Source organism: Mycolicibacterium novocastrense (genome assembly GCF_001499835.1).
GTDB classification, from domain to species: Bacteria; Actinomycetota; Actinomycetes; order Mycobacteriales; family Mycobacteriaceae; genus Mycobacterium; species Mycobacterium novocastrense.
On the sequence record NZ_LQIH01000001.1, the window covers coordinates 283675 to 341345 of the forward strand.

Sequence of the window (57671 nt, forward strand, 5' to 3'; positions counted from 1 at the left end):
GATCGCGATCGGCGAGGCGCTGTTCGGCTACAACGGGCTGGGTTGGCGGTTCTCCGGCGCCGTGTGCGGGGTGATCGTCGTGATCCTGGTCGCGCGGATCACCCGACGCATCAGCCGGTCGACGTTGGTCGGTGGTATCGCGGGACTGTTGGTGATCGCCGACGGGGTCAGCTTCGTCGCTTCGCGGACCGCGCTGCTCGACGGATTCCTGGTGACGTTCGTGGTGGCCGCGTTCGGGTGCCTTATCGTCGACCGCGACCAGGTGCGCGAGCGCATGCATATCGCGCTGCTCGAGGGCCGCATCGGCGAGACGGTGTGGGGACCCAGGCTCGGGGTCCGGTGGTGGCGGTTCGGCGCGGGCGTATTGCTCGGATTGGCCTGCGCCACAAAGTGGTCGGGCGTGTACTTCATCGCGTTCTTCGGCGTCATGACCATGGTCTTCGACATCCTGGCGCGCCGCCAGTACCGGGTTCCGCGGCCGTGGCTCGGCGCGTTCCGCCGCGACCTGGGGCCGTCGCTGTACGCTCTGGTGCTCATCCCGTTCGGTGTGTACCTCGCGTCGTACACGCCGTGGTTCGCCTCGGAGACGGCCATCAACCGGCATGAGGTCGGGCAGTCGATCGGCCCGGACAGCGTGTTGCCGATTCCCGATGCGTTGCGCTCGCTGTGGCATTACACGTATGCCGCGTACCGGTTTCACTCCGGGTTGACCAACGCCGACGGGAACCATCACCCGTGGGAATCGAAACCGTGGACGTGGCCGATGTCCTTGCGTCCGGTGCTCTACGCGATCGACAACCAGGATGTGCCCGGATGCGGGGCGCAGTCATGTGTGAAGGCCGTGATGCTGGTCGGCACGCCCGCGATGTGGTTCCTGGCGGTGCCGGTACTGGGGTGGGCGGTGTGGCGGGCATTCGTCAAGCGCGACTGGCGATATGCCGTCGCGCTGGTGGGCTACAGCGCGGGCTTTTTGCCGTGGTTCGCCGACATCGACCGCCAGATGTACTTCTTCTACGCGGCGACGATGGCGCCGTTCCTGGTGATGATGATCGCGTTGATCCTTGGCGACATCCTGCACAAGCCGAACCAGAACGCCGAACGCCGAACGCTCGGGCTGATCGCGGTGAGTTGTTATGTCGCACTGGTGTTGACGAACTTCGCGTGGATGTATCCGATCCTGACCGGCATCCCGATATCGCAGAACACCTGGAACATGCAGATCTGGCTGCCGTCCTGGCGTTAGCCGTTGCTGACGCTAGCCGCTGCTGTTCTTTCGCGAGACGTACACCAGGGTCGTGTGAGCGAGTTATCCACAGCCCTGGTGTACGTCTCGCGAATCGGGGGCAGAATTGTCGGCGCTTCCGGCCAGCATCCGTCGCATGGAAGAAGCATTCGTCGGCGGCGAACTACTCGGCAGGGGTCTGACCCGAGGCCAGTTGCGCTCGCGTTACAAGCGCGTCAAGCCACGCGTCTACGTGCCCCGCGGTGCGTCACCGTCGGTTGAACTGGCCGCACATGCTGCCTGGCTGTGGACAGATCGTCGCGGCATCGTGGCCGGGCGTGCTGCGGCTTCACTGCACGGAGCCCAATGGGTAAACCCCGACACACCGATCGACATGATCGGCCCCCGTGAGCGTCCACGGCGTGGAGTGGTCATCCGAAATGAACGGATCGACTGGGACGAGGTCTGTGCGATCGGCGACCTTGCGGTGACGACGCCAGCACGCACGGCGCTGGATCTGGCTCGACACCTCAGTCGCGACGTGGCGGTCAGGCATCTCGATGCACTGGCAGCGGCGACCGGCCTGACCGTTGACGACGTAGCACCGCTTCTCGAGCGGTATCGCGGCTGGCGAGGGATGAAGCGTGCCCGCATCGCACTGGATCTGATGGACGGCGGTGCTCAGTCACCCAAAGAGACGTGGTTGCGGCTTCTTGTCGTCGACGCAGGGTATCCCCGGCCGCGTACACAGATCCGCGTCAGCGACGGCGTCTCTGAGGCGATCCTCGACATGGGTTGGGACGAACCGATGATCGCTTTGGATTACGACGGTGAACAGCATCAGACGGAGCGGCGCCGATTCGTTCACGACATTGACCGCAACGCGCTCGTGGAGTGTCTCGGTTGGTTGGACATTCACGTGGTCAAGGAGCACAGCCGCGGGCTCATTCTGCACAGACTGCGGGAGGCCGCCGAGCGTCGCGGGTGGTTTCCGCTCGCGAAAAGTACACCAGGGTCGTGATCGCGCGCATTCAGCGACCCTGGTGTACGTCTCGCGAAGTACCCGGCCCGAGCGTCCCCGGCGCGACCGCGGCGCTACAGGGGGTCGCGGCCGGCCGGGCATGACATACACCGTGGTCCGCCGCGGCCGGTGCCCAGCTCGGACGCCTGGATCGGCAACACCTCGATACCCGCGTCCGCCAACCGCGCATTGGTTTCGACGTTGCGCTCGTAGGCGACCACCACACCTGGGGCGAGCGCCAGCGTGTTGTTGCCGTCGTCCCACTGTTCACGCTCGGCCGTCACCGGATCCAACCCCGTGGCGATGACCCGCAACCGGTCGATACCCATCGCCGTCGCGGCGGCGTCGACGAACGGCACCTCGTCGTCGATGCGCACTCCGCCGTTCCCGTCACGATGAATCACGAACGCCGACAACGAATCCACGACCGGCGGGTACATCACCACCGCGTCGACGTCGACCATCGTGCACACCGTGTCGAGGTGCATCTGCGCTCGCGACTGCGCGATCGGCACGGCGAGCACGGTATGGGCCAGGTCGTCGTCGAACAAGCTGCGCGCCAACGCTTCTGCACCCGCCGGTGTGGTCCTCTCCCCCACCCCCACCGCCACGACACCCGGTGCAAGCAGCACCACGTCTCCTCCCTCGACGGGTGCCGACCGCGATTCGTAGGCCCGCCGCACCCCGAGGAACCGCGGGTGATGCGCGTAAATCACGTCGGTCAGCGAGGTCTCGCGCACCCTCGCCGGCAGCGCCAGCGACGTGATCGCCACCCTCGGGCCGATCCAGAACGACGAGTCGCGAGTGAACAACAGATTCGGAAGCGGATCGATGACGAAGTCGCCCCCGTGATGCATCCGGCGCACCAGCGACAGCTCCGCACCCGAGAGCGGCAACTCGTTGAACGTCATGCCCGCCATCAGCACGTGGGCCAGCGGTGCGGGCTCCAGCGAGCGAAGATACGCCGAAAGTTCCTGCGCCAGTGGCAGACCCAGCCGCCTCGGATCGACAGCAGCCGCGATGCCGTGCATCCGCGCCGCGCCGCTGTGCGACAGCGCCTCGGTCAACAGATCGGCGAGCAGCATCACCTCGACGCCCCGGTCGACCAACAGCGCGGCGAACGCGTCGTGTTCGGCCTGCGCCCTGGCCACCCAGGGCAGCCCGTCGAACAACAGCGCATCGTTGTTGCGCGGCGTCAAGCGCTGCAACTCGGCCCCGGGCCGATGCAGGATGGCCGCAGTCAGCCGACCCACCTCGGAGTCGCAGCCCAGCGTCACATCTAGCACCGTAACCCGCGACGGCACCTCAACTATGGTTGATGTTATGGAGTTGATTTCCGAGCTGACTCCCGGCGAGATGTCGGCTCGCAGCGGTGTCGCTGTTTCGGCGCTGCACTTCTACGAACGCGAAGGCCTGATCCACAGCAGACGCACCTCGGGCAACCAGCGGCGCTATGCGCGCGAGACGTTGCGCCGCGTCGCGTTCATCCGGATGTCACAGCGGCTCGGAATCCCCTTGTCCCGCATACGAGAAGCGCTGACCACCCTGCCCACCGACAGGGTGCCGACGAGTAAGGACTGGGCCAGACTGTCGGCGGGCTGGCGCCAAGACCTCGACGACCGCATCCTGCACCTGCAACGCCTGCGCGACAACCTGACCGGCTGCATCGGCTGCGGCTGCCTGAGCCTGAAGACATGCGCACTGACCAATCCCGGAGACGTGCTCGCCGAACACGGACCCGGCGCAGCACGGCTCTGACACATCGAACGTCTGTGCGATAGGATCGCGGACATGGAGCTGGCGCTGCAGAGCTCGCTGTTCGAGCACGCCGAACGCCGCCACCTCGGCAACGGGGCCTGGATCGACTTTCGCTCCGGGTGGCTGGACGATGCCGACTCACTGTTCGCAGAGCTGTCCGAGGTCGTCCCGTGGCGTGCGGAGCGCCGACCGATGTACGACCGGGTCGTCGACGTCCCCCGCCTGGTCAGCTTCCACAACCTGGTCGACGACCCGCCGCCGCATCCGCGCCTCAAGCAGCTCCGCCGTCGCCTCAACGACGCCTACGCGGGTGAACTCGGCGAACCGTTCACCACGGCGGGGCTGTGCCTGTACCGCGACGGCAACGACAGCGTCGCCTGGCACGGGGACACCGTCGGGCGCAGCAGCACCGAAGACACCATGGTCGCGATCATCGGGCTCGGCGCGACCAGGACGTTCGCGCTGCGGCCTCGCGGTGGCGGCAAGTCGCTACGCCTGCAGCACGCGCACGGCGACCTACTCGTGATGGGCGGGTCGTGTCAGCGCACGTGGGAGCACGCCATCCCCAAGACGGCGCATCCGGTGGGCGTTCGGATCAGCATCCAGTTCCGTCCGCACGACGTGCGCTAAGCCCTGACTGCGTTCACCGCCGCGACCAGCAGGTCGCGAGCGCGTTGCGTGTCGACCTTCGCCACCGGCTTGTCGGGCAGCACCAGCGGGTTCGCGGTGACGATCACCAGGAAAGGGCCGAAGCTGGCGAGATAGTTGTAAAGCTCGCCGGTGCGGGGCTTACCGTCCACCGTCGTCTGGACCACGCGGTGAGTTCCGAGCGTCTGCGCACCCTCGATCTGCGGTGCCTCGACGACCTCGACCAGCCCGCGCATCGCACCGCCCGCGAACCCGACCCTGCGGCAGTTGTCGGCCGGCGCGTTGACCGACGTGCTTTCCGACGTTTCGACGGCGATCGTGATGAACCGGTTGCCCTCGCCCTCGGCCGTCGTCGCGGCCATGTTGCCCTTGGCGCCCGCCGGAACCATCTGCTGATTGGCGAACGACGCACAGTCGGGTGGCTCGAACTTCACGCCCTTGGGCAGTTCCTGGCGCGCCAGCAGTCTCGGGTCGATACCGGTCGGGCCGACGTCGGTCACCTTGAAGTCGGGTCCGAAGCTCGCCCGCACATCCTTGACTCGCCCGATGTCGGCAGCCGACAGATCGTCGTCCGGTTGTCCGGTCGCGCACGCGGTCAGCGCAGCGGCGCACACCACCGCGACCAAGGCCCTGTTCGACATCGCCGCACAATGTACCGGCCCACGACGGCTCAGCCCCGTAGCGCGGACACCGTTTCGGTCATCAGATGGGCGGTGAAATCCGAACCGAGTTGGGGATTGGGCGAACCGGGGTCGGTGACGACGGCGACGAAGGCGACATGGTCACCCAGGTAGACCGTGACGGTTTCGGCGTGCGACACCGTTTCGGTGCCACCTTCGACGACGGTTCTGCTCGCCGTCGCCATCGCGATGGTCGACGCCGCATCGATGGGCGGGGCGGGTTCGAGCGTGACGGTTCCCGTGGTGCGTCCGCCCGACATGGTCCAGCGCCCGCACTCGTCGATCACCGTCGGGTCGAGATCCCCCGGCGCGGCCGCGACCACGGCGTACACGATGCCGCCGGGCCCCGACGCGGACCAGCCGTCGGTGCGAGTCGCACCCGCGGCGGCGTCGGCCAGGGTCGCACACCTCGCGGGCTCGGCGGTCCACTGCGGACCGTATCCCCACGCGGTGACCGGGCCGAGGGGGGCGACGAGGTCGGTCACCTCGTATCCGGCGGGCAGGACGGTGCGCGCCCGATCGATTCTGGCCGGGTTGACCTGCGGGGGATTCTGGGATGACGACTCGCCGGCCGGCGACGAGCCGGAATCGTTTCCGCATGCCCCGACGCAGATCGTCAGGGCCGTGGCAGCGGCCGCGACGATGCAACGATCGACGGCCCGTCGGCGATCAACAGGTAGTGACATCGACCCTCATGAATGGAGGCTGTCATGCGTGCTCTTCGGAGTGTGGCAGCAACAGCAGCGGTGGCGGGCGCCATTGTGGTGCCCGCGGGGGTCGCCGCCGCACAACCGGTGCAACCGGGCGACGCGCCGCGGACGATCGCCGAGCTCGAGGACCAGGGCTACGACGTCGTCATCGACCGGGTCGGCAGCGGCCCGATCAACGAGTGCATCGTCACCAGCGTGCGCAACCCGCAGGAGGTCACCCAGACGTTCGCGGTCGGCAAGGGTGAGGACCGGGAGTTCATCACGGTCGTGGTGAGCAGGTCGATCACCGTCTCGCTCAACTGCTCGCGCTGATCCCGTCAGCCGGCGGCACCTTCGGCGTCGGAGTCGCCGCCCGTGTCACCGCCGGCAGGCGGGTCGTCGGGCTCCGCATCCGTCTGGTTTGCTTCCGTTCCGGTCCGATCCGGCCGGTTCGCGGGTGACGGCCCCAGCCGCACCGGAGAGTCGAAACCGATGGGTCCGCGCAGCTTCGGCAACTTCGGGAGATTCAGCTTGGGCAGCGCGGGTTTGAGGCCGACCCTCGGCGCCTTGCCGGTGAGGGCACCGTTCCCGGCCTTCTCGGCGCCCGTAGCGTCGATGCGCTCCTCGACCACCACTTCCTCGGGTTGCTTCGTGGTTGCCTCGCTGCGGGGCGGTGTCGGGTTGGCGATGACCTGAATAGGCTGCTGTCCCAATGGATCCTGCTCGACCTGACCTCCGGAGGGCTCGAGCTCACTCGTGGGCGGCAGGTTTTCGACGACGTTCCCCTCGTCCAGGTCGGCGTTTCCTGAGCGCGCCCACGACATCGTCCTCGCAGCGGTGTCTTCTGGTGGATCGGGCAATTCGGGTCCACCGACACCGAAGGGGCTGGTGGTCTCCTCGGTTCCCAGCGGGCGGTCGCCGGTGATCTCCTCGATCCCATCATCGAGGCCGGTCGGGATCGACTGCACCAAGTTGATCGCGGTGCGGATCGGGTTCCGGAACGGAAGCAGGCCCACCTTCGTCGCGACACCCGGGTTCACGTCGCGGGCATAGGCCCCCTCGATCAGCACCCGCAGCGGTGCATCCAGGGCCGTCAGGATCGGCGAGGGCACGAATGCTTCGAACGGCATCAGGATCGGCAGCCGTTCGGCCGGATAGAGGTAGTAGTCGGTGTCGCCGTACGAGCCTTGGTAGACGGCGTCGTCGAAGTTCTCGTTCTGCAGATCGCCGTGCAGGTAGTAGTAACTGGCGAGCGAGTTGGCGATGGCCAACACGTTGGTGAGGCTGGCAGGTGCGTCGCCGCCGAGAAGGTCGTACTGTGCCGCGGCGTCGACGGTCGGCATGCACTCCCCACCGCCCTCGCATGAGTTCGTCGGGGTCGCGCCGTAGAACGTGATGCCGATGATCGGGATCGTGAGGCCTTCGGGGCCACGCGCCAGGATGCCGCCGTTGGGACGCATCGGATTGGCCAGCAGGAAGAACGACGTTTCGGGAGCGGGGTCCCCGGGATTCTCCGGCTCTCGAGGATCAGCAATCAGTTCCCGCTTCACCAGCGAAGCCACCACGGCGCTCTGCGAGTAGCCGAAGATGACGTAGTCCTCATAGGCGGACGGGGCGGCGGGCTCGGGCCCCAGCGGGTTCTCCACGTCGTAACTGGCGTCGTCGTTGTAGACGCAGGCCGAATTCCCGCGAACACACCCTTCCAGGCTCTCTACGCCTTCCCCGACAGAGTCATCGAAGGTCCTGTTGCCGAACACCGGGAAGAACGCGGCCGGATAGACGACCGCATAGACGTTGTTGTCGATGTCGTCGATGGGGCCGCCGTCGGCATCGGTGGGCTCTCCCGCAGCAGGGTTGATGAATCCCATGACGGCGTTGCTCAAGTACTGGCTGATGTATTCGGGGGTATCCGGCGGGGTGGTCAACGGGTGTTCGGTCCCGCCCATGATCAACGCGCTCGCCGCCAGCTGGACCGCGGTTGCGGTCGTCCATGCCACCGCCACCGCGATCGCCGCGAACACCGCCAGGATCATCGCCCCCAGCGAACGCAACGTCGTCGTCAGTCGAGCACTCTGCCCCCGCATCGCGTCTCCCTCTCACCCCTGGCCGCTGCCCCGCAAAAACCTCGTCCCAGCTAACCACGATGAAGCCCCGTAGCAAAATATTGTTCCGTACGGGAACAACTGCGTAACCGCTGTTACGCGCGTTTTCGACTGCAAACGCCGGAGGGCGGCCGTAGGCTACGGCGCAGACCACACCGATGGAGGAGCAAATGGGCACGTCTATGAGGGCCGGCATCGTCGCGGTCGCGGCCGTGGCACTCGGGCTCGGCCTTGCCGGCTGCAGCTCGGACACCGAGGGTGAGGCGACGTCGGATACAACGACCTCAGAACCAACCACCACATCGGAAACCAGCGCCTCGCCCGCACCAACCACGTCGCCTCAAGCGCAAGGCGCCAATTACACGATCGTCGACTACATCCGCGAGAACGACATCACGGAGACCCCGGTCAAGCGCGGCGATCCCGGTTCGCCCACCATCGACCTGCCGTTCCCACCCGGCTGGAGCGATGCCGGGCCGCGCACACCCGAATGGGCCTGGGGCGCGATAGTTTCCGATGACCCCGCCATGGCCGAGGACCCTCCGACCATCATCGCGCTGGTGTCGAAGCTGACCGGCAACGTCGACCCCGCGAAGATCCTCGAATTCGCTCCCGGTGAGATCAAGAACCTCCCCGGATATGATGGCGCACAGGAGGGTTCACCGTCCACGCTCTCCGATTTCGAAGCGGTGCAGATCGGCGGCACGTACACCAAAGACGGTGTCCTACGGGCGATCGCACAGAAGACGGTCGTCATCCCCGGGCAGGACGGGCTCTATGTCCTGCAACTCAACGCCGACGGTCGCGAGGATCAGATGATGGCCCTGATGGACGCGACGTCCGTCATCGACGAACAGACCAAGATCACGCCCTGACTCAAGCGCGCGAGACCGCGGACGCGGCCATGACCTGTTCGTCCGTCGGCCGAACCCCGGTGTAACGCTCGAACTGCTCGGCGGCCTGCAGCGCGATCACCTCAGCGCCGGTGATCACGCCGACGCCCGCTTCGCGCGCGGCCTTGATGAGCGGTGTCTCGGACGGCACCGCCACCACATCGAACACGGTGTGCGCGTTGGCGACAGCCTCTTCGCCGAAGGCGATTCCGTTGGCCTCGGGACCACCCGCCATCCCTACGGGCGTGACGTTGACCAGTACGTCCGCGGTGCGCGCACCGACCTCGGAGCGGTACTCGTAGCCGAGCCTGTCGGCCAGCGAACGTCCAGTCTCGGCATTGCGGGCCGCAATGGTGCCGCGGTCGAATCCGGCGTCACAGAACGCGGCCGCGACCGCACCGGCCATCCCACCGCTGCCGTACACGAGTACGGACTGCGACGGCTGCAATCCGTGTGCGGCGATGAGAGCCTGCACGGCAAGGTAATCGGTGTTCGATGCGGTGAGCCGACCGTCGTCGTTGACGATCGTGTTGACGGCGCCAATGGAGCGGGCCGACTGCTCGATCTCGTCGACCAGCGCCAGCACATCGTGTTTGAACGGCATCGACACCGAACAGCCGCGGATGCCCAGTGCCCGCACGCCTCCGATCGCCGCCGCGATATCCGTTGTGGTGAAGGCCTTGTAGATGAAGTCGAGGCCCAGCAGATCGTAGAGGTAGTTGTGGAACCGGGTACCGATGTTGCTCGGCCGGCCCGCCAGCGAGATGCACAGCCTGGTGTCCTTGGACAGCGGAACCCGCATCAGCCGACCGCCCGCACGACCTGCGTGGCCATATCGCGGATCTGCTTGGTCAGTTCAGCCGAGAACGGCGGATTGGTCGGGCGCGGCACGTCGATGGTCGTGGTGACCACCCCGGGGTCCTCTCGCTCCCAGTGCGCGCCGTGACGGGTGAGGATGGTGCGCATCGGATAGTTGTCGGTGAGCACACGTGCGGTGAAGCGTTGGACACCAAGGTATTTCGCTGCGATTGCGAGCGCCCCCATCAGGAATGACCCGATGCCCTTGTTCTGGTAGGCGTCGGCGACGATGAACGCGACCTCGGCGACGGCAGGATCGGCCTCGTCGCGAACGAGACGCGCATCGGCGACCACCGGCCCCTCCGGACCGTCGGTCATCACCCAGACGAAGTGGTGTTCATAGTCGACCTCGAAGAGGTACCGCATCAGCGACCTGCTCGGAACGAGCATCGATTGGAAACGCCGGTACAGCGTCTCGCTGGAGAATTCGGCGGGACCCTTGGACGACCGTTCGCTGTCGCCCGGCAGCACCGGCCGCAAGAACAACTCCGTCCCGTCACGCATCCGGACCGGAACGGGGTTGACGTACGCGGCGAGGCGCTGTCGGGCGGTACTCAGCAGCCGGTCGAGCATGCCTGGGATCTCGAGCATGGTCGCGAACGCCTCGCGCCCCCCGACCCAACCGCGCACCGGTGCGGTGGCGATCACCGTCGCGGTGCGGGTCGTGTCCCGCAGCAATGCGATCTCGCCGACGATCATGCCCGGCGTCAACCTCGCGACGGTGTCGTGCCCGTCGTCTCCGGTATGCGTGACCTCGGCCGCGCCGGAGCCGATCAACAGGAAGGACAGCGCGAGTTCGCCCTGGTGCATGAGCACCTGTCCGGAGGCGGCGTTCAGAGGCGTCAGCTGGGCCGCGAGCGGAACGAGATCCTCGGCCCGATAGCCACCGAAAACTTCCAGGGCAGTGAGTTCGTCGGCGCGAACGCCGGTCAGGCCGGCCACCTCACGAGGCTACGGGCTGCTTGTCGCCACGAGCAAGGAGCGCAGCGGGTGGCCCATTGCCCGCACCGCCCGCACGGCAATCACCGAATCGGTCGATCAGCAAATCGTGGAGGTTGGCGCGGGTCGGCCGCGTCGCGCCGCCACCCGTCGGAAGACAAGTCGCTACATGATGTGCTGCATCGATGTACTCCGCGGCCGCCCGCAACCTCAAATTAGCACAACATCTGAACACCTAGACAGATATTGGGCTCGCGCATAGGCTTCGCGGAGGCCCTTCTGCGCGACGCCGAAGCCATCTGTGAAATCCGGCCCAGCACGGGTACACAGCGTCGACCCCCTTCAGAAAGGAAGTTCATGGCCGAGTACACACTGCCTGACCTTGACTACGACTACGGCGCCCTGGAGCCGCACATCTCGGGCCAGATCAACGAGATTCATCACAGCAAGCACCACGCCACCTACGTGAAGGGCGTCAACGACGCGATCGCCAAACTCGAAGAGGCCCGCGCTAACGGCGACCATGCCGCAATCTTCCTCAACGAGAAGAACCTCGCGTTCCACCTCGGTGGGCACGTCAACCACACGATCTGGTGGAAGAACCTCTCACCGAACGGCGGCGACAAGCCGACCGGAGAGCTGGCCGCCGCGATCGACGACCAGTTCGGGTCGTTCGACAAATTCCAGGCGCAGTTCGCCGCTGCCGCCAACGGCCTGCAGGGCTCGGGCTGGGGCGTACTCGGTTATGACAGCCTCGGGCAGCGGCTGCTCACCTTCCAGCTCTATGACCAGCAGGCCAACGTCCCGCTGGGCATCATCCCCCTGCTGCAGGTCGATATGTGGGAGCACGCGTACTACCTGCAGTACAAGAACGTGAAAGCCGATTACGTCAAGGCATTCTGGAACGTGGTCAATTGGGAGGACGTCCAGAACCGGTTCGCCGCGGCCACCAGCAAGGCATCCGGGCTCATCTTCTAGTCTCTAGCGGGGCGGCCTTGCGTGCCGCCACGGCGACGATGGAGGCACTTGCCGATGAGCGACGGTCAGTTCAGCACGCACACAGAGCTTTTCGACCTCACCGGCAAGCGCGCCATCGTGACCGGTGGCACGAGCGGCATCGGGGTGATGATGAGCCGCGGGCTGCTGCAGGCCGGCGCCAGCGTGGTGATCAGCTCGCGAAAGGCCGACGCCTGCGAACGCGCGCAGGCCGAACTGTCCCGGTTCGGCGATGTGCGGGCCATTCCCGCCGACCTCTCACGACACGACGAGTGCATCCGGCTGGCCGAGGAGGTGACCGGCGGCGGCGAGCCGCTGCACATCCTCGTCAACAACGCGGGGGCCACATGGGGTGAGCCGCTAGAGAGTTTCCCCGATTCCGCGTGGGACAAGATCCTCAACGTCAACGTCAAGTCGCCGTTCTGGCTCGTTCAGGCGCTGCTGCCCGCACTTCGCGCCGCCGGCACCGCAGATGATCCCGCCCGAGTCATCAACCTCGGCAGCGTCGACGGCATCCGGGTCCCCGAGTTGCCGACGTACTCCTACAGCAGCAGCAAGGCAGCGGTGCATCACCTCACCCGTGTGCTCGCCCGCGAGCTGGGGCCGCAGCACATCACCGTCAATGCCGTTGCACCAGGGGCATTCCCGTCGAAAATGATGGCCGCGACCCTCGACGCGTTCGGCGACCAGATCGCGGCGTCGGCGCCGCTGCGCCGGATCGGGCGCGACGACGACATGGCCGGCATCGCGGTCTTTCTCGCCAGCCGGGCGGGCGCGTTCCTCACCGGCGCGATCATTCCCGTCGACGGCGGGCTCGCGACGACCGCGAGCAAGTAGCCGAACGCGCGGGCGACGGCGCAGCGAGGCAGAGCTGTCTGCTCAAACAAAGAGGTTGACCCCGCCGACCGCCTCGCGGGCGACACCGATGCAACCCTCACCGATCGCCGCCCACTGCCGCGATCTGTGCCCCGCCTCGCGGGAATGTAAACGACGATTCAGGCGATATCGCTATCGATTTCGCCTCTAGGCCGTGGTTTCCGTCGCCCCGAGGCGTAGATGCTCGATGTGATAGACGGCCTCGTCGAGGAGCTGAGCGACGTGATTGTCGTAGAGCCGGTAGACAACACTGCGGCCCTTGCGGTCACCCGCGACCAGCCCCAGTGCGCGTAGGAGCCGGAGCTGGTGGGACACCGCCGGCTGCTCCATTCCCACCGCGGTCGATAACTCCCCCACTGAACAGGGCGACTGGCGTAGCCGGGTGAGGATCATCAAGCGATTGGGCGAAGCGAGGGCTTGCAACGTCTCGGCGATCTTGCCCGCCGAGGCGGGGTCGAGCGTGGCCGGTGGCGTCACCCTGCCGTCGACTCCGTGCCCCATGCTGTCAATTGAAGCACGGCCGTCCGGCCGATGGCATACATGTAGAGTTCTACATGTTTTGATGTGGTCATGGTTTGTGCTCCGGAGGATGCGTCGATGACCAACGCGACCGCGTCGGCCGAACGCTTATCGGCCACCCGCCCCACTCCGGTCGGGTTGGCCAGTCTGTGGTCGGTGAGTTCGGTGCGGTGGGCGGTGGCCGCCCTCGGGTTGTTTCTGGCGGGGTTGGCAACGCAGTTGGCAGGCGGTCCGGCGTGGCTGTTTTGGGCCATGTATCTGGCCTGCTACCTCACCGGCGGCTGGTTACCGGCGCGGGAAGGCGTGCAAGCGTTACGGGGCCGTACGCTCGATGTGGACCTGCTCATGGTGGTCGCAGCAATCGGCGCGGCGAGTATCGGCCAGATCTTCGACGGTGCACTGCTGATCGTCATCTTCGCCATATCGGGAGCGTTGGAGGACGCCGCGACAAAGCGCACGCAGGACTCGGTCAAGGGACTGCTTGACCTGGCACCCGATCGTGCCGTTCGCATCGACTCCGACGGGTTCGAAGAAGCCGTCAACGCCGAGGACCTTGGCGTCGGTGACATCGTCAGTGTGCGGCCCGGTGAGCGACTCCCGGCCGACGGTGTCGTCGTCCTCGGTGCGTCCGACGTCGACCAGTCATCGATCACGGGCGAATCGCTGCCGGTGAGCAAGTCGGTCAATGACGAGGTTTTCGCGGGAACGCTCAATGGGTCAGGCGCACTGCGCATCCGGGTCACCAAGGATCCGTCCGACACCGTGGTCGCTCGCATCGTTGCCCTCGTCGCCGAGGCGTCGGCCACGAAGGCCAAAACGCAGCTGTTCATCGAAAGGATCGAACAGCGCTATTCCATCGGAGTCGTCGTCGCGACCCTCGCGCTGTTCGCGATCCCTCTGCTGCTCGGTGCCGATCTCGCGTCCACGCTGCTCCGGGCGATGACATTCATGATCGTCGCGTCGCCGTGCGCCGTGGTGTTGGCGACCATGCCGCCGCTGTTATCGGCCATCGCCACCGCCGGAAGAAACGGTGTACTCGTCAAATCGGCGATCGCGATGGAACACCTCGCCGACGTGACCCGGGTCGCGATCGACAAGACGGGCACATTGACAACGGGCACACCGCAACTCACCAATGTCACAACGCTCGACAGCCACTACGCCGAGGACGACGTGCTGCGAATCGCGGCAGGCGCAGAGCAGTTCAGCGAGCACCCGCTCGGTCGCGCGATCGTCGAAGCCGCCCGGATCCGCGGTCTCGTACCGGCCGGCACCACCGACTTCCGGGCGCTACCCGGTCGCGGTGTGCGCGCGCGTCTCTCGGGCCAGACGGTCGAAGTGCTGAGCGCGCAATCACTTTCGGTCACCAGCCCAGTCGTCGATCATCTGGAGAGCCGAGGAACCACCGTCGTCGTGGTCACCGTCGATGGCACGGCGATCGGAGTGCTCGGCCTCGACGACACCGTGCGGCCCGATGCCGACGAAGTTGTGCGGGACATCACCAGGCTCACCTCGAAGCCGCCGCTCCTGTTGACCGGCGATTCGCGCCGCGCAGCAGGACACTTGGCCGCCAGCGTCGGCATCACCGATGTGCACGCCGACCTGTTACCCGATGACAAAGTCGCCGCCGTGCGGCGGTTGCAGGCCGACGACGAGCGCGTCCTGTTCGTTGGCGACGGGATCAACGATGCACCCGCCATGGCGGCCGCGCACGGCTCGATCGCGATGGGACGCAACGGCGCAGACCTCACCTTGGAAACGGCCGACGTCGTTACGGTCCGCGACGAGCTCGCGACGGTCCCCGCTGTCGTGGCGTTGGCGTGTCGGGCGCGTCGCGTCGTGATCGCCAATCTCGCCATCGCGGCGACCTTCATCGCGACGCTCGTGTTGTGGGATGTGTTCGGCCATCTTCCGCTGCCGCTCGGCGTGGCAGGCCATGAGGGTTCGACGATCATCGTCGCACTGAACGGGCTGCGTCTGCTGAGCAATCGCGCCTGGCGGCAGGCCTCGGCCCTGACCTGATCGAATTTGGTGGAGCTAAGGGGAATCGAACCCCAGTGCTTTGCCGCAAAAATATCGCCTGAAGTGCAGTGATTGTTCTTCAGCGTTGTTACGCGGGTGGTCGCTGTCCTGCGGATATGGCTGATCGTGTTACGTGACGTAACAGTGCTGGCCCATGCCTGAGACCTTTGGGTTATGAGCTACTGGCTCAGCGTTGCTCTGCAGCCGCCGCATCTCAAAGCCGCAGTTCAGGCACAAGTCAAGAGTTTCGGCTGTCGCGTCTTGATCAACCTGATCTCGGTCGTTTCGAAGCGTTTCGTTCACAAATCCGTTCACAACAATCTCGTCTCGAGAGTCAGAGTGTGGGTTCGTGCAGCGCGCAAATCACTGTGATGTTCTGGCCGATGACGTTCTGGCGCCGCACTCCGCAGTGCCTGTCTCGCCTCAGGGATTGTTCGGTTAAAAGAACTATTCCGCTGACAACGGAACAGCGGAATACCACGAACATTCTGGTGAAACCCTCCAGGCCCTGTCGGGCTGAGCAGCGAAGAAACTAAGACGCTCGGGTAAATAACTTGTTCCGCAGCCATCGGAACGTGTACATTTTCCGAACAGGAGATCTCGTGACTGAACCAACCACCCCGCCGAGCTCGGAAGCAGAAATCCTGACTGAGTGCATGGAGCTGCTGCGCGGTCGCCTGCCTGGTGACTGGCGCGTTGATGTTCAGCGTTCGCCGGCGGACGCCGCGATCGACGCGATACTCGCGCTTACCGCACCTTCGGGCGAGCAGGCTCGTTTCCTCCTGGAGGTGAAGCGGCTGCTTGTCGGCCGCGACATTCCCCGGGTCTCTGAGCAGTTGCGGTGGGCGGCAGATCGCGAACTCATCAATACCAAGACCATGGTCATGTCGCGATACCTCGCTCCCCCGATCCGCGAGCGACTGTCGGAAGAAGACGTGTCATACATCGACGCCACCGGCAACATCCTGGTCCAGTCGTCGCGACCCGCGCTCTACGTTCGTGATCGGGGCGCCGACAAGGATCCCTGGCGAAGTCGGGGTCGGCCACGCGGGTCATTAGCGGGTGAGCCAGCCGCTCGTGTAGTGCGGGCGCTCATCGCAGGGCGCGGTCCATGGTCGGCCCGCGATCTCGTCAGCACCTCCGGAGCATCTACTGGCGCAACATACCGGGTGTTGGAGTTCCTTCAAGAGGAAGGGTTGGTGCGGAAAACAGGGACAAACTATGTCCTGGAGGACTGGCCAAGGCTCCTACGCCGATGGAGTCGCGACTATAGCTTCTTTCGCAACAACCGAACATCAAGCTACATCGAGCCTCGCGGTCTAGAAGCGCTGCAGACCAAGGCCGCCAAATCCCAGTACTCGCCGTACGCGATAACCGGAACCATCGCGGCTGCACAATGGGCGCCGTACGCTCCCGCCCGCGCGGCGATGGTCTACGTCGACGATGCGGCGCAGGCGGCGAAGGAATGGGGCCTACGGCCTGCAGAAAAGGGGGCGAACGTGATTCTTGCCGAACCGGCCTACGACGTCGTGTTCAGCGGTTCCAACACCAATCGCGATGGTGCAGTCATTGTCGCGATTGAACAGGCGGCAGTAGACCTACTCACGGGTCCAGGACGAAACCCTTCCGAGGGCGAGGAACTCATCTCATGGATGGAGCGCAACGAAAGCGAGTGGCGCCGTGGATGATTTACTTATCAAAGCCCGTTCAGCTCTGCTGGACGCCCTCGAAGCCCTGACCGAACAACACGATTCGATCGTCGTGGTCGGCGCGCAAGCCATCTATCTGCACAGTGGCCACGCGGATGTTGCGATAGCCGAGGCAACGAAGGACAGCGATCTGGCAGTGGACCCGCGGGAACTCCCAGACGAGCCATTGCTTGAGAACGCGATGAAACGAGCAGGTTTCTATCCAAATGTGAACGGCCAGCCTGGCGCATGGGTGAACCCCGCAGGCATCCCGGTGGATTTGATGGTTCCTGATGCGTTATCGCAAGGCGGTAGGTCTCATCGCGGCGCCCGAATCCCACCTCACTCCAACCAAGCAACAAGGCGGACTGTCGGCCTGGAAGCCGCGGTGGTCGACAATGAGCTCCGCACGATATCTGCGCTCGACCCTGACGACACAAGGACTTTCGAAGCCCGAGTTGCCGGGCCAGCCGCTCTCCTGATTGCCAAAGTCCACAAAATCCACGAACGGCGTGACCAACCCGACCGCCTCAACGATAAGGACGCTCACGACATCTACCGCTTGCTCGTGGCAACAACCGACATGGCGGCGCTCGGCTCAAGCTTTCAGCGCCTACTGCTCGACCCGGTTTCCAAGACGGTGACCGAGCGGGCTCTCGATTGGCTGCCCGCCCTATTTGCAGACGGACCCGATGCCCTCGGATCCATCATGGCAGGTCGCGCAGAGGAAGGGATCGGAGAACCCGACCTGGTGGCCGCCTCCGTTGCCGCACTTGCAGCCGATGTCCTCGCAGCCGTCGCGGATGCGGCACCCGGGAAATTGCGAACCTAAACCCCTCGCTGCGACAACGCGCTCTTCACGCACATACCACATGGATGAAGGCAGCGATGACGTGACTGCAACTTGTCGGAGGCACCTGGCAAAATCCTCCGAGCAAACCAGGCGAGACGCCGGGGAGTTCGATCCAAAGGAGCACAGCGTGGTGCAACGAGCCTTCATCAGCTTCGACTACGACAACGCCGCAAGGTTGAAGGACCTGCTGGTCGGCCAGTCGAAGAACCCCGACTCGCCGTTCGAAGTGCACGACTGGTCTATCAAGACGGCATCTCCGACATGGCGAGAAGAGGCCAGGCGCCGCATCCGCGCGAGTGGACTCATGATCGTCCTGTGCGGCAAGCACACCCACCTCGCGACCGGCATTGGCGTTGAGCTCGGCATCGCCCAGGCGGAGGGCGTCGACTACTTCCTCCTCGCCGGATATCAGCAGGGTTCGACCCTCCCGACGACGGCGAGGGCAACCGACAAGATGTACGACTGGACCTGGGAAAATCTCAAGAAGCTAGTCAGCGGCGCGCAATGAACGAACCTAACGAAGCACTGCCTGACCCACGGGTCCTGGACATCTACAAGCTCGCGGTCGAGATGGCGGACCGTGTATCGGCCCGGCGCGCAGTGGCCAATGCCTTCTTTCTCACGGTGAACACCACACTGATCGCAGTGGTGGGCCTATCCACGACACAGCCGGAGTCCGCGGTGAGGTTCACCGCCGTGTGCCTGGCCGGTGTCGCTGTGTCAGTGTGCTGGTGGCTCCTGCTCCGCGTCTACCGGAGGCTGAACACTGCCAAGTTCGCAGTGATCAACCAGATAGAGGCGGAACATCTGCCGGTAAAGCCGTATACCGACGAGTGGACAGAGCTGATGCCCTATGACGAGGAGAGCACCCGCCGCGCGCGGCTCGGCAAGGTCTTCCGCGAACTGGGTGGCGTCGAACGAATAGTGCCAATCGTCTTCGGACTGCTGTATATCGTCCTGCTGGTCGGCAGACTGCTGGCATGAGCTACCTCGACGACGACGCCGAACTGATCCGAAGCTGCTTGCCCGCTGGCACCGGCGTACCCGAGGCCGCTGAAGACCTATTCGTCCTTTACGCCGTGCTCATGCGCGCCAAAGGGGAAGGCACACAGGCATCCGATGTGCACGACGCGTGGTCGGCCTGGATGTCTCGCAGCGAACCGAACCACGAGTCAGTCCGCCCCTACGACCAATTGGCCCCCTCGGTCCAAAAAGAAGATGCACCGTTCCTCATCGCAATCCGCGACGCCGCACGAGCGCGTGCCGAAGAGCGCTGACAACTGGCGACGATAAATCCCGTCACCCCGTCACCGCACGCCGGCGAAATTGGTTGCGTTGCCATGCGAATGTAAAAGCAGCCTGCCCATCAGTCTGTGGATGATGGACAAAGTCCGTCGGGCGACGCGTCACCACCACCAGGTGACACCAGAACACGCAGCCCGATCGCTCCCGGCTCACGCTGCCGCCACGACTAGGCTCCTGATCATGCGTCGGGTCTGCTAACCGGACCGACGAACTCTGTCTCGACGATCCCGCCGCGAACTCACAAAATCATCAGGGGGAAGAGTTGGACGCCGGACCAACCGACGGCAAGCGCGCTTTCATTTCGTACGTCCGCGAGGACAAGGATCAAGTCGATAAGTTTTGCCGACACCTGGAAAATGCTGGCATCCCATACTGGCGCGACAGGAAAGATCTCGCCCCCGGCGATAAGTGGAAAGACAAGATCCGCGAAGCCATTGCGTCGGGATCGATCGCATTCCTCGCGTGCTTCTCTGAACGGTCCAGGGCCAAAGAAAAGTCGTACATGAACGAGGAACTGCACTTAGCCGTCGAGCAATACCGACTGCGGCCACCCGACCGGACCTGGCTCATACCCGTGCGCTTCGACGGCGGAGACATCCCGACCTGGAAACTGTCGACGACGGAGACTTTGAGCGACCTTGATTACGCGGACCTCTTCGGGCTTGACTACGCCGATAACGCAATCAAGCTGATGGAGGCAGTGAAGCGCGCACTGGGCCTAACGGGCGTCGACGCTTCCACCCGACGAACCGCTCTTGAAGAAACACACGAATCAGACAAGCCCCAGTCGTTCAGAAAACTCACCAAAGAACTCATCCGCGACCGCGATCGAGAGATCGATCTCGACGACATCATCAGCGCAGAGGTGGCACGCGTAAGGACCGCGATGCGCGACGCTGAGCGCTTCCCTACGGATTGGAAGGGCGGGACGAACAGCAAACTGGCAGTGGACGGAGCCTCGACGGCAAACGACTACTGGCATCTTGCCGAACCATTCTGCTGGTCATTGCAGGTTTCGGCGCGCTACGGCACGGCCGAGACGCTGACCCCTTGGGTCAAAGGTTTGAAAGCGTTTGCAACGGAAGCGTACAAGATCGCTGGTGGGCACACTTTTTTGCTGCATCTACGCCACGTGCCTTTGCTTGTCGCGGTGTTCGTCGCCGCGATGGCCTCCTCAGGTCAAGGAAAATGGGAGAACTTCAAGACACTGCTGATCGACAATACGGTGACCGACCGGAGTTACGATGCGGCGCCGGCACTTTCGATGATCGAGGCTGTCGACCCCTATAAGCCATTCGACAACGATTCGATCCCTCAACTGCTCGTCAACTCGCTTGTGATGGGCCAGGACATTGATACAACTCAGGCAGCGATCGACAGGAACGAAGGGCTGAATTACCACACGTCCTCTGCGGCGTGGCTGCATCGGATATTGCGGCCGATCTTCGACGAGCAGTTTCCTGACGACGAGGACTACGACGCCGCCTTCGACTCAACGGAAGTCGTTCTGGGACTGGTCGATCAAGACCTGTTGAACTCGCGCCATGGAGCAGACGCGCAGCGTCAATGGTTACGGGAAACCCATTGGCTCGGACGGTCGACCTGGCGGTCGCGGCGACACGGAAACCCACTCGAAGAATTCGCTGGGAATCTCGCAAAGCAGTACTCCAGCTACGCGCCACTTCAAGCCGGACTTTTCGGTGGAGGTTTTGAGCGGGCGAAGACGGCCACAGAGCAATATCGGGAGTCCTTCAATCAGATGCGCAGCCGCATCATGTGATCAAGAATCGGCGACCACGGCTGATCAAGCGTTTAGACCGGCGCCCGCCACATGCAATCGACCCCGTTGCGCGTAGTTCGGCGCGCAACCGGCGCCAGCGTTGTCGTCAGAAATGTGGTCAGAGCCGGCGCAGCAAGTCCGCTTACCGCGGCCTTCAGCCCGCGACCAGCGGATTACCGAATGCCCGTGCGTACACCGACCGAGAAAATCTCAAAACGCTTGTCGCACAGCAGATAAGGATCTCTCTACCGTTTCATGAGAACTGACCCATTCCGCGGATCCAGGTCATTCTCGCCGAATAAACGGCAACTCGGATCCCGCGGAAGCCAAGGTGGCTTTTGAAGCGCAGCCTGGTCGCAACCGACGTTTACTACACCTGCGGGCAGCGTGCGCGTGTCCGCAGAGGCGGGCAGACCTCTCCGCGGCGGCGTGAAGACGGTGACGACGTTAGGTCCACTCGAGCCGAAGCTACTGACCTACTCCATGCGAACGAGTCGAACTGGGCCTTTGCACGCGAAGACTGCGTTGATTGACGGAGAACCAGCAGGTCACATGTTGCCTCTAATGGTCGCTCAAAGCGGCGCGAGATTCTTGTGGGGACCCAGCGGGGAACCGAACAGCGCCAGACATTGCACCAGCAAACCGCGATCGGTCAGAAACTGGCAGGGTGGGCAGCATGACCAACCCAAAACCAGACCGCGAGGTAGGCATAAAGTGCTCGTCCTGCTGCCCTGCGGATTCGCACCGGCTCGCCACCGTGCGATGGCATTCCAGCGATCCCCTACACACCATCGCATTCGACGAGAACAGGGGCATCTCTACTGCCAATCGACCGGGTCGCGAGAACATGTACATCATCAGTTGCGAGGATCGCTCGCATGACTCCGCCACGCTGACCAAGACTGAATTGCTTGAGCGCTGCCAGGAGGCATGCGGCCCACAAGGCGCCCAGGGCGTGTTGGAGATCTGACGCTGAGGGACTTGCGGCGAGCTACCTTAGGGGAAGAGCGACAGGACGTTGCCCACGAAGCCGACGACCAGTCCGCCAAGCAGCAGCCCGATCGCGATCCAGCGTCGACGGTCGCTGATGTCGTTCTGGGCACGAACCCAAGCGACGAGCGCTTCGCGTTGACGGGCCGGGGCTGGTCCTATCTGCCAGACTGCCAGGCGCGTCGCCTGCTCCCAATCCCGCGGTGCTGGTCAACGCGGGCCGCGTGCTGCTGCGCCAGCTGATCGGCTTCGTCGAGCCCCTTGTTGAACGCGCGCATGTTCCGGCGGCTGCTCAGCACGTCTTGGATGACGCCGACGGCACCGGCCATCTGCAGCAGGAACGCGACCGCGTAGAGGGCGAGAACCGCCACCTTCATATCCGTCATCACGTTATCGCCATGGGATCGAACGGGATTGCGGCACCCCGCAGGGGCAGCCGCCGCGCGCAACTGCGCGATGCGGTCCTCCGCGTTGGCCAGGGCCTGCGCCGCGGCCTTGACGGCATCGGTGGCCGCCGTGTCGATGCGGTGGTCGAGCCGCTGCACCTCATCCCGCAGCGCCGACACCTGGTCAGCGATGCGGTTGACGAACTCGACGACCTGCTCGACCTGCTGACGGAGTTGCGCGTCTGGATCGAGCGTCAGCGTCGACGTCAGCTTGATATGCGCGGTCTCGCCGATCAGCATCGCCTCCAACGGGGAAGCGTGTACTACGTGGTTGACGCCCTTACCTCGCAGCCTGTTCCATGTTGCGCGAAGCCAGGCACGGAATTGTTTCGCCCACAACGCGAACTGCTCCCGCAGCGTGCGGTCGTTCGCCGCGCGTGAGTAGGCGCTGCTGAAGCCGATGATCGCGACGATCGCTCCGACGAGCTGCAGGGTGTTGGACCACCAATGCAGGTCGCGCATGACGGGGATGTCGACGATCAACGCGGCGATCGCCACTCCAAATGCCGTCAGTCCCAACGAGAGCGGCAACAACCAGCCGTGCCTGGCCCACCATCCGCGGTCGTCGGTCATCGTTGCTGACGATAGCGCGGCTATCGCTGACGCCTACAAATTATGGTGGTCAACATGGCCACTCGCGAAGCAATCGACCGGTGGCGAAGCGCGTTGATGGACATCGAGGAATTTGACGCACTGCCCACCGGTCAGCGCGCACGGCAGATGTTGAGCAGGCCCGAGGCCAGAGCCAACCTTCAGCTCGTCAACGCCAGCCCGGCGTATCGCGTGCCGCAACGGATGCTCACAACCCCAATCACCGACCTGTGGTCGCAAGACCCGCCGACCGATCCGGCGCTTGTTGCGATCTTGCAGCCTGTCTACGACGCGGTCTTGGCGTTCACGCCCTATCAAGAATTGTTGCCGCAATGGGATGCCCTCGTCACGGCAACTAGGACCGCCCGCGAGGCTCTTGAAACGGAGCCCCTGGGAGCGCCGACAGTCGACGAAATCATCGCAGACATGCTGTTGTCGTTGAAGACATCGCTCTTGATCGCCGGGACCGGCAGCCTGGGATCAATGACGGTCATTGCGCAAGAGTTGGTACGTCGTCACCTGAGCTTTGCGAGCGAGATCGCATTGCCGCTGAGGCAGTATGACTTCGCCACTAACACAATGGTTGACCATCCCTCCAGAACGACACTGAGCCTGGCGGCAATAAAGGCCATCGTAGACCCCAAGCGCCGAACGACCGGTGGCGACGGCCCGCCAGCAGCGGTATCGAAACAGTTTGCGGCACAGGTGATTGTCGACTTCTACACCGACTGGGAAGAGTACTACCGCGAAGCGCTCGCGGACGCGCAGCAGTGCAGCAAGTATGACTTCCAGATTGACTACTTCGGCGACGTCAGCCGGCTGCGGCAGGACTACGTCCACCACCGCGGCATATGTAGCAACTCCGCGCAGTGCAAACAACTGACCTGGTTTTCTCAGGGCGACTTAATGATTCCAACACCTGACAACTACCTACAGCTCCTAACCGACTTCCCCGCTGAGGAGTTGCGGCAGAAACCTCCGCCGCGTACGACGGGGCGAGAGAAGCTGTCGATACGCGCGAGCCTTCCGGTAGTCCGCGAGTTTGAGCAGCTTGCTGCGTCTCGTCCGACTAAAGGTGATGCGCTCGACGAGGCGCTTAGCGACTGGATCAAGAAGGCCAAGGGCACGGACGACTAAAGGGTGCTGGGCGCGGCTGTCGAGGACCGTCGGTGGAGGCAATAGGAAGAAACTCGAACGTCGGTCACATCTGTAAAAGAATGGGGATACTACGTTGACGAGCGCTCCGGAACTCCTCCGCCGTCGGGGACAGACGATATCGAGAAACGGTGTCCCATATGCGGGCCAGGCAACAGCACGTATACATCCGCCGCCTCGAACCCAGGCCGGCATGCCTCCCGGCTCGACCGGTCCACTTCGAAGTCCTCGGACCTCAAGGGGTCGTGAGCGAGCAACCTCAGAAACGGTGCTAGAGCGGCGCGCTCCTCCTTCGAGAGGTGTGTAACCGAGGAAATAAAGAGTCGTGCGGGCATGAGGCGAAGTCTGGGCGCTCACCGATCCAGCTGCCCGGATTCTCGTGCGAATTGTTGCGAGGCCGCAGCACCCATCAGCGATAGGGGCAACGTCGCGGACCTCCACGTCGCCATGATGGTCGAAGCTGCCGATCCTGACGCGCGGGGTTCGTCTCGCGCGGAGGGCATTTCGTTTCTTCCGCGCCTAAATCCCCGTCGCGACACCGCCGGGCTGAGCAACGACTGCCCCTCGCGGAGCGCAAGCGATAAGTTTCACCGAAGTCGTTTGCAGCTGTTCTGCCTGTGTAACCCGCACAGCGGTTAACATATCGAGCATGAGCGCGAAGGGCGGCCACGTCTTCATTTCTTACGTGCGAGACGATAAAAGTGCTGTTGACGCACTCTGCGCCGCACTTGAAGGCGAAGGCATCCCCGTATGGCGCGATATCAAATCATTGTGGCCGGGCGAGAATTGGAAGAGGGAAATTGCACAGGCAATCGCGTCGTCCTCTCTAGTGTTTGTTCCAGTTTTCTCGAAGGCGTCAGCCGCGCGTGAAAAGTCATATCAGAACGAAGAGATCAATCTGGCCATCGAAGAGTTCCGGAAAATGCCGCTCAATAAGACATGGATAATTCCGGTTCGACTTAGCGAGGTCGCAGTCCCGGCATTTCAACTTCGGGCAGGCGAGCAGATGGGCGACCTCACGCGCTGCGATCTATTTGGCCGACGTAGGGCCGAGTCGCTTCAGCGCCTTATCACTCAATTGAAGACACTGGTCAAGACATCGCTCGGGTCACCTTGAAGGGATGATCCATACGGACTCGGTGAAGCAACGGCTGAACTCCTCGATACTGGAAGTCCGGCGCGACTCGCCGCGCTGGTAAGGATGGAAACCGACAGAGTCATCGAGGCCATGAATGATCGCGAGAGATTTCCTCCCCTACCTGATCTCGAGTACGGAGATGATGTCCTGCCGCTGGCCGAGTTCGCTCGCCAAGCTCTAAAACTGTTTGAACTGGCGGCGCCTCTAGCGACCTCAGTCGCGATGGCAAGTTGCTACGGCGATACGGTTGACATGCGACCATGGCGAGCGTCGCTGCAGCGAATCGCACGGCAATGTTGTCGCGGGACCGGGAGCCCGAACGATTACAATTCGGAGGCCCTAGCCGGCTTAGGGCAGTGGGAGCGACTTCGGGAGATACCCACTTTACTCATCATGACTTCTGGCACCTTCTTAGCGACAGAAACGGGACACTGGATACGTGTCAGGGATTTAACTCATGACGTGCGGGCGGGATGGCCCTGGCAGCAGGTTCCAATCTGGAACTGGATAGCTCCAAGCGCCCCCTACGCGTCTCAACGTCCAATTGCTAGCGTGGCTTATCGCGCGGTCACTGAACCGAAGTCACTTTGGAGCTCAGCACTCGAATTCTCAGATACGTCGGAGAATTGGCAAGACTTCCACGACTGGTATTTGTTAATGTCGTATGTCGCTGAAACCGCCAAAGCGCACCTAGCCATCAACAGATACTTTGCCGACACCTTTGCCAAGAACGCCATTCTGCTCGGTCTACTGGCCGAAGACTACAAAATCCGACATTATCGAGAGTCCGCGCCTAACGGTTGGTACGGACCAACGATTAAGCACTTCCCAATCAGCAAGACGACGTGGAACCCGAACTGCATAGAACTACAAGTCTTAAATGAAGCGCTTGAGCAAGGCGCGGACTGGGGCCCACTCAAGGCCGGTCTACTTGACGGGTCACCCGATCGCCTGGAGGCGGCGATCGAGGCCTACTTGGATACCTGCGAGTGGATCCGAGGAGACCTAGAGAGATTGAAGGTCGACGACAGCAAGAAGTCGAAGCCGAAGGTCAGAAAAGTATAGCGGCGGACCCCGGGAAGAATCGGATTAGTTCTGTACGACCCGCCGGGGCACAGGCCTAATGCCGACCTCACTGAGTTGCGTGCTCATACCGTCGGCACCGACTCGGTCGGCGGTTTCACCGTCCGTGAGACACTGCTGCTGCGAATCACCGAGCGGATAAGGGCATTTGGCCGTGTCGCCAAAGTCGCCGAGACGATCACCACGATCACACGGGCGCGGCTGCGCTGGCCGACTCTGGAGGAGGTCAGCAATCAAGGTATGATCGCCGCTGAGGCCACTGCACCCGGTTCCGGCGGTGCTGATCTCACCTTGGGTGAGAAGACCCTTGGCGCGTTCCGCTACGTCACACTGGCGTCTCAGACCCGCTGCGGGTCTCGGTGGAACTGTTGCAGGACTCCGCGTCTGATGTTCAGGGTCTGGTCACGCGGGCACTGAGCACCCGCATCGCTCGGAAGCAGAGCGCCGATTTCGTCAATGGCGCCGGCACTTCATGCCGCGATTTTAAGATCTCTGCGGTTGACCGTGCGGCAAAAGCAGGACTACTGCCGATGCGTTGAGATCCGCACCACGGCAGGACGCTCCAGCGCTGTGCAGTGAGTGTTCAACGGTGGCCCATACACCACGACGCCGCATGTCTTGCAATGCCAACTGGAGTGCCCGGCGCCGCCATGGCCTAGACAGGCGACGTGACCGACGAGAACCTGACCGGCTCCAAGTGGTTGACCGTTGGGGCATCGGCTAGGCGGGCGGGTCATCCATCTGCCGTCCGTGGTTTGCACCAAGTCGCCGAACATGTCAACCAGCTAGACCATCATTTGAGAAGCTGTTCGGAGCGGAGTACGTCCCGCGCTTCGGTTAACAGCGTCACCAGTTGATCGAGTCGGCCTAGTTCTGCCTCGATGGATTTGGCGTATCGCTTGCCATCAATCTTGAGGTGCAACACGGTCTGCATACCGCCTGCGATCTCCGGTCCGAAGCTACCGATCCTATCGAAGATGGCGATCACTTCGTCCGGAGCGGACATGCCCACCAAGCCCTGTATCCCCGGTAATTCATCAATGAACTGCCGCCGTAGCATCAGAGCTCTCGCTTCTAGGTCCTCAACCTCGCGGGCGTCTGAACTGGCCTGTGCGGACCACTCCTCGAGTTCCTCAAGCCGTCGGCGCATTTCGATGACGAATAGCCGCGTCTTTGCGATGAATCGAAGGATCTCGCGGTAATCGTTCCGCTTGGCCTCGCGTAGCTCTTTCTGGATCGCGTCGTCACGAGTCCTTTTCGCCCGCTTGCCTTCAGCTAGTTGGGCTAGCCCCGTGGCCATCAGCGTGCTCACGAATCCCAAGGCGGCGATTAGGACGGTAACCCAGCCGGATTGGTTCACGATTTACAGCGTATTTGCTGTGAGCCTCGGGACATCCGTGGGTGGCCGCTCGGGGGCTCCTGACTTGAACGGGGGTGGCGTCAGCGCTACCGCGTGTCCCTCGGCGGGTTGGGATCGTTCCCCGGTGCAACCGTGTCCGAGTCGCGGATCTGTCCCTGCCGATTGTGGCGTTGGCTTCGAGGGATCGGTTGCGCTAAGGCCGTTCACCGCGTAGCGGGGACCCAAATATGAGTTACCTCAGCCGAGCGCGCGGTAACACTGACGACACCGAGATTTATAGTTCTAGACCGTCGGCCTGAAGTTCGATCCCAGTCCCGTGGTGGCGCGCTGCGGCTGCTAGGCGTTCGTATCCGGTGCGCCACGATTCGACGGTCTCGAGGTGTTGCTTCCAGATCGTTCGGCGTGTGCTGCGGCGCTGCTGGTTGCGCTCAAGGGTCTCTGCGGCGATGTCTGGGAGTAGCCCGGTCGGGGTATGTTCGGCGTGGGTGTGCATGGTGGTGGGGCGGTCGTCGTTGGCCAGGATGGTGCGGAAAGTGCCTGCGGCACGGTATTTGCCTCCTCGGTGTAGCTGATGGATCTCGGGTGCGGTGATGGGTGTGGCGTGGTGGCGGTCGGCTTCGTGGTTGAGTTTTTGGTAGAGGTAGGCGTGGTTGGTGTGTCGTCCGCGGGTCATGGCGACGTAGGCCATGGCCCGGGAGGCGCCTTCGCCGAGCAGGGCGTGGCAGGTCGGTGGTGACGCCTTGGGCAGCGTGGACGGTTGTGGCGTAGCCCAAGGTGATGTGCTCGGTGAGGTAGTCGCCGTCGAAGACGGTGCGGGCACCGTCGGACAGACGTTGGGCGGCAAGCCGATTGGTGGCCGTGTCGATGCCCGCGACCCGCCAGCGGTTGCCGTTTCGCACCTGATCCAGTGACTGTGCCTTGTTGTTGGGGCCAGGGTGCAGCGCGATGGTGGGGTCGTTGGCGCGGCTGATGATCACATCACCGACGCGGATATGTTGATCGCGGGCGGCTCTCACGCTGGGCCCGGGCTCGGTCAAGGTGTCGTGCAGGCGGCGGTTCAGCGCGTCGGCCATCTCCCAGGTGCCACACACCAACAGCGCATCCTTATTGCTTGCGCGGTCGGTGAGGTAAGCGTCGAAGGCGTCGGCGGCCATCGCGATCGGATCACCGGTGTGCAGCCGACCGTTGGTGCGGTACCACTTAACCGCGCTGCGCAGCCTGTTGCCGTGCCCACTGCGCAGCGCGAGGGACGCGTCGCGCTCTAAGGGGTCTGTCATGCGCCAGACTTCGGTGAGGTGTTGGCTCCAGGGCAGCTCGGTGCAGAGTTGTTCGAACATGCCGCCGCGGGCTTTGACCGGGGCCAGTTGGCGGGCATCCCCTACCAGCACCACCTTGGCCCGGGCGTGGGTCGTAGCCGCCAGCAGTGCGCCGAAGTCGGGGGTGCCGAGCATGGAGGCCTCATCTATGACCACCACCGTGCGGTCGAGCCGCAGTTGGCTGTCGGCGACAAGGTGCAGTGCTTTGGCGACGGTCAGGCCGCGGTCGCCGGCGCCGCCGTTGAGGGCTTCATCGACGGCCTTGCCGGTCGGCGCGAGCACCAGCACCTGTTTGCGCGCCCGATGCGCCGCGGCGCGCAGGGCCATCAGTGAGTGCGTTTTGCCCGCGCCCGCGGGCGCGGCCAACGGCTGAACCAGAAACGGTGAGGCCGCGATCGCGCGCACCGCGCGCGCTTGGCCCGCCGACAGGCCGCGCACGTCATCGGCGCGCACATCGAGCAGCGCGCGATTGTCGCGAGCATCGACCATGTCCAGGATGCGTTCCTCTTCGGCGATGATCGCGGCCAAGGTGAACCGCTGGTGGCCCTCGCGCTCGTGCGCGGCGCGCGGCGCACTCACGGGCACACTGACCGCGTCGACGGCGCGCTCCACCACTTCACCCGGCTCACCAGGCAGATCGATCGGCAGCTGGGCTGCGAGCAGCTCCACCAGGTCGGCCCGGGTGAACGCGGCCCTATCGATGTGCGCGGCCGCCGCCCCGATGTGCGCGCCCAACTGCGCGACGCCGCCGCGCTGCTCGCCGCGGTGCGCGCCCCGGGCGCGGCGTTCAGTGCGCGCGCGGTAGTGCGCGTCGCGATCCAACACCAGACCGCGCGCATCGGCGCGCCACTGTTCCTTGAGTTGCAGCCAGCCGAGGGATTCGGGTTTGGCGGGGCGGGTGGCCTTCTGCGCGGCGGCCAACTGGGCGGCGCTGGGTTGGCCGTCGACCAGCACCAGGTTGTCGCGGGCCCATTCCCGCAACCGGGAGGAGCGCTGCGACCACGCCCGAATCGACTCGTGGGTGACGCCAGCGATCTCAGCCATCCCGGTGTGCGCATCGATGGGGTCGAATTCGAAGCCACGCTCGGCATGCAACTCACGGCGCAAAGTGGCCTGATAAATCATCCCGGCGGCCTTAGCTTCGTGATAGAGCGACTTCGAATCCAGCGACACCAACTGCCCGTCGGTGCGGGGTTGGCGGTTGGGCACGATCACATGGGTATGCAGATGCGGGTCCCCGCACCGTGAGGTCTCGTGCTGATACGCGATCGCCACCAAGCCCGGCAGGCGCTGCAGATCCTTCATCCCGGTGACCGGGTTGTGCACCCGGGTGTAGCCGGCATGCCGGTGCAGATAGGCCATCGCTGCCTCAACAGCACGAAGATGAGCGGCCACCATCACTTTCTCACCGATGTCATCGGTCAACGCGCGCAGCAGCGACACACTCTTCGGCGCGGCGAACGTCAGATCGAAACCATGCACACTGTTCTCGGTGAATCCCCGCCCTTTGGCACCCGACGGGGCGCGGCCCTCATCCAGCCAAATACGGGCCGTCTCAGTGTCGACCTCACCACCATCCAGCGCGCCACCGCTGAGTCCCTTTGTGCCAGCGATGCTCTCGGTGTCACCGACCACCAACCAGGTCGGTGTGCGGGTATCACCTTCGCAGTAATACTCCCCCAGCCCACCATTGGCCCGCTGCCGGTCCATCGCTCCTTGCTTGACTTGGTCAGCGGTGTCGTTGTAGTAGGCGATACCGAACCGCTTCAACCGCGAAATAGTCAACACCGCCGCAACTTTCGACCACGAAATGGCCTGCCGAGGAGTCTGTTTCGGGAGCGCGTCAAGCGCGCCCGAAACCAGTATTGCACCCTTGTGCCAATGTGCCGTGCAGATTGTCGGGTCGATGTTACTGAAATATCAAGAGTAGCAACTTGTTTGAGATGCCTTGAGTATATATGGGCTGCCACGAGTGAAAAGTGTTGATGTTGAGAAGGGCTGAGGCAGTGCGATGACGGCGGGAGAGATGCGGGGCGTGAACCGGTGTGAATCGCCGCGCCGCCGCGGAAAAATTAGTACCTATAGCACGTCCGTGGAGGCTTACGCTCATGTAATACCGCGTTGATGTCACGCGGGAAAGGTCGAAATGCTATGAGCAACAACATCCATGAGCGGTGGCTCAGCCGGCGCGAACTTGCGGATCGCTTGGGACTGCCGGCCAAGACTCTCGCCCAGTGGGCCTCAAAAGGAACCGGCCCGATCTATGCCCGCATGGGGCGGCATGTCCGGTATCGGCTGAGCGACGTCCTCGAATGGGAAGCCGCCCGAGTGGAGGAGCAGCACGAGGCCGTGCTGGCCGGGCGAGTACATCGCGACGGCGAAGACGTCGCGCAACTGCCCCGCGGGCCGCAAACACTCGCGCCGCAGGAAGGAGCACACGATGATCCCGATCATCTATGACCTCGCAGAGGCGGCCCGCATCCTCGGGTTCTCCGAGTCCTACCTCCGCTCAAAGCTTCGTGATCGAACCTTCGCCGGCATGAAGCGAGCGGGCAGATGGGCGATGACGGAGGCTCAGATCGAAGCGGCTATCGAATCGATGTGCATCGATGCACGACCTGCGGATTCACCGTCGCCGTCGGGACTGTCGAAGCACAGCCGGTATGGACGGCGACTGCGACAGCGGGGCGCTTGAGCAATCGCGATTCTCGCGGCAGGGCCGACGGCCTGTGCTGATCGCCCTACACTCGACAGGACGCGGAGCGCAGCGCGCGACGCACCGTGCGATCGGTTCCCATGCCCAACACCGCCTTACGCTCCCGCAGCCACGACATCCAGTGCGCCGACGGCCACACAATTCAACGGAATGACGGTGGATAGTCGTCGTTATCCATGAATACGAGATCGAGTGTTTGCACTTGGACCTGAGGCGGTATCGGCGCAGTCATTCGTCACGCCATAATGCGCCTGGCAGTGTGGGGACCCCCGGGACGGCGTTGAACGGCTGTCGGCCGAGGCTTCTGATTCTGCTGGCTACGGTTCCCCCACATCGCGCGGCCGGGACGAGTTGGGAATTTGCCGTAAGCAGATGGGCGCGCAGTGAAATCCGAATCGCTGCAGCTCGTAGACAGCGAGTCGTATCGCGAGTACCGTTTCTGGTATGCCTCCATACTGCGATCAGTGCGGCGGTCCTATCGACCAGCTGCGCCCGGGCCGCATAGCCCGCTTCTGCTCCGACCGATGCCGCGTCGCGTTTCACCGGGCGGTGATTCCTGAGCTCATGCGCAAGGAACACCGGTGGGCAACGTACGAGTGGCCATCGATGCAGCCGCGGCGGACCGACGGTCGCCCGGCGTCGACGACAGACCCGAGCACCTGGGCGTCCTACCCGCAGGTCCGTGCCTGGAAGAACAAGGGATACATGCTCGGCGGCAACGTCGGCTGCGTCGACATCGAGCACTGCCTTATCGGAAACCAGCTGCACCCCGCCGTCGCTGAGCTCCTCGCCCCGCTGTCGGACAAGACGTACATCGAGCGGTCGCCGTCCGGCACCGGCCTGCACGTCTTCGGCATCCTGAACGAGGACCGCGGCTGGCGCCGCGTCGTCGACGACGGGATCTCGATCGAGCTTCGCAGCCGTGAGGGATTCATGACTGTGACCGGGCAGCGGGTAAGCAAGTCGTCGCGCTTACACCCAATGCGCTCGCACTTCAGTCATCTCGCGCCTGTCCTTGGCTGAGACCCAATCTCCGAAGCGGAGGCACGTATGAAGTTCAACGATTTCAGGGCTGCCGCACGTCGGTTCGATGTGACCGGAAAGGATCTCGATCCGATCGAGCCGGTCGAACCCGGTCCGATCCATGCCTACCTGCTTATGCCAGCCGAGGAACAGGAGTATCTCGCTAACACCTATGAGTGGGTCTTGAAACAGCCCGGGACCGCGATCATCGAGTACGGCACAACGGAGGCGGCCTGCGGAATGGGTGTGCGCGTCATCTATCGGATGGCGTTCGATGACAGCGACTCACAAGTCTGCCCCAGATGCGTTGATATGGCGAGACTGTGGAACACCGATCCGGACGCCTATCACCGCCGGGTCGACGAGCGACATGAACGATGGGCGGATCGTGAGGACCGTCGGTACGAGGCGGCCGACGCGGCCGATCTCGCGCGCCAGGAGTCCTACGGCAACGAGCCAATCGACAACGATGACGAAGAAAACGATTGAGCTGGGCTGATTTTTGCAGGGTCGCACACGGACCTTGCAAAACATTGGTCCGCGCGCCGTGGTGGGTTGTGTCGGTGGGCGGTGGAATCATTGGTTACTCGCGGTCTAAGAGGGCCGGGATTCCATATCTGAGGGCAAGACCATGACGCAGGATCAGACTCCATCCAGTCAGACGCCGGCGGATCCGCCACCGCCTCCACCACCCCCGCCGATCACGGTCACTACCGAGCCCTGGCAGGACCCGTGGCCTGAACAGGCCATCACGGGCAGCGCTCCACCGCCAGAACCTCACCGTGAGCACCGCCGCAGGTGAGTCTGTAGACCCCATCTCGCCGGCTGGACTGATCTACCAGACGATCACCGACAAGCTCCTGGCCGCCGAGTTCGACCGGCGCAGGGCTCTAGAGGGCCGCGGCGCAACTCTGCTCACCGCGAGTGGCACGATGCTGACGCTGATCTTCGGGTTGACGGTGCTGGTCACGGGCAAGGATGCGGTTTTCCATAATCGGTGCGCGATCTACTTCCTGATTGCAGCGATGATCGCGTTTCTCGTGTCCGCGATGATCGCAATTGTGGTGCAAGCGCACGGTTTTGAATACCAGGTGATGAGCGATGACGCACTGAAGTCATTGGCGTGCGATAACACAGAGTGGGCCCGGCGCGCAGACGACGCGACGAGGGCATGGGTCAGCAAGCAGGCGAGCACCATTTGTACGTTGCGCGTCGGCAACAACACCAAGGCGAGGCAGATCGCGTGGAGCCTGTGGTTTCAGGTGAGCGCAGTCGCCTTGCTATCGATATCCGTCGGCATCGAGCTGGTTAGCCGTCTCTAGCCATTCGTTTCGCCAGGCCGCAATCGGATGTGGCCAACGGTGAGAGGAGTGGTCCTCGGGTCGCCCCACTTCGGCAACCACCAATTCACCTGCCAAATACACGGATCGATGATCTTGTCGTCGGGCAGGTCCGCTCCTTTGTCGGCGAGTATGTCGCGGATCCGAAGAGGCCGCGGCAGCAGTCCTTCTTCCATTTCATGCCTTCGAGGGCTCCGATCAGGTCCTGTTCCTGAATTGGTGCGGTGTGGCGTGTCTGCATCGACCATGTCTCATCACGCCAAGACAATTCCGCGGGGTTGCCGTCTCTGCCCTCGCGTGGTTTGCCGGGCGCCGAACCGCACGATGTTCATGGTCCGGCTCGGGAACTCACCGGTGATAGGGAGCACTCCCTGATGACGCCGCCTAGTGCTGCGGCGAGCTGATACTCGAAGTAGGCGCGACGCTAGCTGGCGGTCATGTCGCCCAGCATGAACCAGCTGTCGCATGGGCCACGCTCCATCCGCATGGATAACCGCTGTTTCATGTCGGTAAGGCGGCGAAGGCAGACGTCGGCGATGGTCGCTTGAAAGCGGCTAGCCGAGCGCCGACCCGATGGCGTCGGCGGCGGCTTGTGCGCTTCGTCTGTCGAGATGTCCGTAGACACCGATGGTCGTCTGGATGGACTCATGCCCTAAGTGCTGCTGAATAACCGGCAGTGGCACACCCGCCTGAATCATCCACGACGCGCACGTGTGCCGAAGGTCGTGCACACGCGGCGACTTCGTCAAGCCGGTCTTCATCGCACTCTCACGTCCCGGCTTCCAGCCACCATTGAAGAACTCCTGTGCGCGAACAGGATTGCCCGCGCCGTTCGTAAATAGGAAGCCTGGCGCTGTGAGGTCGACGACCTCTAGCGCCGCCGGCGGCAGACTGATCGTGCGGATCGATTTCTTGGTCTTGGGCGGTCCGATCTCTGGCCGGTAGTCACCGGAGTACTTCCACGCCTTGTTTATTCGGCACGTCTTCGCCTCGATGTCGATGTCTGAGGCGCTAAGGGCCGTCGCCTCCGAGAAGCGCATGCCGGTGGTCACCAGCCAGGTGGCCAGGTTCTTCCACCGCTCGCGCTCGATGTGATCACGCAACAGCCGGAACTCATCTGGGGTGAGGAACACCGTCTCCTCCACCCGGGTATGCGGCAGCCGTCGCCCCTGGCAGGGGTTAGATGCCACAACGCCGACGCGCACCGCGGCGTTGAAAGCCCCGGACAAGAAGCCGTGCTTGTTGGCAATCGTCTTGCCGCTACCACTGAGTTGCTTCACCCACTTCGCGATCGTCGTCTCGGTGATTGCCGAGACAGGCATGGAGCCAAACACGGGGTCGATGTCGCGGGTCACGTAGGTGCGGTAGCGGTTAAGCGTGGCCGGCTGCACGCCGGTCAGATTGTCGATGTGAGTGTGCAGCCACTCACTGACCGTCGGAACATGGCGGCCAACCTCGTCGAGCTCGATGATGCGCAGCGCCTCGTCAGGACCGTGATCTTCCAGCAGGCCCTTGAAACGCTCTGCGGCAGGGAGGTTTTCGAACGTCAGTGAGCGCTGGCGGCCGTCCTGCCGCCACAACACGCGATAGGTGTTCCCGGCGCGGTTCTTTTGGGCGTGGATGCTTGCCACAATCCCTGATGTTACGTGAGATGTTACGTGGTTCCCGACGTAACCTTGAAAATGCCCTCTGACCTGCTCAATAACTGTGGAGCTAAGGGGAATCGAACCCCTGACCTACTCGATGCGAACGAGTCGCGCTACCAACTGCGCCATAGCCCCTGATACCGGTAGCAGGCTACCAGTCATCGGATGGCCGCCGAAAATCGACGGGCTTACTGCCCCGCAGCCCGCGGCAGGTCGAAGTGCCGCGCGAACGGCGCATAATCCAGATGCTCGAAGATCGGATCCTCGTCGTCGATCTCCAACACCACCGAACCCGGCCGCCGCAAGCGGGCCGGCACCACGTCGAACTCGCGGTCATCGGTGTTCTCGACGCCCAGCCGCGAGCGGGCGATGCGCTGCGCACGCCTGCGACGCAACCGCTCCTCGATCCGGGTCTGCCGCCGCAGGTAGCCCAGGTACAGGACGGTGAAACCGCTGACCGCGCCACACAGCCACCACAACGACGGGCTGAGCGTGAACGCCGCGGCTGCCGACGCCACCAACAGCACGCCCAGCGCCGTCAGCATCCGCTTGCGGAACCGATACTTGCGCTCGCTCACCGCGGCCGCCGTCTTGGACTCATGCCTGCGCCGGCGCGCCTCGGACAGCGAGTCCGCCATCTGCAGGTCGGCCTCGGACGGCGCTTCCAGCCCGGATGAATCGTCGACGGTCTCGTACTCGTCGTCCAGGTCCTCCGGCTCAGCTTCCTGCTCCTCGGCGACCGCGTCGGTCTCGCCCGCCGACTCGTCGAATTGCAGTGTGAGCTCTTCGTTTTCGGCTTCCTGTCGGTCTGACACTCCGACGGGCAAGGCGCCGGAGTCCTCGCCGATGACATCGACGTCGAGGTAGTCGGGCTCGGACTTCTCCTCGACGGTGACCGCGGCGGCGCGCACCACCGCTCGGCTGACGGGTTCCGGTTCGATCTCCTCGTCGAGGTCTTCTTCGGACGGGCGCCAGTCCGGATCGCTGGCATGACCGGCTGCCGGACCGCGCCGTTTCAGCAGCCGCGTGTTTCGGCCGCTGTTGAGCACGCGCGTCGCCAGCGCCACGTCACTGGTCCGACGCACGGTGTCGCGCTTGCTGATCAGCATCGGCACGAGCACGAAGAGCCAGAGAACGACGAGAGATATCCACAGAAGAGATTGGGGGATGCTTGGCATGTCGCCTGCTCCTTTCCCCTAAAGGCTAGGTCGGTGACCTGCGCATCCGTGGGCGGCGCGCCGAAGCAATTACACACCTGTAATTCGCACAAGACAAGCACCAACAGTCACAAATGTCACATTGGTAACAGTCCACGGCGTTCGGCTTTCGCGAGACGTACACCAGGGTGGTGCTTCGCCGCGGTTCGCGACCCTGTTGTACGTCTCGCGAAATCACGCCCGCTACGCCCACTCGGCGCGTCCCTGCCGCACCAGTGTGGCGGCCGCCGATCCGGTGACCTCTTCGATCGTGATGGCCACCAGCAGGTGATCGCGCCAGGCACCGTCGACATCGAGATACCGGCGCAGCAGTCCTTCCTCCCGAAAGCCGACCTTCGCCAAAACCGCACGGCTGGGGGCGTTTTCCGGGCGCACGGTCGCCTCGACCCGGTGCAGTCCGACCGGGCCGAAACAGTGGTCGACCCCCAGCGCCAGGGCCGCGGTCGCGACTCCGCCTCCGTTCACCGCCTTGGCCACCCAATACCCGATCCAGGCCGAGCGCAGCGCCCCATGGGTGACGTTGCCGATCGTGAGCTGGCCGCAGAACTGGTCGTCCAACTCGATCACGAAGGGCACCATCCGGCCCTTGCGGGCCTCGGATCGCAACCCCGAACACACCGAGGGCCACGCCGTGATCGCGTGTCGTGTCTCCCAATCCACACCGGCAGCCGGTTCCCACGGCTCCAAGTGGGCGCGGTCGGCCAGCCGGATGCGGCTCCATTGCGCACCGTCTCGCAGCCGCACCGGACGCAGCCGCACCACGCCGGCGGGCACACGCAGCGGACCCGCAGACATCGGCCAGCCCGGGTGTACCGAACTCGACCGCCACAGGTTCACGTCGACACCCGCGCGGGTCAGCCGCGTTGTGCCAGGAATGCGACGTCGACGATCTCGCCGGTGCGAACCGATTCGGCTTCGGTGGGCACGATGACGAGACAGTTCGCCTCGGCCAGCGTGGCCAGCAAGTGCGAGGCACCGGGCGCTCCCCCGAGTGCTTGGACGAGGTATTCACCGGTGTCCTGATCCCGCATGAGTTGGCCGCGCAGATATCCCGTCCGGCCCGCGACCGATTCGATCGGCGACAACGTGCGGGCCTGCACGATGCGGCGGTGCGCATGCCGCTTGCCCAGCGACAGCCGGATCAGCGGACGCACCATGACCTCGAACACCACCAGCGCGCTGACCGGGTTGGCGGGCAACAGGAAGACCGGAACGCCCTCGCGCCCCAGTTGGCCGAACCCCTGCACCGAGCCGGGGTGCATGGCGATGCGGGTCACCTCCATCTCGCCGAGTTCGGCAAGTACCGCACGGACCCCCTCCGCGGCCGCCCCGCCGACCGCCCCGGCGATGACGACCACCTCCGCCCGGTTGAGCTGACCCTCGACGACTTCACGCAGCCGCTTGGGATCGGTGTCGACGATGCCGACCCTGTTCACCTCGGCACCCGCGTCGCGCCCAGCGGCGGCCAGCGCGTAGGAGTTCACGTCGTAGACCTGCCCGTTGCCGGGTGTGCGGGAGATGTCGACGAGTTCGCCGCCCACGCACATCACCGACAACCGCGGCCGCGGATGCACCAGCACCCGCTCCCTGCCGACCGCGGCCAGCAGGCCGACCTGCGCCGGTCCGATGATCGTGCCTGACCGCACCGCGACGTCGCCGGGTTGGACGTCGTCGCCCGTGCGCCGGACATAGGCGCCCGACCGCACGCCACGCAGCACCCTGACCCGCGCATCGCCGCCGTCGGTCCAGCGCAGCGGGAGCACCGCGTCGGCGAGCGTCGGCATCGGAGCGCCGGTCTGCACGCGCGCAGCCTGCCGTGGCTGCAGTCTGCTGGGGGTGCGGGCGCCGGCCTCGATCAGTCCCATCACCGGCAGGCTGACATCGCCGTCGGATGCCTCTTCCCCATCCGCCGCGTCGCCGGCCTCACCGACGCCGAGCACGTCGACGCTGCGGACCGCGTACCCGTCGATCGCGGCCTGATCGAATCCGGGCAGCGGACGCTCGGTGACCACTTCCTCGGCGCACATCAACCCCTGCGCCTCGGCTATCGCCACCCGCACCGGCCGCGGCGCCACCGCGGCAGCCGCGACTCGTGCCTGCTGTTCCTCGACCGAACGCACTGCACCCCTATCTACGCGTCGGGGCTCTCAGCAGTCGACCAGCCCCAATCGCTCCACCAACCACCGCCGGAGTTCCGGCCCGTAGTCATCGCGCTTCAACGCAAAGTCAACCGCAGCCTTGAGGTAGCCTCCGGGATTTCCGAGGTCGTGTCGAGAGCCGCGGTGCACGACCACGTGCACGGGGTGCCCCTCGTTGATGAGCAAGGCGACGGCATCGGTCAGCTGGATCTCACCGCCCGCGCCGCGCGGAACCCGGCGCAGCGCGTCGAAGATGGCCCGGTCGAGGACGTATCGACCGGCCGCGGCGTACGGCGACGGGGCGTCCTCGGCCTTCGGCTTCTCATACATGCCCTTCACACGCAACACGTTCGGGTTGTTCGTGTCGGAGACGGGTTCGACATCGAAGACGCCGTACGCGCTGATCTCCTCGCTCGGCACTTCGATCGCACACAGCACCGAACCACCGCGTTTGGCCCGCACCTTCGACATGGTCTCCAGCACGCCGGTCGGCAGCACGAGGTCGTCGGGCAGCAACACCGCGATCGCGTCCTCGTCGGGGCTCAGCTTCGGTTCCACGCAGCTGACCGCGTGGCCAAGGCCCAACGGCTCTGCCTGCACCACCGACTCGACTTTGATGAGCGCCGGCGCGCGACGCACCTTCTCCAGCATCGACTCCTTGCCGCGCTCCTCCAACGTGCCCTCGAGGACGAGGTCCTCGACGAAGTGCGCGACGACCCCGTCTTTGCCCTCGGACGTGATGATGATCAGGCGTTCCGCGCCGGCTTCGGCGGCTTCCGCGGCGACGAGCTCGATGCCGGGGGTATCGACGACCGGCAGCAGTTCCTTGGGGACGGTCTTGGTGGCAGGCAGGAATCGCGTGCCCAGGCCCGCTGCAGGCACCACCGCCGTATAGGGGATCGGGACCAAAGTCCGTGTCATCGTTCACACACTAACGTCCATGGGCAGGTTGAAACGTGGTGAGGTCGGGCGTGTTGGGACCGGTTGAGGAGGCTGACGTGAACGCGACCAAGGCGGAGCTTCGGGCCTCGATTCTGGCGGCCCGCCGAGCCGTGGCCGCGCACACCCATGACGCCGATGCGTACGCCCTGACCCGCCATGTGACGGCGTCCGTCTCGGCCGAAACGACTGTCTGCGCCTACGTTCCGGTCGGCTCCGAGCCCGGCTCCTCCGAGATGATCGATTCCCTTCACCGGCGCGGTGTGCGGGTGCTGCTGCCGGTCGCCAGGCACGACGCCGCGGGTTTCCCGAAGCCGTTGCAGTGGGGCGAGTACATGCCCGGTGACTTGGTGGAGGGGCGGTTCGGTCTGCAGGAACCGAAAGGGCCGTGGCTGGCGCCGGAGATCATCGCGGTCGCCACCACACTGTTGATCCCCGCGCTCGCGGTCGATCGCGGCGGTGTGCGGCTGGGTCGCGGTGCCGGCTTCTACGACCGGTCGCTGCGCTTAGCGTCCCCGTCGGCGCGGCTCATCGCGGTGGTCCGCGACGACGAAGTCGTCGACCGGCTGCCCGCCGAACCGCACGATGTGCCGATGACCCATGCGCTGACGCCGGGGCGCGGGCTGGTGGCCCTCCGGGCGGACGCCGGCGGGGAATGACGCACGCCACGTAGCGGTTCTAGCACTTGAGCCGGTAGAGTGCTAACAGATTTGACCACCAGGGAGGGGTCCCGTGCCTACGTATTCCTATGCGTGCACCGAGTGCGGCGACAAGTTCGACGCAATTCAGGCATTCAGTGATGCGTCGCTGACCACGTGCAAGAAGTGCAACGGCCGCCTGCGCAAGCTGTTCGGGAACGTGGGCGTGGTGTTCAAGGGCAGCGGCTTCTACCGCACCGACAGCCGTGAATCCGGCAAGAGCTCGTCGAACGGTTCCAGCAACGGGTCGAGCTCCTCGGAGTCCAGTTCCTCGTCGGAGAAGAAGTCGTCGGACACGGCGAGCGCCGGCTCGTCGAGCGGCTCCTCGAGCTCGTCGAGCTCAACTGCGGCGGCCGCCGCGTCGAGCTGACGCTTCGAGTTATCCACAGGACGGCGAGTATCTCGCCCACTGTCTTGATGCGCTGCCTAACTTGGCCGCATGGGGGATTCACTCAACCCGTCGCCGCTGCACCGGATCACCGAGATCCTGCGGCCCGATTGGACACGCACCGTTCTGGCTCGCCGCATCGCCGCCGGCGCTCTGGTGCTGCTCGCAGCCGTTGCCGCGGTGCGTCCCGATCCCGATGACCAGCACGTCGAGACCGTCGTCGCCGCGCGCGACCTGAGCCCGGGAAGCGAACTGACCGCCGACGATGTTCGCCGTGAAAAGCTCGACGCCGCAACGGTTCCCGACGGTGTCCACTCGGAGATCTCCGCGGTCGTCGGCGCCACACTGGCCGGCCCCGTCCGCCGCGGCGAAGCGCTCACCGACGTCCGCCTGCTGACGCCCAGGCTCGCCGAATCGGCGGCAGGCCCGACAGCACGCATCGTGCCGCTGTCGCTGGACGAGACCGCGGTGCTCGATCTGATCCGGACGGGTGACGTGGTCGATGTACTGGCGGCCAGCGGGGAATCCGACACCCGACCGCGGGTGGTGGCGAGCGACGCGATCGTGGTGTTGGTGTCCGAAAAGCCCTCGGGGACAACCGCGGGAGCTGACCGCGTGGTTCTGGTGGCACTACCCGCGCACGCCGCCAACGAGGTGGCGGCGGCGACACTCGTCGAGGCCGTGACGCTCACCCTGCACTGACGGGCTCCGTCCGACTCGGGACGTTCCGGCCCTGTCCGGTCGCAACGCAGCTAACGTGCGTAACTGTCGACCACATATCACGGCAGGCAGGAGCTGAGACAAATGTTGAAGGGCTTCAAGGATTTCCTCGCCAGAGGCAACATCGTGGACCTCTCGGTCGCGGTGGTCATCGGTACGGCGTTCACCGGCCTGGTCACCAAGTTCACCGACAGCATCATCCAGCCGCTGATCAGCCGCATCGGCGCGGGCGGTGATTCCGACTACGGCATACTGCGCATCGGCATCGGGGGCGGGCAGACGATCGACCTGAATGTTCTGCTGTCCGCGGCGATCAACTTCATCCTGGTTGCGGCCGTCGTGTATTTCCTCGTCGTGCTGCCCTACAACCGGCTGCGTAAGAAGGGCGAGGTCGAGCAGGCCCAGGACACCGAGCTGTCCCTGCTCACCGAGATCCGCAACATCCTCGCCGAGACCAACGGATCCTCGGGCGCACACAGCGCGGCCCCCGGCACGGGTCCCGACCCCGACACGGCGAAGACCACGAGCGCCGACAAGACCTGATGGGAACGGAACAGCCCCCGGAGGGTTCCGGGGGCTGTTCGTTGCTCGGGAGAGCGTTTGTCAGTTCATGTTCCACGGCTCGCCGTAGGTGGTGACACTGTCACCAGCCGACGAGATCAGTCGAGCGAACGGACGCAACAACACACCACCGGCCGCACCGGTGACCGTGCCGTGCGCATTGGACACCGCCACACCGCCGTTAGCGCCGGCCACATCCACCGAGAACGTCGCGACCTCCTGGATACCCGGGCCGTTACCGAGATCGGCGCTGATCGACACACCCGGGAACAGGTTCGGGGTGGTCAAGAAGCCTTGGGTCGGATCGAGGTTGGGGGGAGCCTGGTCGAGCAGGATGTTGGGAGTGGTGTAGCTGAAGTTGATGCCCACACCCAGCGACCACGGGAAGCCGATCTGATAGCCCAGCTCCAGCGTGCCCTCGAACTCATCGGCACCCGGGCCGGCCACGATGTACTTCGCGCGGCCGCTGTGGAACCACTCACGCGTCAGCCGGTTGCGGTCAAGAGGAAACACACCGTTGAGGAAGGTGTCCCACTGCTGAATGGTCAGCGTCCGGTCCTTGCCGTCGACCAGACTCAACTCATTGTCCAACCCTGCGTGAGAGGTGCCCGCGCTCACGAACAACGACGCGCAGGCTCCGGCTATCGCCAAAACCAACGCCATCAGCACCCGACTGAATACCTTCATGTTCTCCCTAGCTAGTCGATGCGGACCCCCTGTGGACCCGCAACTGGTGTCAGCCGTAGCTGGCGCTAGCGCCGCACGACGCATGAGAGTGGCATTTGAGCAAATGAGAGACCTCACATGCTGCTCTAATGCTTCGCTCATCCGATGACACGAGGAACATAACGGCGCTGACGGAAACCGGCAACGCGAGAGCGCGGCCGGCGCCCGCGAAGTCGCTCCTGTTCTTCGTCGGCGCAATTCGGTTCATCACGCGAATAAGGCTTGCCACGAGGAGATTCCAACCCCTTCCCGCGGGTATTGTCGGACTTCAAGCTCGTCGTTTCGGCTGGGCCGATGGCCGCAGCGTGTGCTGCGGCACATCGGAGGCTCCGCGCCCGGAGCGATCACAGTTTCGCTGCTGTAACGTTCTGTGATCAAGATCACCAGCAAAGTGCTTTTGCCATTTACCCAATGGCAACGTTCCGTACCACCAGCGGTCGAAAACAAGACAGCCCCCGGAAGGGTCCGGGGGCTGTTCGTTGCTCGGGAGAGCGTTTGTCAGTTCATGTTCCACGGCTCGCCGTAGGTGGTGACACTGTCACCGGCCGAGGAGATCAGTCGAGCGAACGGGCGCAACAACACACCACCGGCAGCACCGGTGACCGTGCCGTGCGCATTGGACACCGCCACACCGCCGTTGGCGCCGGCCACATCCACCGAGAACGTCGCCACCTCTTGGATGCCCGGACCGTTACCGAGATCGGCGCTGATCGACGCTCCGGGAAACAGGTTCGGGGTGGTCAAGAAGCCCATTTCGGGGTTCAGGCTCGGTGGCGCCTGGTCGAGCAGGACGTTCGGGGTCGTGTAGCTGAAGTTGATGCCCACACCCAGCGACCACGGGAAGCCGATCTGATAGCCAAGCTCCAGCGTGCCCTCGAACTCATCGGCACCCGGGCCGGCCACGATGTACTTCGCACGGCCACTGTGGAACCACTCACGCGTCAGCCGGTTGCGGTCAAGAGGAAACACACCGTTGAGGAAGGTGTCCCACTGCTGAATGGTCAACGTCCGGTCCTTGCCATCGACCAGACTCAACTCATTGTCCAACCCTGCGTGAGAGGTGCCCGCGCTCACGAACAACGACGCGCAGGCTCCGGCCATCGCCAAAACCAACGCCATCAGCACCCGACCGAATACCTTCATGTTCTCCCTAGCTATGTCGGCGGTCAGCCGTGGGCTCACCGTGCTCTGTAGTTCCGCCTGGCACTTCTAAATGAGAGATCTCATGTGTCGCTGTTACGTGCTGTTCATCGCTTGTGACACGAGGAACATAACGGTCGGGCCCGAACCCGGCAACGGGAGATCGTCGTACGAGTGCGGAACGTTACCCGACCTGCCCGTTTGCCGGGGAGGCAGCCCGGGCGCTCGCCGTCGGGCGGTCACCTGGCCGTAACGTGGACCAACCGGTCGGGCCCCAGACAGCACACCGCGGCCACGCGTGAAAACGCACGAAGGCTGCTCACGCGGTATCGCCACGATGGATCAATTGTGATGGGGCGGGCGATTTTCCCGCATCCAACGCTCGCGCTCGGCGTCATCGTCGGCCGTCGGGGCGTCACGTTCATCACCCGAAATTCGCGGGATGACCTCGCCGAAAACCTCGTCGATTGATTCGCGGGCGGGTTTGGATCGCTCACTCACGATGCCGCCTTACTGTGACCAAGATCACATTTGCGTGCTTACGGCGTGTCGGGTCAGATGTCGAGGCTGGACAGCTGGCCGATGATCTGGACCGCGAGCGGATTGAGGGTCGCCATGCCGTCGCGCACCGCCGCGCGGGAACCGGCGAGGTTGACCACGAGCGTGCTGCCCGAGATGCCGGCAAGGCCGCGGGACACCCCGGCGTCGATCATTCCCGCGGACAGCCCGGAGGCGCGCAAGGCCTCCGAGATGCCGAGCAGTTCACGGTCGAGGATGTCTCGGGTGGCTTCGGGCGTGACGTCGCGGGGGGTGACGCCCGTGCCGCCGACGGACACCACGAGGTCCACCCCACCGATCACGGCGGTGTTGAGAGCGTTGCGGATCTCGACCTCGTCGGACGACACGACCACGACGCCGTCGACGACGAACCCGGCCTCACTGAGCAATTCGGTGACCAGCGGACCGCTGTGGTCTTCCTCGTCGCCGTGTGCGGTGCGGTCGTCGACCACGACGACCAGTGCTCGGCCCACCAACTCCCCTGGCTGCTCCATGACTGCAACCGTATATGCGGCCCGCGACAGCGGCGCGGCCACTCTCAGGGTGGTCGTATCCGTCGGCGTCATCACTGCTGGGCCTTACCCAGGGTGACCTGGACCGTCTTCGGCTTCCCGGACGGGTCGAGGTAAGACAGCGTGACCTTCTCCCCCGGCGCCCTGGACCGGATGGCGGCGACCAGCGCGTCGGCGCTGCTGATCACCCGGTCGTCGACCTTGGTGACCACCACTCCGCTGGGCAGACCCGCCGCGGCGGCAGCGCCACCGTCGGTGACCTCGACGATCCGAGCACCGTCGACCGACGCGTCGTTACCGACCTGCACACCCAGCGACGCGTGCGCCGCGGTGCCGTTCTTGACCAACTCGTCGGCGATTCTCTTGGCCTGATCCACGGGGATCGCGAAGCCGAGGCCGATCGAACCGCTCTGCGCCTGCGGTCCGGCGTCGGCGCCCAACGTGGCGATCGCGGAGTTGACGCCGATCAGCTCACCGCTCATGTTGACCAGCGCGCCACCGGAGTTGCCGGGGTTGATGGCGGCATCGGTCTGGATCGCGTCCAGGACAGTGTTCTGATTTCGGGCATCACCGCTGGCGGCGACCGGACGGTTCAGCGCGCTGATGATCCCGGTCGTGACGGTGCCCTCGAGGCCGAGCGGGGAACCGACGGCAACCACGTCCTGACCCACCTGCAGGTTGGCCGACGAACCGATGGTGATGGGCGTGAGGTCGGAGACGCCCTGAGCCTTCACCACGGCGATGTCGCTGCTCGGGTCGGTACCGATGACGGTGAACGGGGCGGTGCGACCGTTCGAGAAGGTGACCTTGGTCTGCGCCCCGGCGGAGCCCGCTGAAGAACCACCGGGGCCGCCGGGCCCGGCCGGCCCGCCTTGGGCCGCCGACACCACGTGGTTGTTGGTCAGGATCAAGCCGTCGCTGGACAGGATGATGCCCGACCCCTCTTCGGATGCGCGGCCCATATCCGTCTCGAGCTTGACGACGCTCGGGACCACCTTCGCCGCGACTTGTTCCACCGAGCCCACCGGCAGGCTGGCCGCGGGCACACTGGGCGCCGCGCCGTCGATCGACGACGATGCCGAGGGGCGGTCCGGCTGCGCCAGCAGCGCCACCCCGCCGCCGATACCGGCCGAGACGACCGCCACGGCAAGCGCTCCTGCCGTCAAAGCCCCTGCGCGAGAACGCTTTTGAGGTGACTGACCGGTCAGCGGCTGAGCCGCGCCGCGGTAGGGATCGTAGGGCGAACGGAACTGCTGCTGGGTCGGATGCTGGTGAGCCACATGCTGCTGCGTCGCATAACGCCAGTCGTAGGGCTGCTGCTGGTAGGGGCCGGGGCGCTGCGCGCCACCTGGGTAGCCGGGCGTCCCGTACTCAGTGCCCATCGGCCGGCGGCCGGGCGGCGGGGGCGGCGAATACCTCGGGTGGTTCGTCATGTCGCTCGGGCTCTTCCTTTTCCTTCGTTTCCTGAACAAATGGACAACGTTCGACTCGCGTCAACAGTGCCCCGTCGGGCTGAGAATCCACTTAGAGGACGTTCGGTTGATACCCAATCTTCGTTCCCCCATTCCCGCCGGTGTCAATCATCGTTGACATCGGTCCCCGCGCCTGGCTACTCGACGGGGGCGTGTCGGGGAGCGACCCACTCGTCGGCGTGATCATGCGTGGGCCGCCCCGGCAGCACGACGTGCATTGACGTACCGGGTGGTTGCCCGCCCGGGACGGTGTCCTCGATTCGCAGCGAACCGCCGTGTTTGAGCACGACCTGCTTCACGATCGCCAGTCCGAGCCCCGAGCCCGACATCGACCGGGCTGTCGTGGACCGGTAGAACCGCTCGAACACGAGCGGGCGCTCCTGGGGCGGAATGCCGGGACCGTAGTCGGAGACCACCAACTCGGCGTTCATCGGGTCGATCTGCATCAACCGAACGGTCACCAGGCCGCCTGGAGGGCTCCATTTCGCGGCGTTGTCGAGCAGATTGAGCACGGCGCGCGCCAAACCGGCCGAGTCACCGTAGACCAGCCACGGCGTTGTCGTCGCCTCGAACTCAATGTCGTTGCGGCGGCGCCGAACTCGTTCCAGCGATCGGTCCACGATCTCGGCGACGTCGACCATCTCGTGCACGGTGACACCCGCGTCGTCTCGCGTCAGGTCGACCAGATCACCGACCAGCGTGGACAATTCCTCGATCTGGGCGATCACATCGGCCCGCAGTTCGGCCATCTCGTCCTCTGGCAACCGAGGCGCCCCGGGCGCCATCGACGCCATCAACAGTTCGACGTTTGTGCGCAACGACGTCAGTGGGGTGCGCAGCTCATGGCCTGCATCGGTCACCAGGCGCGCCTGACGTTCGCGGGACTCCGCCAACGCACGCAACATCATGTTGAACGCCTCGGTGAGACGGGCGAGTTCGTCGCTGCCGAACACCGGTATGGGTCTCAGGTCATCGGTGCGCGCCACCCGCTCGGCGGCCTGGGTCAACCGCGCCACGGGACGCAGGCCCGCCCGCGCGACAGCACCACCCGCGATCGCGGCGACCGCGACCCCGATCCCACCGACGACGATCAGCACGGTGCTCAACCGTCGGAGCAGCGCGGTGGTGGGCGCCATGCTCTTGGAGATCAACAGCGAACTGTCGTTGGACAGGTGCATCGCGAGCACCCGCTGATGATCGACGGTGCGCAACGACATGATCAGATCCCCACGCAGGACGGCCTTTTCGGGGTCGCCCAGCGGCAGAGTCTGCCCCTGTTGATTGGCCGTGAAGATGGCCCGGCCGGGGATCACCAGCATCGCGTTGACGTCCGAATACGCGGTGCCCTCGATGGCCTTGCTCGGATCTGCTTGCAACGAGCCGCTTTCCATGAGCAGCCGTGCCCGGTTGCGCAATTGGTTGTCGACGTCGTCATACAACGCGCGCGACACCACCGCCCAGACCGCCACCGTGGTCAGGACGACGACCATCGCCACCATCGACATCGCCAACAGCATCACGCGCCAGCGCAGCGACACCGAGCTGGTTCTCGACGGCGGTCGAGGCGCTTCGGTTTGGGGCGCAGCCCCGTAATTGGGCACGGACATCAGGGAGGTGTTTCGCGCAGCACATAACCCACCCCGCGCACGGTGTGGATCAGTCGCGGCTCTCCTTCGGCTTCGGTCTTGCGGCGCAGGTAACCGACGTACACCTCGAGGGCGTTACCAGACGTCGGAAAGTCGAAGCCCCACACCTCCTCGAGGATGCGACTGCGCGTCAGCACCCGGCGCGGATTGGCGATCAGCATCTCCAGAAGCGCGAACTCGGTGCGGGTCAGGCTGATCTGGCGTTGGCCCCTGGTGACCTCGCGGGTGACGGGGTCGAGCGTCAGATCGGAGAAGGTCATCGCCGCCGATTCCGCGCCGTCGTCGGGGCCCGTGCGGCGCAACAACGCCCGCATCCGAGCCAACAGTTCTTCGAGCGCGAACGGCTTGGGCAGGTAGTCGTCGGCTCCGGCGTCCAGGCCGGCGACCCGCTCGGAGACCGAGTCGCGCGCCGTCAGCACCAGGATCGGCAGGTCGTCACCGGTGCTGCGGAGTTGTCGGCACACCTCGAGGCCGTCCAGGCGCGGCATCATCACATCGAGCACCAGGGCATCGGGCCGGTCGCTGGCGATTCGTTCCAGCGCCTCGACGCCGTCCCCGGCCAGTTCGACTGAGTAACCGTTGAACGAGAGCGAACGGCGCAGCGACTCGCGCACCGCGCGATCGTCATCGACGACAAGTATGCGCACAGCCACAGTGTCAACCCCCTGTCTGAGAGCGACCTGAGAGGCGCGCCGGAACCGGTGCGCCCGGCACCGCGCTAGCGGCGGTCGAGGTCGATCAGGCCGAGGCGGGCGGCCTTGAGCAACCGGCGCGGCACCTTGTGCTGCTGACCGGCGACGTTGACGCCCACGAGTTCCGTGCGCTTGGCCTTCCACTGCGCACGCCGGCTACGGGTGTTCGCGCGCGACATCCTGCGCTTGGGCACAGCCATGGTCGAGATCTCCTCTTGAGGGGGTAAGTCTGGCGCCGCGCGCACGGGTAGGCGCCGGCAAGTGTCCTTCAGGATAGCCAACGACCTGCGTAGCCTCCAAAACAGCGGAATTCGATGGCCCGAACCTTGACGCGGTACCGCTGGTCATCGTTAACCTACCGGTTGGTTGGCAGCGGCCGCGACGAAGGGAGCCCGCGTGACCTCTGCACGTGGTCCGGTCCGGATCGGCAACTGCTCGGGGTTCTACGGCGACCGGCTTTCGGCCATGCGCGAAATGCTCACCGGCGGTGATCTCGACTACCTGACCGGGGATTATCTCGCCGAGCTGACGATGCTGATCCTGGCCCGCGACCGCGCCAAGTCGGCCGACCGCGGCTACGCCAAGACGTTCCTGACCCAACTCGAGGAATGCCTCGGCCTGGCGCTGGACCGGGGTGTGCGCATCGTCACCAACGCCGGCGGGCTCAATCCCGCCGGCCTTGCCGATGCGGTGCGAACGCTCGCAGACCGGTTGGGGTTGGCCGCCGACGTGGCACACGTCGAGGGCGACGACCTGGTCGGGCGCTCGGAGGAGTTCGGATTCGATTCGGTTCTGGCGGCCAATGCCTACCTCGGCGGCTGGGGCATCGTCGAGTGCCTCAACTCCGGCGCCGACGTGGTGGTGACCGGGCGCGTGACCGACGCATCCGTGACCGTCGGGCCGGCCGCCGCGTACCACGGCTGGAGTCGCACCGACTACGACCGGCTTGCCGGTGCGGTCGCGGCCGGCCATGTCATCGAATGCGGCGCCCAGGCGACCGGCGGCAACTACGCGTTCTTCGCCCGCGACTTCCCCGATCTGAGCGCCCTGATCCGGCCGGGGTTTCCGCTCGCCGAGATCGCCTCGGATGGTTCCTCGGTCATCACCAAACACCCCGGCACTGGCGGCGCGGTCACCGTCGACACCGTCACGGCGCAACTGCTGTACGAGATCGGCGGGGCGCGCTACGCCAATCCCGATACGACGCTGCGTGTCGACAGCATCGAGCTCTCCGACGACGGGCCGGACCGTGTGCGGATCTGCGGCGTGCGCGGGGAGCCGCCGCCGCCCGCGTTGAAGGTCTCGCTCAACAGCATCGGCGGATTCCGCAACGAGATGACGCTCGTCCTGACGGGCCTCGACATCGAGGCCAAGGCGGAGTTGGTGCGGCGCCAGCTCGAGGCGGCCCTGACCGTCAAACCGGCCCAGCTCGAGTGGACTCTGGCGCGCACCGACCACCTCGACGCCGACACAGAGGAGACCGCGAGCGCGCTGTTGCGCTGCGTGGTCCGTGACCCCGATCCCGACAACGTGGGCCGCCAATTCTCCTCCGCAGCAGTAGAACTCGCGTTGGCGAGCTATCCCGGCTTCCACGCCACCAGCCCGCCCGGTCAGGGGCAGGTCTACGGCGTGTTCAAACCCGCCTTCGTCCCGGCCGCGGAGGTGCCCCACGCCGCCGTGCACGCCGACGGTTCTCGTGTCGAGATACCGCCCGCGGGTGACACTCTGGAACTGGCACCCGTGCCGCCGGCGGCGCTCCCTGAACCGCTTGCGTTCGGCGAGACCAGACGCGCACCGCTCGGCCTCATCGCCGGCGCGCGCAGCGGGGACAAGGGTGGCAGCGCGAACATCGGCGTATGGGTGCGGACGGACCCGCAGTGGCGTTGGCTCTCGCACATGTTGACCATCGACAAGTTGCGCGAACTGCTGCCCGAGACAGCGGATCTGCCGGTCTCGCGCCACCTGCTGCCCAATCTCCGCGCGGTCAACTTCGTCATCGAGGGCATCCTCGGCGAGGGCGTCGCCTACCAGGCACGGTTCGATCCGCAGGCGAAGGGGCTGGCCGAATGGCTGCGCAGCAGGTCCGTCGACATACCTGTCGAGTTGGGTGAAGACATACCTGTCGAGTTGGGTGAAGAGATACCAGAGGAGTTGCTGCCGTGAGCATGTGGCACACCCCCGAGCGCGAACAACTCCGCAAGTCCGTGCGGACATTCGCCGAACGCGAGGTGCTCCCCCATGTCGACGAGTGGGAACGCGCGGGCGAGCTGCCCCGCGCGCTGCACCTCAAGGCCGGCGAGGCCGGGCTGTTGGGCGCGGGTTTCCCCGAGGCGGTCGGCGGGGGCGGCGGCGACGGGGTCGACGCGGTGGTGATCTGCGAGGAGATGCACTACGCCGGTTCGCCCGGCGGCGTGTTCGCCTCGCTGTTCACCTCGGGTATCGCGGTGCCGCACATGATCGCTTCGGGCGACGAGCGGTTGATCGACACCTATGTGCGCCCCACCCTGCGCGGTGAGAAGATCGGCAGCCTCGCGATCACGGAACCAGGCGGCGGCTCGGACGTCGGGCACCTGACGACCAAAGCGATCAAAGACGGGAACGACTTCGTCATCAACGGCGCAAAGACCTACATCACGTCCGGGGTCCGCGCCGACTATGTGGTGACCGCGGTGCGTACCGGTGGGCCGGGCGCGGCGGGAATCTCGTTGATCGTGGTGGACAAGGGAACACCGGGTTTTGCCGTCACCCGCAAGCTCGACAAGATGGGCTGGCGCTCATCGGACACCGCCGAACTGTCCTACACCGACGTTCGGGTTCCGGCCGCCAACCTCGTGGACACCGAGAACTCCGGCTTCCAGCAGATCGCGCAGGCGTTCGTCTCCGAACGCGTCGGGCTCGCCGCGCAGGCGTATGCCGGTGCGCAGCGCTGCCTCGACCTAACCGTCGAATGGTGCCGCAACCGCGAAACCTTTGGCCGCCCGCTGATCTCGCGACAACAAGTACAGAACACTCTGGCCGAGATGGCGCGCCGGATCGACGTGGCCCGGGTGTACACCCACCACGTCGTCGAACGGCAGATTCACGGTGAGACCAACCTGATCGCCGAGGTGTGCTTCGCCAAGAACACCGCCGTCGAGGCCGGCGAATGGGTGGCCAACCAGGCCGTCCAGCTGTTCGGCGGCATGGGCTACATGACCGAGTCCGAGGTCGAACGTCAGTACCGCGACATGCGCATCCTCGGGATCGGCGGCGGCACAACCGAAATCCTCACCTCCCTGGCCGCCAAGACGTTGGGATTCCAGACGTGACCGCTCTCCGCTCCACACTCGACGCCGCTTCGCCCACATTCGCTAAGGCGGCAGCGGCGATGACCGCCAAGATCGCCGAACTCGACGCCGAACACGCCAAAGCACTGGCGGGCGGCGGCGAGAAGTACGTGCAACGACACCACGACCGCGGCAAGCTGACCGCCCGCGAACGCATCGAGCTGCTCATCGACCCGGACTCACCGTTCCTGGAGCTGAGCCCGCTCGCCGCGTGGGGCAGCGACTTCACCGTCGGCGCCAGCGTCGTCACCGGCATCGGTGCGGTCGAGGGCGTCGAGTGCCTGCTCGTGGCCAACGATCCCACCGTCAAGGGAGGAACCAGCAACCCCTGGACGCTGAAGAAGATCTTGCGCGCCAACCAGATCGCGCTGCAGAACCGGCTTCCGCTGATCTCGCTGGTCGAGTCCGGCGGCGCCGACCTGCCGACGCAGAAGGAGATCTTCATCCCCGGCGGGCAGATGTTCCGCGACCTGACCAGATTGTCGGCGGCAGGCATTCCGACGATCGCCCTGGTGTTCGGCAACTCGACCGCCGGCGGCGCCTACATCCCCGGCATGTCCGACCACGTCGTGATGATCAAGGAGCGGTCCAAGGTGTTTTTGGCCGGGCCGCCGCTGGTGAAGATGGCCACCGGCGAGGAAGCCGACGACGAGTCTCTCGGTGGAGCCGAAATGCATGCCCGCACATCGGGACTGGCAGACTACTTCGCGCTCGACGAAGCCGACGCCATCCGCATCGGACGCCGCATCGTCGCCCGGTTGAACTGGCACAAGCGGGGCCCGGCTCCCGCAGCGGTCGTCGAACCGCTCTATGACGCCGAAGAACTGGTCGGCATCGTGCCCGCGGATCTGCGCATCCCGTTCGACCCGCGTGACGTGATCGCCCGCGTCGTCGACGGATCGGAGTTCGACGAGTTCAAACCGATGTACGGTTCGTCGCTGGTGACGGGGTGGGCGAGGCTCTACGGCTACCCGATCGGCATCCTGGCCAACGCGCGCGGCGTCCTGTTCAGCGAGGAGTCGCAGAAGGCCACCCAGTTCATCCAGCTGGCGAACCGCTCGAACACCCCGCTGTTGTTCCTGCACAACACGACCGGATACATGGTCGGCCGCAAGTACGAGGAAGGCGGCATGATCAAACACGGCTCGATGATGATCAACGCGGTGTCGAACTCGACCGTGCCGCACATCTCGCTGCTGATCGGAGCCTCATACGGCGCCGGTCACTACGGGATGTGCGGCCGCGCCTATGACCCGCGGTTCCTGTTCGCCTGGCCCAGCGCGAAATCCGCGGTGATGGGTGGAACTCAGCTGGCCGGAGTGCTGTCGATCGTCAGCCGGGCCGCCGCCGAGGCCCGCGGTCAAGCCGTCGACGAGGACGCCGACGCCGCGCTGCGGGCCGCGGTCGAAGCGCAGATCGACGCCGAATCACTTCCGATGTTCCTGTCCGGCAGGCTCTACGACGACGGGGTGATCGATCCCCGCGATACCCGCACCGTCCTCGGGATGTGCCTGTCCGCCATCGCCAGTGGCCCGATCGAGGGGACGTCGAACTTCGGCGTCTTTCGGATGTGAGCGCGATGATCACTCGAGTTCTGGTCGCCAACCGCGGTGAGATCGCCCGTCGCGTGTTCGCCACCTGCAGAAGACTCGGCATCGGAACGGTCGCCGTCTACACCGACCCCGACGAGCACTCCCCGCACGTCGACGAAGCCGACGCGCGGATACGCCTGAGCGGCCGCACCGGATACCTCGACGCCGATCAGCTGATCGCCGCAGCGAAGGCGGCAGGCGCGGACGCCGTCCATCCGGGATACGGATTCCTCTCGGAGAACGCCGAATTCGCACGCGCGGTAGGCGAGGCGGGTCTGACGTGGATCGGGCCGCCTCCCGCGGCCGTCGCCGCGATGGGCAGCAAGATCGAGGCGAAGAAGATGATGGCCGCCGCGGGTGTTCCCGTACTCGACGAGCTGGACCCCGACGGCGTGACCGCCGACCAGCTGCCCGTGCTGATCAAGGCGTCGGCGGGCGGTGGCGGCCGGGGGATGCGCGTGGTGCGTGAGCTCTCCGAGCTGCCGGGCCAGGTCGAGGCCGCCCGCCGGGAGGCGGCGTCGGCATTCGGCGACCCGACGGTGTTCTGCGAGCGCTACCTGGCCAGCGGGCACCATGTCGAGGTTCAGGTGCTCGCCGACGAACACGGCACCGTCTGGGCGGTCGGCGAACGGGAGTGCTCGATCCAGCGACGCCATCAGAAGATCATCGAAGAGGCACCCTCGCCGCTCGTCGAGCGCACACCGGGTATGCGCGCCAAGCTCTTCGATGCCGCGCGGCTGGCCGCGACCGCGATCGGCTACACCGGGGCGGGCACCGTCGAGTTCATGGCGGACGCGTCCGGTGACTTCTACTTCCTCGAGATGAACACCCGATTGCAGGTCGAACATCCCGTCACCGAGGAGACCACCGGCCTGGATCTGGTTGCGCTGCAACTGCTTGTGGCCGACGGGGGCAGGCTCGACGCCGAACCGCCACCCTCGCGGGGCCACGCCATCGAGGCCCGCCTCTACGCCGAGGACCCGGCCAAGGGCTGGCAGCCGCAGGCCGGCACCGTGCACCGCTTCGAGGTCCCCGCCAACGTCCGGGTGGATTCCGGGGTTGTCGACGGTTCGGTGGTGTCCATCTTCTATGACCCGATGCTGGCCAAGGTGATCTCGGTGGCGCCCCACCGGCGTCAGGCGGCCGCCGTCCTCGCCGATGCGCTGTCGCGCAGCCGCATTCACGGAGTACGGACCAACCGCGATCTGCTGGTCAACGTGCTGCGGCACCCGGCGTTCCTCGACGGTGCCACCGACACCGCGTTCTTCGACACCCACGGACTGGGGGCGTTGTCCGCACCACTCACCGACGACCGCACGGTGGCGCTGTCGGCGGTGGCCGCCGCTCTGGCCGATGCGGCGCAGAACCGCACCGAAGCCACCGCATTCGCGGCTGCCCCCAGTGGTTGGCGCAACCTGGCGTCGGGCCATCAGATCAAGCGGTACACGGATAGCGGCGGCGCCGAACACGATGTGCGTTACCGGTTCACCCGCTCGGGGCTCGAGTTGCCGGACCACGACGACGTGTCACTCGTCTCGGCGACGCCGACGCGGGTCGTACTGACCGTGACCGGGGTGGACCGGCCGTTCGAGGTGGCACGCTACGGCCAGGACGTGTTCGTCGACTCCCCCTCGGGCCCCGTCCATCTCACCGCGAGACCGCGGTTCGGGGACCCCGACGACGACGTCGCACACGGCTCGCTGTTGGCACCGATGCCCGGGTCGGTGCTGCGCGTCGGAGCCGTGGTCGGTGACGCCGTCACCGCCGGCCAACCGCTGGTGTGGCTGGAAGCCATGAAGATGGAGCACACCGTCACCGCACCCAGCGATGGTGTGCTCGCCGAACTCAACGTCGAACCCGGCCAACAAGTCGATGTCGGCTTCGTCATCGCCCGAGTCGTCGCCCGATCCGAAGGAGAACAGTGAGCAGTTTCGTCGAGACCGAAGAACAGCAGGCGTTACGCAAGTCGGTCGCCGCGATGGCCGCCAACTTCGGCCAGGACTACTATTTGGAAAAGGCACGAGCCGACCAGCACACCGACGAGTTGTGGTCGGAGGCAGGCAAACTCGGATTCATCGGCGTGAACCTGCCCGAGGAGTACGGTGGTGGCGGCGCAGGCATGTATGAGCTGGCCATCGTGATGGAGGAGATGTCGGCGGCCGGGTGCCCACTGTTGCTGATGGTGGTCTCCCCCGCGATCAACGGCACCATCATCGCCAAGTTCGGCACCGACGACCAGAAGAAGCGGTGGCTTCCGGGTATCGCCGACGGTTCCATCACGATGGCGTTCGCGATCACCGAACCCGACGCCGGTTCCAACAGCCACCGCATCACCACCACCGCGCGTCGTGACAGCGGCGACTGGATCCTGTCCGGACAGAAGGTGTACATCTCCGGTGTCGATCAGGCCCAGGCCGTGCTCGTCGTCGGCCGCACCGAAGATCACAAGACCGGCAATCTCAAACCGGCGCTGTTCATCGTGCCGACCGACACAAAAGGGTTGAGCGCGACCAAGATCGAGATGGAACTGGTCAGCCCGGAGAACCAGTTCCAGCTCTTCCTCGACGAGGTTCGGCTGCCTGCTGACGCCCTCGTCGGATCCGAGGACGCCGCGATCGCGCAGCTGTTCGCCGGTTTGAACCCCGAGCGCATCATGGGCGCCGCGAGCGCGGTCGGCATGGGCCGGTTCGCGATCAACAAGGCGGTCGACTACGTCAAGACCCGTCAGGTCTGGAAGACGCCGATCGGTGCCCACCAGGGATTGTCGCATCCGTTGGCGCAGAACCACATCGAGATCGAACTGGCGAAGCTGATGATGCAGAAGGCCGCGTCGCTCTACGACGCAGGAGACGACGTCGGCGCCGCCGAGGCGGCGAACATGGCCAAATACGCGGCGGGCGAGGCGTCGGTGCGCGCGGTCGATCAGGCGGTGCAGTCGATGGGCGGCAACGGGCTGACCAAGGAGTACGGAATCGCCGCCGCGGTGACGGCGTCGAAGCTCGCCCGCATCGCGCCGGTCAGCAGGGAGATGATCCTCAACTTCGTCGCGCAGACCTCCCTCGGGCTGCCCCGGTCGTACTGATGGACACGCTCGTCGGGTACACGGTCGACGGGCCGGTCGCCCGGCTGACGCTCGACTCCCCCGCCAATCGCAACGCATTGTCGACCGCCCTGGTCCAACAACTGCACCAGGGCTTCACCGACGCCGTCGCCGATCCGGGCGTGCGGGTCGTCGTGCTCGGTCACACCGGCGGAACATTCTGCGCGGGAGCCGATCTCAGTGAGGCGGCGGGTCGCGACCCGAGTGAGCTTGCCGTCGACCGCGCCCGGGAGATGACCCGGCTGCTGCGGCGCATCCTCGAGCTGCCGGTCCCCGTCGTCGCCGCGATCGACGGCCACGTCCGCGCCGGGGGGCTCGGGCTGGTCGGCGCATGCGACATCGTGGTGGCCGGCCGCCAGAGCACGTTCGCGTTGACCGAGGCCCGCATCGGCGTCGCCCCGTCGATCATCTCGCTGACCCTGCTTCCCAGGATGACCAGCCGCGCGGCGAGTCGCTACTTCGTCACCGGTGAGAAGTTTCAGGCCGCGGAGGCGGCCGGGATGGGCCTGATCACGATCGCCTCTGATGACGTCGACGCCACCGTCGCCGAGCTGACCGCCGCGATCGGCAAGGCGTCGCCGCAGGGGTTGGCG

Annotated in this window: 57 protein-coding genes, 1 tRNA gene and 1 pseudogene (2 of these 59 only partly in view); 35 read left to right on the forward strand and 24 right to left on the reverse strand. The window is 65.0% G+C overall.

Annotated features, from left to right (window positions below; genetic code table 11):
• Together AU072_RS01430 and AU072_RS01435 are read left to right on the forward strand one after the other, a co-directional pair.
• On the forward strand, positions 1-1243 hold the 3' portion of the coding sequence (locus tag AU072_RS01430; protein ID WP_064412074.1) for a dolichyl-phosphate-mannose--protein mannosyltransferase. Its footprint begins 299 nt before the window's first position; 1243 of the gene's 1542 nt are visible here — the last part of the coding sequence; its start codon lies beyond the left edge, outside the window; the stop codon is at positions 1241-1243.
• Between the two features lie 136 nt (positions 1244-1379).
• Positions 1380-2243 carry a type IV toxin-antitoxin system AbiEi family antitoxin gene (locus AU072_RS01435; RefSeq protein ID WP_064412075.1) on the forward strand — a complete coding sequence of 288 codons (864 nt, stop codon included), beginning with the start codon at positions 1380-1382 and terminating at the stop codon, positions 2241-2243.
• Between the two features lie 74 nt (positions 2244-2317).
• Here the strand turns inward: AU072_RS01435 and arcA are convergent, their stop codons facing one another.
• Positions 2318-3520, reverse strand: a complete 1203-nt coding sequence (gene arcA / locus AU072_RS01440; RefSeq protein WP_064412076.1) for an arginine deiminase — start codon at positions 3518-3520, stop codon at positions 2318-2320.
• A 46-nt stretch (positions 3521-3566) separates the two neighbouring features.
• Between arcA and soxR the strand changes: the two genes are divergently transcribed.
• Both soxR and AU072_RS01450 read left to right on the forward strand, forming a co-directional pair.
• Positions 3567-4001, forward strand: a complete 435-nt coding sequence (soxR, locus tag AU072_RS01445) for a redox-sensitive transcriptional activator SoxR (protein WP_064412077.1) — start codon at positions 3567-3569, stop codon at positions 3999-4001.
• A 33-nt stretch (positions 4002-4034) separates the two neighbouring features.
• On the forward strand, positions 4035-4631 hold the full coding sequence (locus AU072_RS01450) for an alpha-ketoglutarate-dependent dioxygenase AlkB (protein WP_064412078.1): 597 nt from the start codon (positions 4035-4037) through the stop codon (positions 4629-4631).
• Here the strand turns inward: AU072_RS01450 and AU072_RS01455 are convergent.
• Positions 4628-5290 carry a DUF5642 family protein gene (locus AU072_RS01455; protein ID WP_064412079.1) on the reverse strand — a complete coding sequence of 221 codons (663 nt, stop codon included), beginning with the start codon at positions 5288-5290 and terminating at the stop codon, positions 4628-4630. The genes AU072_RS01450 and AU072_RS01455 overlap by 4 nt on opposite strands.
• Before the next feature lie 29 nt (positions 5291-5319).
• Complete coding sequence (locus tag AU072_RS27845; RefSeq protein ID WP_165595582.1) at positions 5320-6015, reverse strand: DUF5642 family protein; 696 nt, start codon at positions 6013-6015, stop codon at positions 5320-5322.
• A 24-nt stretch (positions 6016-6039) separates the two neighbouring features.
• Here AU072_RS27845 and AU072_RS01465 point away from each other — a divergent pair, with 24 nt between their 5' ends.
• Positions 6040-6351, forward strand: coding sequence for a hypothetical protein (locus AU072_RS01465; protein ID WP_064412319.1), 312 nt, complete (start codon positions 6040-6042; stop codon positions 6349-6351).
• 5 nt (positions 6352-6356) lie between these two features.
• Here the strand turns inward: AU072_RS01465 and AU072_RS01470 are convergent, their stop codons facing one another.
• On the reverse strand, positions 6357-8102 hold the full coding sequence (locus AU072_RS01470) for a PE-PPE domain-containing protein (RefSeq protein ID WP_082680890.1): 1746 nt from the start codon (positions 8100-8102) through the stop codon (positions 6357-6359).
• A gap of 188 nt (positions 8103-8290) precedes the next feature.
• Between AU072_RS01470 and AU072_RS01475 the strand changes: the two genes are divergently transcribed.
• Entirely contained in the window at positions 8291-8995 is a 705-nt protein-coding gene (locus AU072_RS01475; RefSeq protein ID WP_064412081.1) for an envelope biogenesis lipoprotein LpqN, read from the forward strand.
• Between the two features lies 1 nt (position 8996).
• Here the strand turns inward: AU072_RS01475 and AU072_RS01480 are convergent, their stop codons facing one another.
• Entirely contained in the window at positions 8997-9815 is an 819-nt protein-coding gene (locus tag AU072_RS01480; RefSeq protein ID WP_174523774.1) for a shikimate 5-dehydrogenase, read from the reverse strand.
• Positions 9815-10813, reverse strand: a complete 999-nt coding sequence (locus AU072_RS01485; protein WP_064412083.1) for an acetyltransferase Pat — start codon at positions 10811-10813, stop codon at positions 9815-9817. Before AU072_RS01485 ends, AU072_RS01480 begins: the two co-directional genes overlap by 1 nt.
• A 354-nt stretch (positions 10814-11167) precedes the next feature.
• Between AU072_RS01485 and AU072_RS01490 the strand changes: the two genes are divergently transcribed.
• Positions 11168-11788, forward strand: coding sequence for a superoxide dismutase (locus AU072_RS01490; protein WP_064412084.1), 621 nt, complete (start codon positions 11168-11170; stop codon positions 11786-11788).
• Positions 11789-11842: 54 nt separating this feature from the next.
• Positions 11843-12643, forward strand: a complete 801-nt coding sequence (locus AU072_RS01495; protein WP_064412085.1) for an SDR family oxidoreductase — start codon at positions 11843-11845, stop codon at positions 12641-12643.
• Positions 12644-12829: 186 nt separating this feature from the next.
• On the opposite strand, the gene AU072_RS01500 is transcribed toward AU072_RS01495, so the two are convergent.
• The gene (locus tag AU072_RS01500) at positions 12830-13183 is read right to left on the reverse strand and encodes an ArsR/SmtB family transcription factor (RefSeq protein WP_064412086.1); all 354 of its coding nucleotides are present in this window, start codon (positions 13181-13183) and stop codon (positions 12830-12832) included.
• A 96-nt stretch (positions 13184-13279) separates the two neighbouring features.
• On the opposite strand from AU072_RS01500, the gene AU072_RS01505 reads away from it, so the two are divergent.
• The 8 genes from AU072_RS01505 (at position 13280) to AU072_RS28120 (ending at position 21819) form a co-directional block, all read left to right on the forward strand.
• Complete coding sequence (locus tag AU072_RS01505) at positions 13280-15223, forward strand: heavy metal translocating P-type ATPase (protein ID WP_064412087.1); 1944 nt, start codon at positions 13280-13282, stop codon at positions 15221-15223.
• 602 nt (positions 15224-15825) lie between these two features.
• The gene (locus tag AU072_RS01510) at positions 15826-16911 is read left to right on the forward strand and encodes a helix-turn-helix domain-containing protein (RefSeq protein WP_174523775.1); all 1086 of its coding nucleotides are present in this window, start codon (positions 15826-15828) and stop codon (positions 16909-16911) included.
• Positions 16904-17743, forward strand: a complete 840-nt coding sequence (locus AU072_RS01515) for a hypothetical protein (protein WP_064412088.1) — start codon at positions 16904-16906, stop codon at positions 17741-17743. Before AU072_RS01510 ends, AU072_RS01515 begins: the two co-directional genes overlap by 8 nt.
• A 40-nt stretch (positions 17744-17783) precedes the next feature.
• Positions 17784-18272, forward strand: a complete 489-nt coding sequence (locus AU072_RS01520; RefSeq protein WP_235629899.1) for a hypothetical protein — start codon at positions 17784-17786, stop codon at positions 18270-18272.
• A complete protein-coding gene (locus tag AU072_RS01525; RefSeq protein WP_064412089.1) occupies positions 18269-18748 on the forward strand; it encodes a RipA family octameric membrane protein in 480 nt (159 codons plus the stop codon). Before AU072_RS01520 ends, AU072_RS01525 begins: the two co-directional genes overlap by 4 nt.
• Positions 18745-19041 carry a DUF7701 domain-containing protein gene (locus AU072_RS01530; RefSeq protein ID WP_064412090.1) on the forward strand — a complete coding sequence of 99 codons (297 nt, stop codon included), beginning with the start codon at positions 18745-18747 and terminating at the stop codon, positions 19039-19041. The genes AU072_RS01525 and AU072_RS01530 overlap by 4 nt, the downstream gene beginning before the upstream one ends.
• Before the next feature lie 290 nt (positions 19042-19331).
• Entirely contained in the window at positions 19332-20849 is a 1518-nt protein-coding gene (locus tag AU072_RS01535) for a toll/interleukin-1 receptor domain-containing protein (protein ID WP_064412091.1), read from the forward strand.
• Between the two features lie 676 nt (positions 20850-21525).
• Positions 21526-21819 carry a hypothetical protein gene (locus AU072_RS28120; RefSeq protein WP_133147253.1) on the forward strand — a complete coding sequence of 98 codons (294 nt, stop codon included), beginning with the start codon at positions 21526-21528 and terminating at the stop codon, positions 21817-21819.
• A 178-nt stretch (positions 21820-21997) separates the two neighbouring features.
• On the opposite strand, the gene AU072_RS01540 is transcribed toward AU072_RS28120, so the two are convergent.
• The gene (locus AU072_RS01540) at positions 21998-22858 is read right to left on the reverse strand and encodes a hypothetical protein (RefSeq protein WP_064412092.1); all 861 of its coding nucleotides are present in this window, start codon (positions 22856-22858) and stop codon (positions 21998-22000) included.
• Positions 22859-22912: 54 nt separating this feature from the next.
• Here AU072_RS01540 and AU072_RS01545 point away from each other — a divergent pair, with 54 nt between their 5' ends.
• Positions 22913-24013 (forward strand): hypothetical protein, encoded by a 1101-nt coding sequence (locus AU072_RS01545; RefSeq protein ID WP_133147254.1) that lies wholly within the window; start codon positions 22913-22915, stop codon positions 24011-24013.
• A gap of 89 nt (positions 24014-24102) precedes the next feature.
• Here the strand turns inward: AU072_RS01545 and AU072_RS28890 are convergent, their stop codons facing one another.
• Positions 24103-24366 carry a DUF4062 domain-containing protein gene (locus AU072_RS28890; RefSeq protein WP_082680891.1) on the reverse strand — a complete coding sequence of 88 codons (264 nt, stop codon included), beginning with the start codon at positions 24364-24366 and terminating at the stop codon, positions 24103-24105.
• Positions 24367-24680: 314 nt separating this feature from the next.
• On the opposite strand from AU072_RS28890, the gene AU072_RS27405 reads away from it, so the two are divergent.
• The 4 genes from AU072_RS27405 (at position 24681) to AU072_RS28900 (ending at position 26791) form a co-directional block, all read left to right on the forward strand.
• A complete protein-coding gene (locus tag AU072_RS27405) occupies positions 24681-25148 on the forward strand; it encodes a toll/interleukin-1 receptor domain-containing protein (protein WP_082680892.1) in 468 nt (155 codons plus the stop codon).
• Between the two features lie 573 nt (positions 25149-25721).
• On the forward strand, positions 25722-26234 hold the full coding sequence (locus AU072_RS01550; RefSeq protein ID WP_133147255.1) for a hypothetical protein: 513 nt from the start codon (positions 25722-25724) through the stop codon (positions 26232-26234).
• A 75-nt stretch (positions 26235-26309) separates the two neighbouring features.
• Positions 26310-26669, forward strand: a complete 360-nt coding sequence (locus tag AU072_RS28895; protein WP_064412095.1) for a phage major capsid protein — start codon at positions 26310-26312, stop codon at positions 26667-26669.
• Positions 26612-26791 carry a phage major capsid protein gene (locus AU072_RS28900; protein ID WP_407937574.1) on the forward strand — a complete coding sequence of 60 codons (180 nt, stop codon included), beginning with the start codon at positions 26612-26614 and terminating at the stop codon, positions 26789-26791. The genes AU072_RS28895 and AU072_RS28900 overlap by 58 nt, the downstream gene beginning before the upstream one ends.
• Positions 26792-27045: 254 nt before the next feature.
• Here the strand turns inward: AU072_RS28900 and AU072_RS01560 are convergent, their stop codons facing one another.
• Both AU072_RS01560 and mobF read right to left on the reverse strand, forming a co-directional pair.
• The gene (locus AU072_RS01560) at positions 27046-27612 is read right to left on the reverse strand and encodes a hypothetical protein (protein ID WP_064412096.1); all 567 of its coding nucleotides are present in this window, start codon (positions 27610-27612) and stop codon (positions 27046-27048) included.
• A gap of 274 nt (positions 27613-27886) precedes the next feature.
• Positions 27887-30716: pseudogene (gene mobF, locus AU072_RS01565) on the reverse strand (MobF family relaxase).
• 363 nt (positions 30717-31079) lie between these two features.
• Between mobF and AU072_RS27410 the strand changes: the two are divergent.
• From AU072_RS27410 to AU072_RS01585, 4 genes are all read left to right on the forward strand, one after another.
• Positions 31080-31388, forward strand: coding sequence for a helix-turn-helix transcriptional regulator (locus tag AU072_RS27410; RefSeq protein ID WP_082680894.1), 309 nt, complete (start codon positions 31080-31082; stop codon positions 31386-31388).
• 700 nt (positions 31389-32088) lie between these two features.
• Positions 32089-32667, forward strand: a complete 579-nt coding sequence (locus AU072_RS01575; RefSeq protein WP_133147256.1) for a DNA primase — start codon at positions 32089-32091, stop codon at positions 32665-32667.
• Positions 32668-32694: 27 nt separating this feature from the next.
• Positions 32695-33156, forward strand: a complete 462-nt coding sequence (locus AU072_RS01580; protein WP_064412099.1) for a hypothetical protein — start codon at positions 32695-32697, stop codon at positions 33154-33156.
• 293 nt (positions 33157-33449) lie between these two features.
• A complete protein-coding gene (locus AU072_RS01585) occupies positions 33450-33989 on the forward strand; it encodes a hypothetical protein (protein ID WP_064412100.1) in 540 nt (179 codons plus the stop codon).
• A 572-nt stretch (positions 33990-34561) separates the two neighbouring features.
• Here the strand turns inward: AU072_RS01585 and AU072_RS01595 are convergent.
• The 6 genes from AU072_RS01595 to AU072_RS01620 form a co-directional block, all read right to left on the reverse strand.
• Positions 34562-35638: a tyrosine-type recombinase/integrase gene (locus AU072_RS01595; RefSeq protein WP_064412102.1), complete on the reverse strand. Its 1077-nt coding sequence runs from the start codon at positions 35636-35638 to the stop codon at positions 34562-34564.
• 77 nt (positions 35639-35715) lie between these two features.
• Positions 35716-35788: transfer RNA gene (locus tag AU072_RS01600), tRNA-Ala, on the reverse strand.
• A gap of 53 nt (positions 35789-35841) precedes the next feature.
• On the reverse strand, positions 35842-36831 hold the full coding sequence (gene sepX / locus AU072_RS01605) for a divisome protein SepX/GlpR (RefSeq protein ID WP_064412103.1): 990 nt from the start codon (positions 36829-36831) through the stop codon (positions 35842-35844).
• 222 nt (positions 36832-37053) lie between these two features.
• Positions 37054-37707 carry a GNAT family N-acetyltransferase gene (locus tag AU072_RS01610; protein ID WP_064412104.1) on the reverse strand — a complete coding sequence of 218 codons (654 nt, stop codon included), beginning with the start codon at positions 37705-37707 and terminating at the stop codon, positions 37054-37056.
• Positions 37708-37724: 17 nt separating this feature from the next.
• Entirely contained in the window at positions 37725-38990 is a 1266-nt protein-coding gene (glp, locus tag AU072_RS01615) for a molybdotransferase-like divisome protein Glp (protein WP_064412105.1), read from the reverse strand.
• Between the two features lie 27 nt (positions 38991-39017).
• Positions 39018-39929, reverse strand: a complete 912-nt coding sequence (locus tag AU072_RS01620; RefSeq protein WP_064412106.1) for a UTP--glucose-1-phosphate uridylyltransferase — start codon at positions 39927-39929, stop codon at positions 39018-39020.
• Positions 39930-40006: 77 nt separating this feature from the next.
• Here AU072_RS01620 and AU072_RS01625 point away from each other — a divergent pair, with 77 nt between their 5' ends.
• The 4 genes from AU072_RS01625 to mscL all read left to right on the forward strand — a co-directional run bounded on the left by AU072_RS01625 (position 40007) and on the right by mscL (position 42296).
• A complete protein-coding gene (locus AU072_RS01625) occupies positions 40007-40606 on the forward strand; it encodes a 5-formyltetrahydrofolate cyclo-ligase (RefSeq protein WP_064412322.1) in 600 nt (199 codons plus the stop codon).
• 73 nt (positions 40607-40679) lie between these two features.
• Positions 40680-41015 (forward strand): FmdB family zinc ribbon protein, encoded by a 336-nt coding sequence (locus AU072_RS27415; protein WP_082680895.1) that lies wholly within the window; start codon positions 40680-40682, stop codon positions 41013-41015.
• Between the two features lie 69 nt (positions 41016-41084).
• Positions 41085-41735 (forward strand): SAF domain-containing protein, encoded by a 651-nt coding sequence (locus tag AU072_RS01635; RefSeq protein ID WP_064412108.1) that lies wholly within the window; start codon positions 41085-41087, stop codon positions 41733-41735.
• A gap of 102 nt (positions 41736-41837) precedes the next feature.
• Entirely contained in the window at positions 41838-42296 is a 459-nt protein-coding gene (gene mscL / locus AU072_RS01640; protein ID WP_064412109.1) for a large-conductance mechanosensitive channel protein MscL, read from the forward strand.
• A 60-nt stretch (positions 42297-42356) separates the two neighbouring features.
• Here mscL and AU072_RS01645 read toward each other — a convergent pair whose 3' ends face one another.
• The 7 genes from AU072_RS01645 to rpmF form a co-directional block, all read right to left on the reverse strand.
• Positions 42357-43001, reverse strand: coding sequence for a porin MspA (locus AU072_RS01645; protein WP_064412110.1), 645 nt, complete (start codon positions 42999-43001; stop codon positions 42357-42359).
• Positions 43002-43538: 537 nt separating this feature from the next.
• Positions 43539-44183: a porin MspA gene (locus AU072_RS01650; protein ID WP_064412111.1), complete on the reverse strand. Its 645-nt coding sequence runs from the start codon at positions 44181-44183 to the stop codon at positions 43539-43541.
• Between the two features lie 551 nt (positions 44184-44734).
• The gene (locus AU072_RS01655; protein WP_165595586.1) at positions 44735-45280 is read right to left on the reverse strand and encodes a MogA/MoaB family molybdenum cofactor biosynthesis protein; all 546 of its coding nucleotides are present in this window, start codon (positions 45278-45280) and stop codon (positions 44735-44737) included.
• A 23-nt stretch (positions 45281-45303) separates the two neighbouring features.
• Entirely contained in the window at positions 45304-46683 is a 1380-nt protein-coding gene (locus tag AU072_RS01660) for a S1C family serine protease (protein WP_064412112.1), read from the reverse strand.
• Between the two features lie 176 nt (positions 46684-46859).
• Complete coding sequence (locus AU072_RS01665; protein WP_064412113.1) at positions 46860-48329, reverse strand: HAMP domain-containing sensor histidine kinase; 1470 nt, start codon at positions 48327-48329, stop codon at positions 46860-46862.
• On the reverse strand, positions 48329-49015 hold the full coding sequence (gene mprA / locus AU072_RS01670; protein ID WP_064412323.1) for a two-component system response regulator MprA: 687 nt from the start codon (positions 49013-49015) through the stop codon (positions 48329-48331). Before mprA ends, AU072_RS01665 begins: the two co-directional genes overlap by 1 nt.
• A 71-nt stretch (positions 49016-49086) precedes the next feature.
• On the reverse strand, positions 49087-49260 hold the full coding sequence (gene rpmF / locus AU072_RS01675; protein WP_064350598.1) for a 50S ribosomal protein L32: 174 nt from the start codon (positions 49258-49260) through the stop codon (positions 49087-49089).
• Positions 49261-49456: 196 nt separating this feature from the next.
• On the opposite strand from rpmF, the gene AU072_RS01680 reads away from it, so the two are divergent.
• The 6 genes in view from AU072_RS01680 to AU072_RS01705 are tightly spaced (at most 5 nt apart) and all read left to right on the forward strand, a layout consistent with a single transcriptional unit that may run on beyond the window.
• Positions 49457-51223, forward strand: a complete 1767-nt coding sequence (locus tag AU072_RS01680) for an acyclic terpene utilization AtuA family protein (protein ID WP_082680896.1) — start codon at positions 49457-49459, stop codon at positions 51221-51223.
• Positions 51220-52368 carry an acyl-CoA dehydrogenase family protein gene (locus AU072_RS01685; protein ID WP_064412114.1) on the forward strand — a complete coding sequence of 383 codons (1149 nt, stop codon included), beginning with the start codon at positions 51220-51222 and terminating at the stop codon, positions 52366-52368. Before AU072_RS01680 ends, AU072_RS01685 begins: the two co-directional genes overlap by 4 nt.
• Positions 52365-53960, forward strand: coding sequence for an acyl-CoA carboxylase subunit beta (locus tag AU072_RS01690; protein WP_064412115.1), 1596 nt, complete (start codon positions 52365-52367; stop codon positions 53958-53960). Before AU072_RS01685 ends, AU072_RS01690 begins: the two co-directional genes overlap by 4 nt.
• A 5-nt stretch (positions 53961-53965) precedes the next feature.
• On the forward strand, positions 53966-55903 hold the full coding sequence (locus tag AU072_RS01695) for an acetyl/propionyl/methylcrotonyl-CoA carboxylase subunit alpha (RefSeq protein ID WP_064412325.1): 1938 nt from the start codon (positions 53966-53968) through the stop codon (positions 55901-55903).
• Positions 55900-57060 carry an acyl-CoA dehydrogenase family protein gene (locus AU072_RS01700; RefSeq protein WP_064412116.1) on the forward strand — a complete coding sequence of 387 codons (1161 nt, stop codon included), beginning with the start codon at positions 55900-55902 and terminating at the stop codon, positions 57058-57060. Before AU072_RS01695 ends, AU072_RS01700 begins: the two co-directional genes overlap by 4 nt.
• Positions 57060-57671, forward strand: the 5' portion of a protein-coding gene (locus AU072_RS01705; RefSeq protein WP_064412117.1) for an enoyl-CoA hydratase family protein. It continues 168 nt past the right edge of the window; the window shows 612 of its 780 coding nt (coding positions 1-612); the start codon lies at positions 57060-57062; the stop codon falls past the right edge of the window. The genes AU072_RS01700 and AU072_RS01705 overlap by 1 nt, the downstream gene beginning before the upstream one ends.

Coding starts and splice junctions, on each gene's coding strand:
- AU072_RS01435 (WP_064412075.1), top strand. CDS start 1,380: ATGGAAGAAGCATTCGTCGGCGGCGAACTACTCGGCAGGGGTCTGACC.
- AU072_RS01505 (WP_064412087.1), top strand. CDS start 13,280: ATGACCAACGCGACCGCGTCGGCCGAACGCTTATCGGCCACCCGCCCC.
- AU072_RS01575 (WP_133147256.1), top strand. CDS start 32,089: ATGCCTCCATACTGCGATCAGTGCGGCGGTCCTATCGACCAGCTGCGC.
- AU072_RS01530 (WP_064412090.1), top strand. CDS start 18,745: ATGAGCTACCTCGACGACGACGCCGAACTGATCCGAAGCTGCTTGCCC.
- AU072_RS28120 (WP_133147253.1), top strand. CDS start 21,526: ATGACCAACCCAAAACCAGACCGCGAGGTAGGCATAAAGTGCTCGTCC.
- sepX (WP_064412103.1), bottom strand. CDS start 36,831: ATGCCAAGCATCCCCCAATCTCTTCTGTGGATATCTCTCGTCGTTCTC.
- AU072_RS01490 (WP_064412084.1), top strand. CDS start 11,168: ATGGCCGAGTACACACTGCCTGACCTTGACTACGACTACGGCGCCCTG.
- AU072_RS01660 (WP_064412112.1), bottom strand. CDS start 46,683: ATGACGAACCACCCGAGGTATTCGCCGCCCCCGCCGCCCGGCCGCCGG.
- AU072_RS01620 (WP_064412106.1), bottom strand. CDS start 39,929: ATGACACGGACTTTGGTCCCGATCCCCTATACGGCGGTGGTGCCTGCA.
- AU072_RS01520 (WP_235629899.1), top strand. CDS start 17,784: ATGGATGAAGGCAGCGATGACGTGACTGCAACTTGTCGGAGGCACCTG.
- AU072_RS27845 (WP_165595582.1), bottom strand. CDS start 6,015: ATGTCACTACCTGTTGATCGCCGACGGGCCGTCGATCGTTGCATCGTC.
- AU072_RS01525 (WP_064412089.1), top strand. CDS start 18,269: ATGAACGAACCTAACGAAGCACTGCCTGACCCACGGGTCCTGGACATC.
- AU072_RS01465 (WP_064412319.1), top strand. CDS start 6,040: ATGCGTGCTCTTCGGAGTGTGGCAGCAACAGCAGCGGTGGCGGGCGCC.
- AU072_RS01500 (WP_064412086.1), bottom strand. CDS start 13,183: ATGGGGCACGGAGTCGACGGCAGGGTGACGCCACCGGCCACGCTCGAC.
- AU072_RS28890 (WP_082680891.1), bottom strand. CDS start 24,366: ATGCCCGCACGACTCTTTATTTCCTCGGTTACACACCTCTCGAAGGAG.
- AU072_RS01455 (WP_064412079.1), bottom strand. CDS start 5,290: ATGTCGAACAGGGCCTTGGTCGCGGTGGTGTGCGCCGCTGCGCTGACC.
- mscL (WP_064412109.1), top strand. CDS start 41,838: ATGTTGAAGGGCTTCAAGGATTTCCTCGCCAGAGGCAACATCGTGGAC.
- AU072_RS01470 (WP_082680890.1), bottom strand. CDS start 8,102: ATGCGGGGGCAGAGTGCTCGACTGACGACGACGTTGCGTTCGCTGGGG.
- AU072_RS01665 (WP_064412113.1), bottom strand. CDS start 48,329: ATGTCCGTGCCCAATTACGGGGCTGCGCCCCAAACCGAAGCGCCTCGA.
- AU072_RS27410 (WP_082680894.1), top strand. CDS start 31,080: ATGAGCAACAACATCCATGAGCGGTGGCTCAGCCGGCGCGAACTTGCG.
- AU072_RS01635 (WP_064412108.1), top strand. CDS start 41,085: ATGGGGGATTCACTCAACCCGTCGCCGCTGCACCGGATCACCGAGATC.
- AU072_RS01475 (WP_064412081.1), top strand. CDS start 8,291: ATGGGCACGTCTATGAGGGCCGGCATCGTCGCGGTCGCGGCCGTGGCA.
- rpmF (WP_064350598.1), bottom strand. CDS start 49,260: ATGGCTGTGCCCAAGCGCAGGATGTCGCGCGCGAACACCCGTAGCCGG.
- AU072_RS01580 (WP_064412099.1), top strand. CDS start 32,695: ATGAAGTTCAACGATTTCAGGGCTGCCGCACGTCGGTTCGATGTGACC.
- AU072_RS01695 (WP_064412325.1), top strand. CDS start 53,966: ATGATCACTCGAGTTCTGGTCGCCAACCGCGGTGAGATCGCCCGTCGC.
- AU072_RS01495 (WP_064412085.1), top strand. CDS start 11,843: ATGAGCGACGGTCAGTTCAGCACGCACACAGAGCTTTTCGACCTCACC.
- AU072_RS27405 (WP_082680892.1), top strand. CDS start 24,681: ATGAGCGCGAAGGGCGGCCACGTCTTCATTTCTTACGTGCGAGACGAT.
- AU072_RS01650 (WP_064412111.1), bottom strand. CDS start 44,183: ATGAAGGTATTCGGTCGGGTGCTGATGGCGTTGGTTTTGGCGATGGCC.
- AU072_RS01545 (WP_133147254.1), top strand. CDS start 22,913: ATGGCCACTCGCGAAGCAATCGACCGGTGGCGAAGCGCGTTGATGGAC.
- AU072_RS01645 (WP_064412110.1), bottom strand. CDS start 43,001: ATGAAGGTATTCAGTCGGGTGCTGATGGCGTTGGTTTTGGCGATAGCC.
- soxR (WP_064412077.1), top strand. CDS start 3,567: ATGGAGTTGATTTCCGAGCTGACTCCCGGCGAGATGTCGGCTCGCAGC.
- AU072_RS01450 (WP_064412078.1), top strand. CDS start 4,035: ATGGAGCTGGCGCTGCAGAGCTCGCTGTTCGAGCACGCCGAACGCCGC.
- AU072_RS01480 (WP_174523774.1), bottom strand. CDS start 9,815: ATGCGGGTTCCGCTGTCCAAGGACACCAGGCTGTGCATCTCGCTGGCG.
- AU072_RS01540 (WP_064412092.1), bottom strand. CDS start 22,858: ATGACCGACGACCGCGGATGGTGGGCCAGGCACGGCTGGTTGTTGCCG.